Source organism: Nonomuraea composti, assembly GCF_012034275.1.
GTDB classification, from domain to species: Bacteria; Actinomycetota; Actinomycetes; order Streptosporangiales; family Streptosporangiaceae; genus Nonomuraea; species Nonomuraea composti.
The window spans coordinates 56,501-97,848 of sequence record NZ_JAATEP010000044.1; the positions used below are offsets into that span (position 1 = coordinate 56,501).

Here is a 41,348-nt window from a genome sequence, read left to right on the forward strand (position 1 = left end):
CACCCGCAGCGCCTCGAACGGCAGGGCCGGCTCCAGAGGGCCATACCTGGCCTCGATCGGCCCGGCGGCGACCTCGGACCCGATAGAGGCGAGGCGGTGGAGCTGGACCGTGAAGTGGGTGCCCCGCCAGCCGTCGTCGCCGCGTTCCCAGAAGAACTCGACGAGCCCGTGGTCGCGCCACATGAAGTCGCCCTGGCGGTTCTCGGCGGGCGTGGGCTCGAGTATCGCGCTGACCTGGTCAGGGGTGCAGGTGTGGTCGGCGCCGAGCACGTCGCCGCGGGCCACGACGTCCAGCGCGAAACTCAGGGTGCTCACTCGCCATCCAATCAGCATGGTGCGGGTCAGGGTTGACCCGCGGGGTTGTGTTCGTGGGGCGCTTCGTGTTGGAGGAGCGTCGGCGTGGCCCGGCCGCGCGGGCTTCGGCTCAGCTCGGGCGCGGGGCGCCGTGGCGCAGGCCGTCGAGCGGGCGGGTGCGGGCGTCGCTCCTGCGGGTGCGGGCGTCGTCGAAGACGGGTGAGTCCGTCGCCATGATGCTCTCCAGCGCGACGGACATCCCCTTGCCCACGGCGGCGTGGTCCACGAGCAGCGGCAGGAACCGCCGCAGGGCCTCTTCCGGGGCGTGCCGGTTCAGCAGGTCGCCGGGGGCGGCGCACAGGTCGTCGACCTCCTTGCGGTAGACCTCCTCGATCAGCGCCTCGCGGGTCCCGAAGTGGCGGTAGAGCATGCCGACGGGGACGCCGGCGCTGCGGGCGATGTCCTCGACGTGCACGTCGGTGTCGCCGGCGAGGAACGCTTGGCGGGCCGGGGACAGCAGTGCCTCGCGGTTGCGTCGCGCGTCGGCGCGCAGCGGGCGTGATGACGGCCTCGCGCAGCCGGCCCGAGCAGGACGGCGGCGCCACCGCCCACCTCCGGCACCGGGCCGAGGAGCGGGGCGCGACCACCGAGGAGGTCCCGCAGCAGATGGTGGACCACCTGAACGTTCCGCGAGCTGCTCACGAAACGAAATCACCGGCGTTCTCCACAGCCGGGCAGCGGGCCCCGTCCGTCGGCAACGTGCCGGCGATCAGGTAGCGGTCGATCGCGTCGCGCGCGCAGGCGCTGCGGTAGTAGACACTGTGCCCGCCGCCCTCGTACGTCAGCAGCCGCGCCTCCCGGCCGATCTGCCGGGCCACGTTACTCGCCCACGCGTAGCCGGTGGAGGGATCGTGCAAGGAGTTGGCCAGCAGCAGCACGGGAGCGCCCGACACGCGCAGCCGGTGTTGCGGGTTGGGGACCGGCGCGGGCTCGGCGAGGCACGCCATCGTGAACGAGTACGTCAGCGGGCTGACCAGCATGTCGGGGGCGAGGCGTTTCATGCGGCGCAAGTGGGCCGCGAACTCGGGATAGCCGCGGATCGGCAGGTGGAAGTCCTCGCAGACGATCTGCAGGGGATTGGCGACGAGCCCCTCCCGCAGATGTTCCCGCCGGAGGGTGAAGGTCTCCGGCAATGCCGACCGAGGTGTGGCGCCGCTGTCGATCGCGGCCATCAGCTCGGCGAGCTGCTGCCAGTAGGACCCGTACGCGGCGCTGAAGGGAAGCCTGATGAGCTCCAGCGTGGTCAGGACGAAGGAGGGGTCACCGGGGTAGTGCACCTGCCCGCGTCCGGCCCGCTCCAGCAGGCTGCTCCAGAAGGCGCGCACGTCCTGGCCGTGCAGCGCGCAGGAGCTTTCCCGCTCGCACCAGGTCACGAACTCGTCGAAGGAGTCCTGGGCCGTGGCGGCTCCCGTGCCGAGGAACGCGGCGGTGCCGAGGCTGTGGTCCACGTTGCTGTCCAGAGCGAGCGCCCGGACCCGGCCGGGGAAGCGCTCGGCGTAGAGCTGGCCGATCAACGTGCCGTAGGACAGGCCGTAGAAGGTGAGCCGCGTGTCGCCGACGGCGGCGCGCAGCGCATCCACGTCGTTGACCACGCTGGCGGTGTCGACGTGGTCGAACAGCGGCCCGGTCCGGGCCCGGCAGTCGGCGCGAAGCCGCCTGCTGTAGTCGAGCCACAGGTCGAAGTCGGCCTGGCTCTTCATGAACGGGTCCGCCGGTGCCTGCTGGACCACGTCGGCGGAGCACACGACGGGGTTGCTGCGTGCCACGCCGCGAGGGTCGAAGCCGATGAGGTCGAACCTGCGGGTGAGCTCCTCGCTGAAGAAGGCGGTACGCCTCAGGACGAAGTCGACGCCGGATTCCCCGGGGCCGCCCGGGTTGACGATCAGCGAGCCGGTCCTGGCGGCGGGGTCGGTGGCCTTGCGCCTGGCCACCGCCAGGTCCACGGTGGGCCCGCCCGGCGTCCGCCAGTCGATGGGAACGGTCAGCGTGCCGCACTCGGCCGCCGGGTTCTCGGCGCAGGGGGTCCAGGTGATGTCGTTGGTGGTGCCGGCCGCCGCGCGGGTCAGCGGGAACACGGACGTCGCCATCGTCATGACGACGGCGAGGAACAAGAGGGGTCTTCGCATGCGTCTCCGATCGCCGGGAGCGTCGCAGGGTGGGGTCACCCCTACTCGTGATCTTCACGCTAGCCGCAGGGACACGGCGGCGCTCACATGATCGACTGGTGGCCCTCCGGACGAGAAGGGAACCGAAGATGGAACAGCATGATCGGCGGGCCGTGCTTGGAACGGCGGCCACGCTGCTGGCGGGTGGCATGACCGTGTTGGCGGGTGGGCCCGCGCAGGCGGACGCCTCCGGGGAGCAGGCCAGGGAGTCGTTCCGGGTGGTGGACCGCCGGGGGCGGCAGCGTTTCCTGGCGAGCTCCACCAAACCGCCGGTGATCATCGGGGGCAGGACGTACCCCGCCGACCAGCGTCAGGGCCCTGAGGGCACGTACCTGATCTTCAACGACGGGGACGGCAGCGAGAAGGGCGGCATCGTCGCCTCCTCGGCCGGGGCGAGCCTGTCGCTCGACTACGGCAACGCGCAGGCGATCACGATGGCCGCCCGCTGGGAAGGCGTCCACGGCGCGGCGATGCTGGAGATGAAGCACATGCCCGATCCGGCGCTCCCGGTCGAGCAGGTGCCCGCCATGCCGCCCCGCGTCCAGCTCGGTTACAGCACCGCGGAAGGTGCCTTCCTGGTGCTCAGCGACTCTCGGGGGCGCCCGAGGATCGTGCTGGAGATCGACGCGGACGACACGCCGGTGATCAAGGTGCTGGACCCCGAGGGCAACGTGACCGGCCGGCTGTGAGGCCGGAACGTGATGGGATGAGATCCGCCCGTTCGCCGGGCGGCAGGCGCGGTAGCGTGCTGTTCATGATCGAGAATGGCGGGACGGAACAAGCCGAGCGGCCGGACACCCCTGTGTCCGGCGACCTGGGCAGCTCCCCTCGGGTGACATTACGCCGGATCACCGGCCGCGACCAGGACGAGTGGCTCGAACGCGTCCGTGCCGGTGTCGACCAGCACCGGGCGAGGATGACCCTGCCCGCGACACCGGAGGACTTCCAGGCGTTCGTCGATCGATTCGACGAGGGGCGAACCGCTGAGGGCCTGCTGGTCTGTCTGCGCGACACGGGCGCCATCGCCGGGAACATCAACATCAACAGCATCATCCGCGGACGCGCGCAAACCGCCTCGCTCGGCTACGCGGCCTTCGCGCCCTACGCCGGTCGCGGGTACATGACAGAGGGCCTCGGCATGGTGCTGCGCCACGCGTTCGAGGAGCTGCGGTTGCACCGGCTGGAAGCGCAGATCCGGCCCGACAACCACGCGTCGATCAGACTCGTCCAGCGTCACGGCTTCCGCTACGAGGGTTACTCGCCCGATCTGCTGTTCATCGACGGCGCCTGGCGAGGTCATGGACGCTGGGCCATCACCAACGACATGGCCGGCATCGTTCCCAGCGTCCCGCACCCGACCCTGCCCGGCCGCTGAGGCGCCGCTCACCGGCCGGCTCCCGGTGTCCAGCCCGGTCACTTTACAGATTCACGCTCGTGGCCCGGATCGGTAGCTTCGCGTGCGCGGACGTCGGCAGCGATGGCCGCCTGCGTTGGGGGATGGCTTGGTGAACAATCGGTCGGATCGTGCGATGGACTTCTGGCGGCGGCTGTAGATGCGCGCCCTGCAAGGCCTGCTGCGCGTGGCCGTCCGGCGCCGCTACGCCGGCCTGCGGCACATCCCTCGCCACGGCGGGGTGAGCATCGTCGCCAATCACGTGTCGAAGGTGGACTCGCTCGTGATCGCCGGTTTCGTGGGCGCGGCGGGCCGCTTCTCGCCGCGGTTCCCGGCCAAGGCGCCGCTGTTCGACGTGCCCCTGCTCTGGCCCGCGAAGCGGAAGAGGGCAAGAGCCTGCGCACATGAAAGGGTCAGGCCAGCCAGTCGGAGCCGGCGCGAAGCCAGGACCCTCCGAGAAGAGCCGTGCACAGCGCGTCCGCCCTGCGGGCGCCGGCCAGCCGGGTGCAGAGGTCGTGAAGTGGCCGGGCGAAGTAGCGAACCTCTGCCGCGGCCTGCCGAACGGCCGAATCCAGCGCCCGGCGGGTGATCCAGGCGAGCTCAGGGCCCGGATCGTGCTCGGTCGGGCCGGTCAGCAGGAGCTTGTCGCCGTCGGCCGTGACATTGAGCCAGGGGTGGCCGATCCACACCATCGACGGCGAACCCTCGCGATGCCGGGCGGCGTCGCGCCAGCTCGCCAGGTCCGTGAGGTCGCTGCAGCAGCCCGGTGCCACGAGAGGCCGTCCGGCCGCCATGAGGCGGTATCCCCCTGCCACACAGCCGACCTCCTCGAAGACCTCCTCGAAGGTGTCCGCGCCGGCCAGGCGCTCCGCGAGGTCGTCATCGCCGAGGGAGCGCCGGAGGGTGGCGCGGACCAGCAGCGTCAGGTGTCGTTCGTCCAGGAAGCCGGACAGTGGGACGAACTGCGCGCTGGCCGTCGTCGGCTCCGGCAGGCCCGCCGCGGCGATCCGCTCTGACCAGTAGGCGTCCCAGAGCGACTCGTCGGCGGGCGGCGCCGGGTAGTCCTCGATCAGGTCGTGCACCAGGCCGGACAGTACGTCGATCACCGGCACCAGACGTACATCATCGTGGACCACCGGCGCCGGCGGCGGGGCGGCGGGGGGCTGCGCGGTCGCGCGCAGCGCCTCCTCGTACTGGCGGCGGGCGAAGACGAACGGCCCGAGTACGGCGGACAGGTCCCAGTCCCTGGAGTTGTTACGGAACCCCGACCAGCGCACCTCCGCCTCCGTGACCTCGATCCTGGCCAGCAGCGCCCAGCACTCCAGGATGCCGCACGCGCACCCGAGCAGCATGGTCTCGCCGTCCTCCTGGTCGTAGGTGACCTCCACGGGCTCGCCCAGGAAGTGCCGGGCCGGCCAGCAGGTCGAGCGCCCCGGCAGGTAGCCGTACTCGCCGGCCAGCAGGGGCGCGGGCTCGGGGGCGAACTCCCCGGCGCGCTCGAGCTGCTCCTGCCGCGCGTACGGCAGCTCCGCCGCACGCACGAGGTCGAGCAACGGGACGCCGTCGATGAGGATCTCATCGCGGCCGCTATCCAGCCGGAACTCGATCTCCCGCACTCCCGCCTCCTGATCGCAGAACCCCTTTTCGGCACCTGTCCACGTAAGCATGCCGGAGAGCTGGTAGGGCCAGCCCTACCCGTCCGGTGGGGGCTGCCGGATGGGTGGCGGCGGGCGCCTGCGCCACACTGGTGATCATGGACGAGCACGCGGTCGTCCTGGAGGACGTGTCCAGGACATACGGGAGGGGCGCCGCCAAGGTGGCGGCGTTGCGGCAGGTGAGCGTCACTCTGCCGCGTGGTGGTTTCACCGCGGTGATGGGCCCGTCCGGGTCGGGGAAGAGCACGCTGCTGCAGTGCGCGGCGGGGTTGGAGCGCCCGGATTCCGGTACGGTGCGCGTCGCCGGGCAGGACATCACCGGGCTGGGGGAGCGGGAGCTGGCGGTCCTGCGGCGCGATCGGGTCGGCGTCATCTTCCAGGCGTTCAACCTGGTGCCGTCGCTGACCGCGTGGCAGAACGTGGTCCTGCCCAGCCGGCTGGCCCGGCGGCGGCCGGACCCGTCGCGGGTGCGTGAGCTGCTGGCCAGGGTCGGGCTGGCCGGGCGGGAACGGCATCGCCCGGCGCAGTTGTCCGGCGGCCAGCAGCAGCGGGTGGCGATCGCCCGCGCCCTGCTCGGCAGGCCGCAGGTGCTGTTCGCCGACGAGCCGACCGGTGCGCTGGACCGGGCCAGCGGGCACGAGGTGCTGACGTTGCTGCGGGAGGCGGCCGACGACTTCGGCCAGACGGTGGTGATGGTGACGCACGATCCGCAGGCGGCGGCCCGCGCCGACCGGGTGCTGATGCTGAGCGACGGGCGGATCGTCGAGGTCCTGGAGCGGCCCTCGGCCGAGCGGATCGGCGCGTGGCTGGGGGAGCGGCGATGATGCTCGTCCTGGCCTGGAACAACGTCCGGGACGGCCGGGCGGGGCTGGCCGCGTCGTTCACGTCCGTGCTGCTGGCGGTGATGCTGGTGGCCGGCGGCGGCCTGCTGATCGCCGGCGCGGACACGCGCGCGGACCTCGACGGCATCGTGGGGCTGCTGGCGGTGTCGGCGGCGGTGTCGGCCTTCGTGTCGGTGTTCGTGGTGGCGGGCACGCTGAGCCTGCACGTCCTGCGGCAGCGCAGGACATGGGCGCTGCTGCGGTCGGTCGGCATGACGCCGCGGCAGGTCAGGCGGCTGGTCATGGCGGAGGCGCTGATGCTGGGCGTGCTGGCCGCCGTGCCGGGCTGCGTGCTGGCGGTGCCGTACGCGCTGGTGATGGGCGCAGTCCTGCGGGTGACCGGGCTGGCGCCCGGCGGTGTCCCGGTGCGGATCACGGCGGGGCCGTTCGTGCCGGCGCTGGTGGCCGGGCTGGTGGTGACGTTGCTGGCGGCCCGGGTCGCGGCGCGCAAGGCGACGAGGGTCGGGCCGCTGGAGGTGCTGCGCGACAGCGCGGCGCAGCGGCGGCTGCTGCCGTGGCCGCGCGCGGTGGCGGGGGTGGCGGCGCTGGCCGCCGGGATCGTGCTGGTGGAGCTGGTGCCTCGGGTCAAGCCTGCGGACGCGCCGCCGACAGGGCTGGGAGCGGCGATGATGTTGTGCGTGGCCGCCTCCGCGCTGGGCCCGGTGCTGCTGCGGGCGCTGGGCGGGCTGCTCGGCGCGGTGGCGGCCCGGCTCGACCCGGGGCCGGGGACGCTGGCCGCGTCCTGGATGGTGACGCAGCCGCGGCGGGCGATGTCGGCCGCGTCCCCGGTGGTGCTGACCGTGGCGCTGTCGTGCACCTTTCTGTTCGCCGTGGCGACCAGCGACGCGGTGGCCGGCGTCACCCGTACCGGCGCGTCGGCGTGGGCGGCGCCGACGCTGGTGGGGTCGGCGGTGATCTACACCGTGGTCGCGGTGCTGAACGCGACCGCGATGTCGGTGGCCGAGCGGGGCGAGGAGATGCGGACGCTGCGTACCGTGGGCGCCAAGCCCCGGCAACTGGTCCGGGCGCTGTGCTGGGAGACGCTGCTCGTGACCGGGGTCGGCGCGCTGCTCGGGACGGCGATCGCCGCCGCGTCGCTGAGCGCGCTGGGCGAGGCGCTGACCGGCGAGCCGTGGTTCGCCTATTCCCTGCCGCAGTACGCCGGCCTGGTGGCGATCTGCGCCGCGAGCGGCCTGGCCGCCACCTTGGGCGCCGCGCGCCGGGCCCAGCGCGGATGACGCCCGCCACCGGGGCGCTGCACGAGGGCCGCCCGCTACCGTACGCGGGTGCCGTTTGCGCGGTGAGCGGGGTTGTGGTGCATTGGTGGCGTGGCATGGGCGATCTTGCGGGGATGGCTGACCCACGCCTGGGCAGCGGACATCGCCCTGGCCCTGGCCGTGCTGGTGGCCGAGCTCGGCTCGTTCAGCGGGCGGCCCGGCACGGAAGCGGTGCTGATCACGCTCGCCGCTGCGGGCCTCGTCCCGCTGCGGCGCCGCCATCCGGTGGCCGTGGCGCTGCTCGTCGGCTGCCTGTACGTCGTGGCCTACCGGATGCCGGTGCCCGACGCGCCGGTGAGCGCCATCCTCATCGCGCTGTACGCGGTGGGCCGGCACAGCTCCGCGGCGGCGGCCGTGGCCGTGGCCGTGGGCGCGCTCGTCGGCGGTGCTCTCGTGCACAGGGTGAGCTGGGCGTACGGCGCCGCGATGGCACTGAGCCTGACGTTGCCGCCGGCGCTGCCCGTGGCGGCCGGGCACATCGTGCGCCTGCGTGCGGAGCTGGCGCGGCGCAGGCAGCGGCAGGCGGCCGAGAACGCGGTCCGCGCGGAGCGCCGGCGCATCGCCCGCGAGCTCCACGACGTGATCGCCCACCACGTCAGCGTCGTGAACCTCTACATGGGCGCGGCCAGAAGGACGATCCCCGCCGACCCGGAGCGGGCCCGGCAGGCCCTGCTGACCGGCGAGGACACCGCCCGCCAGGCGATGGCGGAGATGCGCCGGCTGCTGGAGGTGCTGCGTACCGACGGGGAGCAGGTCGAGAGCCAGGCGGGGGCCGGCGCGGCCGGGCTGCCGGCGCTGGTCGAGGAGTCCGGCAACGCGCAGCTGCGGGTCACCGGCACGGCGGTCGAGCTGCCGGCGGCCGTGGACCACGCGATCTACCGCCTCGTCCAGGAGGCGCTCACCAACACCCGCAAGCACGCCGCGGGCGCCCGCTCCACGGTGCGGCTGGCCTACCGGCCCGGTCTGGTGGAGGTGGAGGTCGCCGACGACGGGCGGGCGCCGTCCGGCGGGGGAGAGCTGGGGCTGGGGCTGGCGGGGATGGCCGAACGGGTGTCGTTGTGCGGCGGAGAGCTGCGTGCCGGGCCCGCGCCCGAGGGAGGATTCGTGGTGAGCGCCCGCATCCCGCTGACGGAGGTGACGTGATCAAGGTACTGCTGGTGGACGACCACGCCGTGGTGCGGGCCGGGTTGCGGCTGCTGCTGGAAACCGCGTCGGGGCTGGCCACGGTGGGGGAGGCCGCCGACGGCGTGGACGCGGTGCGGCAGTGCCATGCCGTACGACCCGACGTGGTCCTCATGGACCTGCACCTGCCGGTCATGGACGGGGTGGCCGCCACCGAGCGCATCGTGGCCGAGCTGCCGGGGACGAAGGTGCTGGCGTTGAGCACGTTCGACCTGGAGGAGCAGGTCGTGGCGGCGCTGCGGGCGGGGGCGTCGGGGTTCCTGCCCAAGGACGTCTCGCCGGAGGAGTTGATCGACGGCATCAGGATCGTGCACCGGGGGGAGGCGGCGGTGGCGCCCCGGCTGCTGGTCGGCCTGATCGGCACGTTCGTCCGCCCTTCCCGCTCGCGCGCGGTCACGGTCCCCGCGGAGCTGGCGGCGCTCAGCGAGCGGGAGCGGCAGGTGCTGGAGCTCATCGCGCGCGGGCTGTCCAACCAGGAGATCGCCGGCGAGACCGGGCTGGCGGTCTCGACGGTGAAGAACCGCGTCAGCGACCTGTTCACCAAGCTGCGGTTGCGGGACCGGGCGCAGGCGGTGATCGTCGCGTACGAGGCCGGCCTCGTCACCCCAGGCGACCGTTGAGCAGGCGCTCTTGGGAGCGGAGGTCGTGGCCGCCATTGATCGTCCTCTCTCGTGGGATGCGTCCGGCGTCGGGGTGGAAGTGGGGGAGGGCGGCGAAGGGAGTCGTGGTGAAGCCCTGCCAGTGCATCTCCATGGCGGTGGGGTTGTCGGGGCGGGGGACGTGGTCAAGGAGACCGCGACTGTCTCTCGGCAGTCCTGCTGCGGACCGGTTCGGGGTGACATAGTCGGCCGGCCTGATGAAGCTCTGGATCGACCACCCAGGCGGGCCGAGCTGGCGCCTCCCTTCCTGGAGGCGATTCCGTTCAGATGCGGGGCCGGAGGGTGCGCCGGACGGCGACGCCGCCCAGGGCGAGAGCGGGGACGAGCAGGATGGCGGCCTCGGTCCACTGGAACTGCCAGAACCTGTCGGCAGGGTGGAATTCGGCCACCTGCCGGTAGCCATGGCTGAACGAGCACGTGGCGTACGTCTTGGCCGTCTCCTCTGTTCCGTCCGTCCCGCAAGGGCCGGTGAGCGCGCGTGTCACCTGCTCATGGGTGAAGGTCGCGCCGTTCCTGTCGGTCCAGTAGGGGTTCACGAAGAGGGAGTCCTCCGGGGCGGGATCCTCCATGGCCTTGGTCTGCACGGCGCGTTGCGGCGCCGCGTAGGAGGGTGGGGCGTGGAGCAGCCCGAAGAACGCCAGCGCGCACACCGCCAGGGTCGCCGCCATCGCCGGCAGGGTGCGCCGGAGCAGCGCGCCCATGGCCATGCCGCCCGATCATGGCCGGGGCCAGCAGCGGAAGCCAGCCGAGCAGCTCACCCAACGGCCGGATGCGTTCGTTCATCTCTATGGTGAAGGTGCTGCATGGGGCTGTGTACGGCATGCAGCCGGCCGCCGGAGTGTTCCGGGCGGCGAACTCGGCCGTGCCCAGAGCGCTGATGAGCAGCGCCACGCCGAGGACGGCCAGCAGCGCCGTGGTGAGGAGCACCTGCATGCGGTGCTGCCGCCAGGTAAGCCACAACACTTCCATGTCTCCTAGCGGTCAGGTGGTGGTCAGGGCCGGACGGGGCAGCGCCGTGGCGTCGGGGTGGCGCAGGTAGGCCAGCACCAGCTCCTCCAGGCTCACGCAGGACGCCCTCCATCGCGGGTCGTGCGACGGCGTTCCCGTGCCGGTGCGGGCCAGCAGGACGGCCTGCCGTCCGCTGCGGTTGTCGCTGATCACCGGGATTCTGGCCGCGATGCCGTCGGCGAGCTCGGCCGGTCCGGTCAGCATCCGGTGGGCGGCGAGCAGTTCGTCGACCTCGCCGCTGATCTGGACGTGGCCGCGGTTGAGCACCACCAGCCAGTCGCAGGTGTCGGTCAGGTCGGAGACCACGTGGGAGGACAGCACGACGGTCATCCGCGTCTCGGCCACCGCCGCCATCAGGGAGCGGGTAAAAGGGTATTGGGGCGTACGATCTTCGTCAACCGGCTCGGTGGGTGAGGGCGGTGGAGATCCGGGCGGTCGTCGGCGCGTCGATGACGTCGGTCAGCCGCCCGTCGCTGAGGATCAGCACCCGGTCGGCGCGAGAGGCGACGGCCGGGTCGTGGGTGACCATGATGACCGTCTGCCCCAGGACGTCGACCACCAGACGCAACTGGGTCAGGACCTCCTGCCCCGACCGGGTGTCGAGGTTGCCGGTCGGCTCGTCGGCGAAGACCACCTCCGGCTGGGCCACCAGCGCGCGGCAGATGGCCACCCGCTGCTGCTGCCCTCCCGACAGCTCGTGCGGCCGGCGGTTGACCTGGTCGGCGATGCCGGTCCGGCGCACCAGCTCCTCCACCCAGCCGGGCCGGGCCCTCGTCCCGGTCAGCCGCAGCGGCAGCTCGATGTTCTCCCGGGCGGTGAGCGCGGGCAGCAGGTTGAACGCCTGGAAGACGAACCCGATGCGCCGGCCGCGCAGCCTGGACAGCTCGGCCTCGGTCAGCGTCGTGAGGTCGGCGCCGCCCACCCGTACCGAGCCCGCCGTGGGACGAATGAGCCCGGCGGCACACTGCAGCAGCGTGGTCTTACCCGAGCCCGACGGCCCCATCACCGCCGTGAACGAGCCCCGGGGGAACCCGTGGCTGACCTCGTGCAACGCCGTCACGGCCGAGGGCCCCGTACCGTAGACCTTGCCGACGCCGTCGAGGAGCACCGCCGGCTCCGGATCGACGTTCATGCCATCTCCTGCCTGTTGTTCCTCATGACCCCGCGGATGACCAGCAGTGACCCGGCGACCGTGCCCGCGAGGGCACCGCCTCCGAGCGCGGCCAGCCAGCCGAACGGGATGAACGACAACGTCCCGGCCAGGCCGCCGGGCTCGCTCGCGGCCTGCACGGCCACCAGCCACGCGCAGGCGGCCAGGGCGAGCACGAGGACGGGCACGACGGTGAGCACGCTCTCCCAGCAGGCCATGCCCGCCAACCGGCCGCGCCGCATGCCGAGCTGCCGCAGGCCGGTGAACTCCCGCCGCCGGTCCACGAGCGCCAGGCACAGGCTGTTGACCGCGGCCACCGCGCAGAACAACGCGACCAGGACGGAGAGGTACGGCATGAGGCGGTTGCGCGCCGCGTTCTCCTCGCTCTTGCGCCACATGTACTCCTGCCTGGTGAGGGACTCGACGGCCGAACGCGCGTCCACGACCTCGCCGGGGTCGGCGCCGCGCACGTAGATCCGCTCGTGCAGGTTCGACGTCAGGTGGGTGCCGGCGATCGCCCCGGCCGGCAGCAGCATCAGCCCCACCTCGGGAGTGGCCGTGTAGATCGTGGTCACCGTGAAGGAGGAGTCCTGGGCCGTTCCGGGCAAGCGGATCCGTAGTCGCGACCCCAGCCCGGCCCCGGCGCGGGCGGCCAGCGCGTCGCTCATGGCGATCTCGTCCGTGCCCAGGTCGCGGGGTGGCCGGCCGCGTACCGGCAGATCGAGGACCTGGGTGAGGTCGCCGGTGACCAGCGTGACGGAGGCGGGCGGCAGCGGCTCCCGGGCGGCCGGCCGGCCCTCGACCGACACCGCCGCCGGCATCGAGCCGATCCCGACCGCGGCGGACGTCCCCTCGTGCGCCAGGACGCGGCGCCGCAGCACCTCCGACAGCGCGCCCGCGCCAGGAGTGGGCCGCAGCACGAAGTCGGCGCGGACGTCGCGGACGGCCTGCGCGGCCACCCGCCAGTCGTAGAAGAGCTGCGTGCCGGTGACCACGCCCACCAGCGCCACGCCGAGCGTCAGCGACGCCACCGCCCCGGCGTACCTGCGATGGTTGAACACCACGGCGGCGGCCGCGAGATGACCGCTCACCGGTGACAGGCGGGCGACGACGGGACGCACCAGCCTGCCCGCGACCAGCACACCCCACGGCGCCAGCAGGCCGGCCGCGGACACGGTCAGCCCCAGCGTGGCGAACTGCAGGCCCATGAGGGCGGGCCCGTCCGGCGCGAACAGGTCCGACAGCAGGACCGCCGACAGGGCGCCGGCGCCCGCCAGCAGCGCCAGGCCGGTCAGCAACCGTCCCTTGCCGAGCGTCCGGCCCTCGGCCGGAGCCTCGGCAAGGGCGTCGCCCGGGCGGATGCGCAGCGCGCGCCGCACCGAGATCAGGTTCGCCGTCAGGGCCATGGCCAGGGCGAGCGCGAGCGTCCCCGCCATGGGCGCCGGGCGGTAGCCGACCTCGAACGCCACACTCACGGCACCGAAGTCGCGGAAGCGGGCCGCGACGGCCGGCGCGAGGAGCATGCCGAGCGGGACCGCCACGGCGGCGGCCACGACGGCGAGCGACACCCCTTCGGCGAGCAGCATGCGGCGGATCTGCCCGGGCCGGGCACCGATCGCCCGCAGCACGGCGATCTCCATGCCGCGCCGCCGGACCGACACGCCCATGGCGGCGGCGATCATTCCGGTCGAGATCAGGGCCGTGATCCACACCGAGAACCACAGGGTGTTGAACCCGGCGGGGGAAGGGAAGTTGTTCTCCTGTTCGCCGCGGTCCGCGCCGGTGGCGACGCTCACCACGGGCAGGCCGGGCGCGTTGTACGGCTGGACGGCCCGTGCCACAGCCGCCCGCAGTGCCTGCGTCCCGACACCTGGCCGGGGGAAGACGCCGAGCGCGTCAGCACCGCGCCGGCCTCCGAGCAGCTCGGTGACGTGGCCGTCGGCGAAGAACAGCGCCGACTGGTACCGCCAGGCCGAACGGGCGGCCGCCACGCCGACCACCTCGCAGGTACGGATGGTCCCCGCCACGGTGACCTCCACCCGGTCCCCGACCCCGAGCCTCGCGGCGGCGGCGAGCCGCGCGTCGACGACCACCTCGTCCCGGGCCAGCGGCGGCCGCCCGTCACGGAGCGCGAACGGCGTCAGCCGGGCGCTCGACCAGCCATGCCCCCACGGCCAGGCGTTCTGGTCACCGGGCACCCGCACCGGGCGCCCGTGAACGGACAGGCCGGCAGGGAAGCTTCGCTCGGGCACCGCGGCCCCCACCTCCGGGAGCGAGCGGACCGACGCCACCAGGGCGGGCGAGATCCCCCCTCCGGCCGTGCCGGCCACCAGCGGGACGCCCGCGTACCGCTCCACCGGCACCTGCCGCCGGTCCGTGGTGTCGACCACGAACCACAGGGCGGCGACCGCGGTCGCCGCGACGACCAGCGTGACCCAGGTGCCGATCAGGCTTCCCGGATGCCATCGCAGCGTCCGCCACGCCAGCCACGTCACCATTCACCATCCCCGAATCGATTGACGCCTCCAGCGTGGCGACTGTCATGCTCCGTTTCTTCGGCCGTAGGGAGGATCGTGACGCGGCACCCGGGTCACCATCGGCGAGCCGGACGGGACCGTGGTACCAGTCCGGGATGCTCATTTGGAGGGATATGCGATCCACATTGGCGGGTTCGAGGACCGTCTCCCTCGTACTGGATCTCCTGAAGCGCAGCAGATAGGTCAGCCCGGCCTGGGAAGCCGGCACCAACCCGCACACGCGAAGAGAGGGGTGAGTGAAGTCCGGTCATGCTACAGATTCGCCACCGCTACCCGGGTCGATAGCTTCGCGTGCGCGTACCGCGGCACCGCACGACGGTTCACTGCGGGTTCACGCGGCTTCAGCGAAAGCGCGGTGCTCGCCGCGGCCGTCTTCACGAGGAGCCGCTGAGTCGTGTGCTTGGGGGATGGCTTGGTGAACAGTCGCTCGGATCGTGCGCCGGACTTCTGGCAGCGGATGTCGATGGCGGCCTTGCAGGGCGTGCTGCGCCTGGCCACCCGACGTCGCTACGCCGGCCTCGAACACATCCCGCGCGACGGAGCCGTGATCATCGTCGCCAATCACGTGTCGAAGGTGGATTCGCTGGTGATAGCCGGCTTCATGGGCGCGGCGGGCCGCTGGCCGCGATTCCTGGCCAAGGCGCCGCTGTTCGACGTACCCCTGCTGGGCCGCTTCCTGCTCAGGATGCGGCAGATCCCCGTCAACCGCGGCGGCGCCGACGCAGGACGGGTGCTCGTCGTGGCTGCCGAGGCGTTGCGGGCGGGCGACGTCGTCGTCATCTATCCCGAAGGCGGTACCCCCAAGCCGTGGGAGGACAAGATGCGCCGCAAGGGCAAGACGGGCGCGGCCCGCCTGCTGCTGAGCACCGGCGCGCCGATCGTTCCGGTCGCGAGCTGGGGCCCGCAGAACATCCTGGACCCGGAGACGGGCCGCCTGCGGCTACGGCTCCGCACGCCGGTGACCGTGGTGGCCGGGCCGCCTCTGCCGATATCGTACGAGGATGGCAGCGGCGCCGATCTTCACGCGGTCACCGAAGAGATCATGCGGGCGTTGCGCCGGCTGGCGAGCGAAGCGGAAGACTCCTGCGAGCCCGCCATGCGGCACGGCCTCATGAGGAGGTGAGATGCCGGACCACCGGCCGTACCGTGGCACCGCGCACCCGGCGGCGCCACGCGGCGCGCTCAAGGCCGTCCTGATCGTGGCCGCCCTCGCCGGTGTGGCGTCGGTCGTGGCGGGGCTGCTGATCGTGTTGCGGTCGCCCGGCGAGTACGGCCTGCCGCGCGACAGGGACACCCTGAACCTGCCAGCGCAGCCCGAGCAGAGCGGCCGGCCGGGGCAGGCGCTCTTCCAGGCCCCGGCCGACATGCCGCCACCACTGCCGCGGATCACCCCGGCACCTCCCATGCTGCCGTCCACACCCACCAGGATCGTGATCACCTCACTGGGGATCGACGCGCCGATCACGTCGCTGGGCCTGGCCAAGGACGGCACGATCGAGGTGCCCGACATGGACGAGCCCAACCTGGCCGGCTGGTACCGCAACATGTCCACCCCGGGGGAGGCGGGCCCGGCGGTCCTGCTCGGCCACAAGGACACCCGCACACGCGCCGCCGTGTTCGCCCGACTACGGGAGATCAAGAACGGCGACGTGATCGAGATCAGGCGCCAGGACAGGACGACGGCGGTCTTCACCGTCGGCGGCGTGGAGCAGGCAGGCAAGAAGGCCTTCCCGACCCAGCGCGTGTACGGGCCCCGGGACGACGCCCAGCTCCATCTCATCACCTGCGGCGGCGACTACGACCGGACCACCGGGCACTACCTGGACAACATCATCGTCTACGCGACGATGACGAGCTTCCATCGAAGCTGAGCGCGAGAGCCAGGCGCCGGCGGCGCGGGAGGCCCTTCCTCGAAGCGCGCCCGTCGCGGGCAGGGCAGCGTGCGCACAACACGAGCCTGCGGCTCTTGGCAACCCCTCGGGGTCTGGTGGCCGGACAGGAACGCTGCGGTGAACGCAGCCGGCCTCACACTCCGAGCGGCTGTGTCGTCATACAGCCGAAGGAGAGCCGGCGATCCGGCCGTCGCCGCCCTCGCAGGAGACCCGACGGCCGCGCCGGCTCCGGCAGCCGAACTCGTCAACGACCCTCCGAAGGAAACCCATGAACGTTGCTCTGTGGATCATCGCCGGACTGCTCGCCGCCGCCTTCCTGGCGGGCGGCACCATCAAGCTGGTCCTGCCCAAGAACAAGCTGGCCGCCACCTCGACCGGAGGCTGGGCCGAGGACTTCAGCACCGGCAGCGTGAAAACCATCGGAGTTCTCGAAGTCCTGGCCGCGGCCGGCCTGATCCTGCCCGCCGCCCTCGGCATCGCGCCGGTCCTGGTGCCGCTGGCCGCCCTGGGGCTGGCACTCCTGATGGTCGGCGCGATGATCACGCACCTCCGCCGTCACGAGGAGAAGGCCATCGTGGTGAACGTGGCCTATCTCGTCCTGGCCGTCTTCGTGGCGTGGTGCCGCTTCGGCCCCATTCCCTTCGCCGGCTGATCGCGGAACCGAGGGCACAAGCCGACCGCAGGTGGCTTGAGAAGCCAGTGGCCTCCTCCAAGGCGAGGCCCTCGTCGGCGGCGACGGTGCCAGATCCTGGGCCAGCGCCGCCTCCTGGTCGGCGATGGTAGCGACATCCTCGGCCCCAGCACTGGCTGGTGCCGAAGAGATGGCCATTCCCGTCACCCCCGCCGGGGTGATCCATAACGTGCGGCAAGGCACGGGTTCCGGCCTTCCTCGAGTCGTCCCTGCCGGTGATCAGCCAACGCGTGCGCGAGGCGACTGCGTCACGCGACGGCACATGACCCCATCCACGCCTCTGCCAGGCTGTGGGATCAGGTGTTCGGCGGGCGCCACTCCGCGGACAGTGCGCTGCCATTCCGGCGATCATGCGGCGCGTGCCCCCACAGCGGGCTCGGCGCGACCCAGGCCCGGCACACCGGCGGCCAGGACCCGCCTCACGCCTGCTGAGCCCCCTGAACCATGCCTACCTCAAGAGATCTGATCTTGGGGCTCGATGCCCTTGAGACCAGTCGTGTGACAGATGCGGCCGCCCTGGGCCTTGGAAAAGGATTGCAGCCATGCCTGCTGTGCCCTCAAAGAGTGACCGCCTACAGCAATAGGACCCGGATTCATGGCGGATGTGATAGTCGACCCTGAGGTGCCGCCGGAGAGTGCCCACCTGCTGAGGGAGAGCCGAGGCGTTCTGCTCAAGATGCGTCAGGGCTGGACCCCCGCGTCTCGGCGGCCGCTCACGCGCGGACACGTCCTCATGCTCGCAGCCTTCGGGCCGGCGGCTCTGATCGGCCTGCTGCTGAGCCGGGACTCCACGAGCCTGGGCTCGACCCTGATGTTGCTCGCGGTGCCCACCGCCGGCCTGATCATCGGCCTGGTGATCGCAGCGCTGACCGGCCGCCTCAGCCTGCCCAAGGACGAGGATGACGAGTTCGAGCAGGAACGAGAGCTCTTCGCGCAGTTGCGCTGGTACGAGGGCCACTACGTGCTCGTCGAGGATCTCGACCCGTCCGCCCGCCGCCTCCTGACCCGTGCCCAGCGCGCCATCATCACCGTCACCGCCTCCCGGGTCAACACTGAAGGCCTGCTCGATGACGTACGCAACGCGGTGATGCTGCCCGCGCAGGAATGGGAGATCACTCGGCTGCTGGCCAAGCTGTCGTCTGTGCGCGTCGCGCACCGGGCAACCATCTCGCAGGGGCTCACACCCGAGGCCGAGGCTGCGGTTCTGCCGCTCACCCGTGCGCTGGACCTGAGCCAGGAGGCGGTGCTGGCCCGGGTGGAGGCGCTCGAACGGTACGCCGCCCACGTGTCCGAGGCCGAGCGCGCATACCAGGCCCGCCTTCAGGTCGAGGAGCTGCGCGGGCGGCTGCCTCAGTACGAGGAGCTGGTGGCCGAGACGGAGGCCGACGCGTTCGCCGTACGGGAGTTGCAGCGCCTGACCATGGATGCCAGCCAGTTGGAGGAGGCCTTGAGGCGAAGCGTGAGCTCCGCCCAGGCCGTCTCTGACCATAGCGACCCCGAACCCTCCGCTCTCACCACGGAAAGGAGTGGCTGGAGCGGGACCAGGGCTTGATCTTGACACTGGGCACGCCACCCCTGGCGCTACTCAAGCCCTCCTCTTGGCGGACCGGCTTTGCCAGGGATTTCGAGCCATTCACGCCGCAAGGTCGTACGTGCCAGGCAGCCCGTTCCAGCGCGCCCGCTGCGGCTTGGCCGCTACCTCAGGAAAGGCTCGGCGGCCGAGATCGATCTGTGCCTTGTGTTGGCCCCCTTCTCGAGCAGGCCGACGAACCCGAGGTTAGTTGTTCGCGGCGTAGATCGCGCCGCCGTCTTCCGGCCGAGCCGGCCCTCTGACCAGCACTCTGGTAGATCGGCACGAAGGCGAACGCTTGCATGGAGGTCCTGCATTCCCACCCGGCGTCCAGATGCGGCGTTACCGGAGCGCGCCGCCCACGAGGAGATGAGACAGCGGCGACATCCCACCGACGGGGCGCGAAGCAGGCATCGCGTGCAGCGCACGCGAAATGCCGTGTGCGATGGTGCGGACTGCAGCGGCCATCTCGTGCAGCGCCCCTGAGCTCGCTGGTCCCACGACGGACACGGCGGCCACCATCGCGGAGCGCGGGCCGAACACTGGTGCCGCACACGACACGGCTCCCAGGGTGAGCTCCTCGTCGCAGGTGGCGTGGCCCACGCGCCGGACCTCCGCGAGCGCGGTACGCAGCGCGTCCGGCGAGGTCAGCGTTTTCGGTGTGTAGCGAACGAGCACGCCGGTCACAATCCTGTCCTGAACGGCCGGGCTGGAATGGGCGAGGATGGCCTTGCCCACTCCGCTGGCGTGCAGCGGCAATCTACCCCCTGCGCGTCCAACGGTTGGGATCGCGCCCAGCCCGGAGATCTTCTCCACGAGCAGGGCCTGGTCACCGTCCGCGACGGCCAATTGCACGTGCTGGCGCGTGGCGTGGTGCAGGTCGTGCATGTACGGTAGCGCCGCCTCACGCAGGACCGAGACCCGGGACGCGCGGGCGGCCAGTTCCCATGGCCGCGCCCCCACCATGTAACGCCTGTCTCGCGAGCGCTCCAGCACGCCCAGGCCGATCAGTTCCTGGGCCAGGCGGTGGACGGTGCTCGTGGGCAGGCCGGTTGCCCGGCACAGGTCGGAGAGGGACAACTGGACGCGTTCGCCGGTGAAGGCGCCCAAGATCGCCGCGACCTTGGCAATGACCGACTGCCCGGGATGCCCGTTGTTTCCTGCCACGACTTCCTCCACCAGGTGGTCTCCCGCTGAGTGGGATCGGCGTTTCGACCCGACTCGTCTCCTTTCATAGTGAATTCCGACTCCGGTGAATTCCCGGTTTGATGAGAAAGGGGGTGCCGTGATGGCGCTCACCGTTGCGGTGGTCGGAGGTGGCATCGGCGGCTTCGCGGCCGCGGCCTTCCTGCGCCGGGCCGGCCTGCACGTCGCGTTGTTCGAGCAGGCCGCCAGATTGACCGAGGTCGGCGCCGGGCTCGTCGTGGCGCCCAACGCCGCCCGGCTGTTGCGCCGCCTCGGTCTGGGCCAGCGCTTGGAGGAGGCTGGGGTACGGCTTGAGGTGGGGTGGGAGTTTCGCCGATGGCAGGACGGCCGGGTGTTGTTCGCACAGCCCTTGGGCGAGGAGTGCGAGCGTCTCTACGGCGAGGCCACCTGGGTGCTCCACCGTGCCGACCTGCTTGGCATGCTCTGCTCAGCAGTGCCCGAATACGCCATCCACCTTGGCAAACGTTGCGTCGACCTGCGCATGGAAGACGATCGCGCAACGCTCGTCTTCGCCGATGGGTCAACCACTGACGCCGAAGTCGTCGTCGCGGCCGACGGCGTCCACTCGATCCTGCGCGGGCGCGTCACCGCGCCGCGAGCGCCCACGGCAACCGGACTGTGCGCCTGGAGGGCCCTCATCCCGGCCGAGGCCGTCCCCGGCTTCGCTCGCCGCCCCGTCCAGACGCTCTGGCTCGGTCACGGGCGCCATCTCGTGCACTATCCCGTCTCCGGCGGTAGACAGGTCAACGTCGTGGCCTTCACCCCCGCGGGCAGTCAGGACGTGGAGTCCTGGAGCTCTCAGGGGCGGCCGCAAGACCTGGCCGCGGAGTTCGCCGACTGGGACCCGCGCCTGCGCGAGCTCCTCACGGCCGTAACGTCCGTCGGACGCTGGGCCGTCCTGGAACGCGATCCCCTTGACGTCTGGACGGCTGGGCGTCTGGCGCTGCTGGGAGACGCCGCTCATCCCATGCTGCCCTTCTTCGCCCAGGGCGCGGGCCAGGCCATCGAGGATGCGGCCGTCCTGGCCGCCTGCCTCGCGCGTGACCCGGGACACGTCCACGCCGCTCTGGAGCAATACCAGCAGGCACGCGTGCCACGCGCCCGGCGGGTACAGGTCATGAGCCGGGCGCGGCTGGCCCACCATCACCTTCCGGACGGTGCCGAGCAGCAGAGCAGAGACGCGGCATTCGCCGCCGAAGACCCGCTCGGCCACAACAGCTGGCTCTACTCCTACGACGCCGAACACGTCTTTGCCGAAAGGACCGCGACATGACATTCACCTGGGGCGGACTGACGCCCGGCCACGCCGCCGTGGAAGAGGCACAGCCGCCGGACCACGCGGTCACCCACACCAGCACGGTCGAGGTCGTCGGCTACGACAAGCAGGACATCGGCCCGGCCGCCGAGGGCTACGAGGTGGTCGCAACGCTGCTCACCGAGCGCTTCAGCGGCGGAATCGAAGGCATGGGGTACGCCGACCACATCCGCGTGTTCCGCCCCGACGGCACGCAGATCGCCGCAGGCGTCGAGCGAGTCATCGGATCGGTCGGCGGCCGGACGGGCTCCTTCGTGCTGACCAGCCACGCCCAGGACGACGGATCGAACGCGGTGCGCGGCGTCTGGACGGTCGTGCCCGGCTCGGGCACCGGCGAGCTGGCCGGACTGCGGGGACGCGGGGAATTCACCGCGCGCGTGCAGCCGGACGGCTCGTGGCGCGCCGAGGACAACTTCACCTACTGGTTCGACTGAGGAGCAACGAGCACATGATCTCCGACTACGCCGCCGTCAACGGCGTCTCGCTCTACTTTGAGCGGCGCGGCAGCGGCCCCGCGATGCTGTTCATTCCAGGAGGAGGGGTGGACGCCAGCCATTTCGCCCAGGTGGCCGAACTGCTGGCCGACGAGTTCACCATCGTGACCTATGACCGCCGCGGCTATTTCCGCAGCCGCCGGCCCGAGGACGGAACCACGATCGCCGAGCAGGCGGACGACGTGGCGGGGTTGCTCGAAGCGCTGGACCTCGCACCCGCCATCGTCTGGGGCGGCAGCCTCGGCGGCGTCATCCTGCTTGACCTGATCAGCCGCCGCGCCGACCTGGTGGCCACAGCGATAGTGCACGAGCCGCCGCTGTTTTCGGTCCTACCTCAAGGCGAGGCCATGGCCGCCGAGATCACCCGCCAGGCACGAAGCGGCGATGCCCGCAAAGCGATGGAGGAGCATGCGAGCCAGGCTCTCCGCGACGTCTTCAGCCGCCTGACCCCCGGCCACCGCGAACGGTTGATCGCCAACGGGGAGCCGTTCTTCGGGTTGGACGTGCCTGCTCTGACCGCCTACCAGCTCGACGCCGCAGCGCTGGCCAGGACGAGCGTGCCCGTGGCCGTGGTCGCCGGCGCCGAAGGGCCGCTGAGGGGCACTTCACAGTGGGTCGCCGATCAGGTGGGAACGCACGTACATGACCTGGCCGGAGGACACATGCCCTACGCAGTCGAGCCACAGGCGACAGCCCAACTGCTCCGACGCCTCAGTGCCGGTAGCCAGCCGTCTCGGCAGCTGAGATGAGGGATCTCACCACGGCCATCACCCGCGACGCAGTCCTGCCGTCGTCGAACCGATCGGCCGTGCCTTCCGCCGGGCCGTGGGCTCGTTCGTCCGCCCCGTAAATCCCAACGGTCCGGGCGTTCCCGCATGGGCGGGCTGCACCCCGGCAGATCGCCACACCCGGCGCTTCGACACCCTGACCGTCGCCTTGAGCGATCCGACCGGCGGGGAACGCCGGCTATCGCCCGTCCGCTGAACGACCCGGCGGCTGACGTTGCGAGAGCCCCGCGACGCCGGACACGAGGAGCCGCAGGGCCGTGCCCAAACCGCGGTCGATCTCGTCCTGCCCGCCGGGCAGGTGCTCCTGGGCCGCGGCGATGACGAAGCCGGTGACCAGCGCGTGCAACACGTCGCTCGTGCGCCGCAGCTCCGGCTCCGCCACCCCGGCCAGCCGGAGCACCCGGTCCAGGATGTTCCGGATCGGTGAGCGCCGGTCCTCGATGAGCTCCGGATGCGTGTGGATGTAGGCCCAGATGGCGGGGTGTGCCTGGGCGTTGCGCAGGTAGGCGAGCGCCAGCTCCGCGAGCTGGTCCTGCCACGGCGCCCCGTCATCAGGCGGCAGCGGTACGCGCCCGGCCACCCTGGAGCAGACCAGCCCGATCAGCGCCTCCCTGCTGGGCACATGGTGGTAGAGCGACATCGGGTTGACGCCCAGCTCGGCCGCCAGCCGGCGCATGGACAGGCCCTCGGGGCCCGACTCGTCCATCAAGCGCAGCGCGTTCGAGCAGATCTCGTCCAGTGTCAAGGGCAGGCCCCTGCGCCCGCCCCGCCCCGCGCTACTGCGGGATGGGCGGCTGGAAGGAACCGCGACTCCGTCCAGCCGTCCACACTCCCTTTTGAACCACTGTCGAGCGTTGAGCGGTGACCACGGTACGGGGCCGGAACCGTGGGCCGAATCTGTCGGATGACTGGGCGCCGCCGCGCGACGGCGGAAGCCACGGTTCCGGAAATGATGGGCGATCCGCGCACATAGGCACAGGTGTCCGACCACGCGAGCCGATGAGGAGACGCACCATGGGAACCGCCCGTGGATGACGAGCGGCCGGCCAGGTTCGAGGCCGCCTACCACCGGGCCTACGGCCCGATCACGGCCTATGCCGCGCGCCGCTGCGACGAGCCGCAGGACGCCGCCGACGTGGTGGCGGAGACCTTCGCCGTCGCCTGGCGGCGAGTGGAGGAGCTGCCGGAGGGCGACGAGGCCACGCTGTGGCTGTACGGCGTGGCGCGCAAGGTTCTGGCCAACCACTTCCGGGGCGACAATCGCCGCCGGGCGCGTACGGCCGATCTCGACGCCGAGCTGGCCGACCTGTACGGGCACTCCCCGGACACCGAGGTCGAGCTGGACGCGATCGGCAGGGCGTTCAGGAGCCTGCCCGGCGACGACCGGGAGCTGCTGTCCCTGCTCGCCTGGGAGGGGCTGGAGCGCGAGGAGATCGCGAAAGTGCTGGGGCTGTCGCGCAACGCCGTACGGATCAGGCTGCACCGCGCCCGCCGCCGCCTGTCCCGCGCGCTCACCGAGGCGGGCGTGCACGTGAACGCGCGGAGCGGGCTGGTCCCGTCGAAGAGGGCGCTGTGAGGAGCGTTGTGAAGAACATCGACGACATCGAAGCGATCAGACCGCTGGCCAGGGTCGAGCCCGGTGGTCTGGGCGGTGATCCGTCCGGTCCGGCGGCGCGGGCGCTGCTGGCCGAGGTCACCGCGCACGAGCCCGCGTCCGGGTCCGGGCCCGTGACGATGCGGGCACGGCGCCGGTACAGGGTCGCGTGGCTGGCGGCCGCGGTCGCGCTCGCGGCCGGCATCGTGGCGGTCCCGATCGTGCTGCGGGACGGCGCGCCCAGCTCCTACGCCGTCAACCTGGACGACGGAATGGTGACGATCCAGATCCGCGACTTCGACGACGCCCCCGAGCTGGAGCGGCGCCTGCGGGAGCTGGGGGTGCCGGCGCTGGTGGACCACGTGCCCACGGGCATGATGTGCAGGGAACCGCGCGGCGAGCATGTGCAGACCATCCCGCGCGGCCTGTACAGCGTGCCGGAGAACATCCCCGGCGAGCCGGGGGGAGGGTGGCAGATGCGGATCAACACCAAGCTGTTCAATCCCGGTGAGACGTTCGTGTGGACCATCAGCGGCCAACACGGCACGACCACCACGTACCTCATGCGGGGGCCGGTGGCGCCCTGCGAGCCGGTGCCGGCGCCCACCCCGAAGGTCCTCGTGTACCACTCCGCCACCGGGAAGAACGGCTCGCTGGCCGGCTTCCCCGTGGAAGGCAAGACGGTCGGCGAGGTCATGTCCGAGATCAGGAAACGCCACTTGAAGGCGGTGTTGGTCGTCATCGAGCCCAATCCGAGCGGAGGCTACGCGGAACCTTCTGATCAGGACATCCCCGTCGGCGACGACTGGATCGTCTGGGATGCCGAAGAGCGCTCCAAGGGAGTGATCCGGTTGCTCGTCACCGAGGAGCGGCTGGACAGGAACCCGGTCACCGGCGAGTAGGTGCTCTAAAGAGCTCGCAAGGCTTCGGCGAGATCGTCCCCGTAGTACCCCCAGCAGCGCAGGGCGCCGTCGCCGTCGAGCTGCCCCATCGCGTAGCTGCCGTCCTCGGCGTCGCGCGCCAGGCAGATCTCCCCGAGCTTGATGATCAACGAGGGGCGGATCCGCTCCCGGGCGCCCGTGTGCAGGTCCATGAACACCGGCGTGTCGAGCGGCAGCAACTCGGCGGACCGCGTGCCGGCCACCTCGGCGATCCGCGCCGGCGTCCAGCCGCCGGGAAGTTCGTGCCTCACCGCTCCACCGTAGCTCTGATCGGCAGCCGCTACCGGTTTGAGCCGGCGCGCCAGCCGAGCAGGTCACAGGCTCGTGCGAGGTCATCGGCCCACGCGCTGTCATGGTCACGCTCGAACGCCGCCAGCAGGCGGTCACGTACCAGATCGCTGTGGAGCCACGTGAGGACCTCGGCAGGCAGCCGCACCCCGCCGGACCATCCGGCCACCAGGTCGGCGAGGTGGCGGTCGGCGGCCGGTCCACGAGCGGTGTCCCATTCGCCGAGGAAGGCGCCCACGTCGCCGGTGAGTCCGCCGGCCGCGCCGAGGAAGCCGGCCGCGTCGCCGAACGAGCCGGCCCGAGGCGGGTACGTGGACAGCAACGACCGCCAGACCGCCATAAGGTAGGCCTCGACGGCGTCCTGCTCATCCCGCGGCCAGCTCCGCCAGCCCTGCGCGGCCGGTTTGCCCAGGACGATGCCCGCGTCGAGTTCGTCGCCGGTGACGAGCCGTTCCAGCAGCAAGGGCAGCAGGCTCTTGACGTCCTCGACGGTTCCGACGGTGTTGCCGAGGCTGATCGTCAGCGCGAACAGGTCGTGCTCCTCCGGCCGTACCGAGCCGCGGCAGTGCGGGCATCCTTCGAGCACCGCCCGCCGGGGATAGCGGGCGAACACCTCGCGAAGCCGAGCCAGCGCCGCGGTCAGGCCGTCGTCCACTCTCCCAAGTCTCGCACCGTACGTCCGTCACACCGGCCCCCATGAACACTTCTGGCACTCGCGACAAGACACAGCTGACATCTCTTGGGAGGCCCAGTGCTGACAAAAGACCATCTATGGTGACGGACACGTCACCGGCGGTGGCGGATTCCGAGGTCATCGCGAGCTGGCTCGACGACCCGGAGCGATTCGCCGCCGTGTTCGACCGCTACGCCGGCACCCTCTACCGGTACGTCTCCTTCAGGCTCGACCCGGAACTCGCCGAGGACCTTGCCCTTCCTGCTCGCCTCCGCCTCCCCGGCATACGCCGTGACCGACAACCAGGACGGATCGATCAACATCGAGATCTACGACCTGCGGGAGCCCGCGCAGCTCGAGCAGGACCTGGCCGGGCGGGGCGTGACGGCTGCCGACTTCACCTATCTGCCGCTCGGCAAGCGCTGCGGCAACACCCGGGCCCCCGCCCTGGAGGGCGACGACGTTGGCGCGGCGGGGCGGGAGCCGACCGCCGGTGACGCTGCCGCGCGGGCCAGGCTCCTGGACCAGCTCCACAGAACGCCCTCCTACCAAGCGATCCGCCCGAAGGACGGCATCACCGTCTACCCTCGCCACATCGAGCGAGGCTAGATCGCGATGCTCGAGATCTGGGAGAACCCCGTCACTCCCACCAAGGATCGTCCCGGGGTCGCCTGGGGGTTCAAGGGGCAACTGACGAACGGGCCCGTCAAGCCGTGCGAGATAGTGGACGACCCGACGGCCGACGACATCGGCGACGCCACACCACCGCCCGGTAGCTGAGCTCCCGGCTCCTGTCAGCCCGCCGCCTCCGGGCCGACGAACAGGATGACCTGCCCCGCGTCACCGTGCAGCCCGTCGTGGACGTACCAGTCCGGCCGCACCTGCGAGGCGGGAACGCCTTTCGGGTACGGCTGGTCGGAGCCCCGGTAGCTGTATCGGTACTCGATCTCCAGGTTCCGCTTCCGCAGGGCGGCCACCGCCTCCAGGACGCGGTAGGCGGTGATGTCCGGCAGCCCGATGCCCTCGCCGGGCGAGTCGCCGGGACCGGTGTCGTACATCTCTCCCGGCTTCGCGGGGCGCCCGAAGACGATGCTGGCGTACGAGCGGTAGTTCACCGGCACCTTGACGGCGACCCCGCAATTCTGGATGCCGCACCTGCCGCTCACGATCTCGGGCCTGCCGGCGGGGTTGTCCCTGTCCTCCAGGAACAGCACCTTGCCGGTCCGGGCGGCGGTGGCGGCCACCACCTGGAGGTCGATGTTCATCTCGCGCCGCCGGAACTCGGCCCGGTAGCGTGCCAGATCGGCTACCGGGTCTTGTATCCGTACGACGAGGTGGTCCGGGGAGGTCGTCGTGGAGGCCTCCGCGAACAGAGAGACGGCCGCGTCGGACGGCAGGGCGACCACCGCCACGACCGCCACCGCCGTGAGCAGCTAGCCCCGTTTTCCGCACGTGTGGATCCGCCGTCAGGACGTGATCACGGCGGGGTTTCCCTCGCTCCAGACGCCAGTGATCCTGCGGTGGGCGAACCGCCAGCCGTCCGGGGTGCGGCGCAGCCGGTCGTCGTAGCGGCCCCCGCCAAGGAACTTCTCGCCGTCGGGCAGGCCGAGGCGGACATGCTGGGCCTGGTAGTAGCACGTGTGCTCGGCCTCGTCACCATGCACCGTGACGACGTGGTTGCCGTTCAGGTGATGGGTGGCGTCGAATCGCTCCAAGCTGGTCCTGATCCTGGCGATGATCGCGTCAGGCCCGCAGAGCCGTTCGCCCGAACCGCTGTACTCCCAGCGAGCGTCGCCGGTGAACAGCCCGCCCAGGGTCTCCCAGTCCCTGGTATCCAGAGCCGTCGCATACGCGATGACGGCGTCCACGATCGCGGTGCGGTCTGCGAGTTCCTGAAGCATCGGGTCGCCTTCCGGTTGGGTGCACGATTTGATACGGAGTCATGATTGGTGACTGTCGAGCCCGGCGGAAGAAGGCACTTTCATGTCTCAGAGTCACATCGATGTGTCAGCCCTGGCCAGCGAGGCGTGCCCGGTCTCGGAGGTCCTCGATCACGTCTCCGGGAAGTGGAGCATCGGCATCCTGGTGGCCGCTGCGCGAGGTCCGGTCCGGTTCACGGAGCTGGAACGTTCGATCAGAGGAATCAGCAGGCGCATGCTCACGCTCAAGCTGCGCAAGCTGGAGCGGGACGGCCTGCTCGTACGCACCGTCCACCCGGTCGTTCCGCCTAGGGTCGAGTACACGCTGACGGAGATGGCCCAGGAACTCCACAAGTCGCTGCTGGAGCTCACCGACTGGGCCAAGCGACACGGCGCCGCCGTCGCCGCCGCCCAGGCCGCCTACGATCGCGAACACGAGGGCTGACGGCAGCGTGCGGAAAACGGGCTAGCCCCATTTTCCGCATGTTGCGGTAAGTGAAGATCGCCGGGTTTGCCGTGGTGATCGTTGTCGCGGTATGACCTGACTGGTGAGACAGCGTGCGCAGTGGGGTCAGGCCAGTGCCGAGAAGATGCTCGGAGCGTTGCCGGTCATCGCGGGGTTTTGCTCGCGGTTACGGATCCGGGAGTTGGTGGATGCGGCCTGCCCGGTGCGCGATGTCGCCGAGTTGACTCATGGGCAGGTGATCGAGGTGCTGGTGGCCAACCGGCTGACCTCGCCCGCCCCTTTGGTGCATGTGCGGGACTGGGCGCGCGCCTGGGCGGTGGGCGAGGCGTTCGGGGTGGATCCGGAGTTGCTCAACGATGACCGGATCGGCCGCGCGCTGGATGCCATCGCCCCGCATCTGGACCAGCTGGCCGGGTCGGTCGGGCTGGCCGCGATCGAGGCGTTCGGCCTGGACGTGGCCCGCCTGCACTGGGACATGACCTCGATCTCGCTGCACGGCGACTACGAGCAGCCCGAGCCCGGATACGCCACGCCGCGCTTCGGTCACCCCAAGGACCGGCGGCCGGACCTCAAGCAGGTCCAGGCCGGGATCGCGGTGGCCGCCGATGGCGCGATCCCGGTCTTGCACCGCGCCTACGACGGCGCGGCCGGTGAGGTCGGGCAGGTCATCGGCGCCATGCAGGGCCTGCAGAAGCTGGTCGGCCCGCAACGCATGCTCATGATCTGCGATTCCAAGCTGATCTCGTATGCCAATCTGGCGGCGATGAGCGCCGCCGGGGTCGCCTTCATCGCGCCGGCCTCCAAACAGTACGTCGGCGCCGCGGCCCTGGCCGGCCAGAAGATCGGCGACGCGACCCAGGTGGACTACGTCGCCGCCCGGGACGAGCGCAAGAGCGCCGACCGGCGCGGTGCCTGGCACGTGCGCGAGGACGACACCATGGCACTGGCCGGGCCGCGCAATAAGGACCCGATCCTGACCCTGCGGCGCATCTTCGTGCACTCCTCCGCCCGCGCCCAGGCCGCCGCCAGCGCCCGGGCCAAGAAACTCGATCGCGCCCGCGACGACCTGGCCCGGCTGGAACGCGGCCTGGGCAGCCGCCACTACCCCACCGAGCAGGCCGTCGCCGACCGCCTTGCCGCGATCGGCCGCGACCGCCGGGCCAGCACCTACCTGACCGCGCGGACCGGCACCGACCCCACCACCGGCAAACCCACCCTGACCTGGCACTTCAACCAGCAGGCGATCGACGCCGAAACCGCCACCGACGGCTGGTACGCCCTGCTCACCAACCTGCCCCCCGAGGCCGCCGACGCCGGACAGGTGCTACGCCATTACAAAGGCCAAGAAGCCGTCGAACGCCGCTACCAGGCCTTCAAGGGCCCGCTGGCCGTCACCAACCTGTACCTGAAGAACAACCGCCGCATCCACGCACTGATCACCGTCATCTGCCTGGCCCTGCTCATCTTCTGCCTGATCGAACGCCAGGCCCGCCAGGCCCTCGCCGACCGCGGCGAAACCAAGGTCAACGGCCTGTACGCCGGACGGCCCGCCGTCCCCACCGGCAGACTCATCCTGGACGCGCTGGCCGGCATCCGGCTGATCCCGGGCACCGGCCAGTCACCCCCGACCATCCCGCAACCCACCGATCTCCAACTCGATCTCCTGGACCTCCTCGACAGCGATCCACGAGACCTCCGCTGAAGATCACTCATGTGCGGAAACGGGGCTAGCCAGCGAGCAGCCGGGGCCGGCGGGAGAGGGGTTCGCTCGCGGTCATAAGGTTCCTTCCTCCGGTCGCGCACCGGTCGAATGATTGATACGCGAACAGGCGCGGCGCCCCAAGGTGGGTGGCGTCTCAATTCGTCTGCTTGAGGGTCCTTATCGTGATCTTGCCAGAATGGAAGCAATCGTGGCGGCGTGTCCTGCTCAGCGGGGGTGCGGAGCCGGCCGCGGCCGGGGCCCGGGCGACGATCGACCGGCTGCAGGCCATGGGCCGCCCGACCGGCACGCACGACGTCTGACCCGCGGCGGGCTCACCGGAAGATCGACGGCAGGCCGCCGCCTTCGAGGTCGTTGGGGCCCGGATCCAGCAGCACCCCGTCCTCCAGATAGGTGAACCCGGGAACGAACTCGCCCATCTCGACCAGCACCCCCTCCACGTCCATCAGTTCTCCCCTGAGGGCGGGCGTGGCGGCGGCCACCGCGTCCCAGTCGATCGCCCGCCCGGCCGGATCGAGGTGCGGCTTGAGATCGACACCTCCGGCCAGCAGGCCCTCCTGGACGACCCACAGGGTCAGCATGCCGCCCATGGCCAGCAGGTCACGCTGCGCCTTCGCCTCGGCGGAGTCGTCCAGCACGAGCTCCTCGACGATGTCACGGACACTCTCCAGATAGGGGAGCGCGAACAGCAGGCCCTGGCGCGCGCCGCCCGGCTCGATGGACGCCTCCAGGACGTAGCAGCTCCGCCTCTCCCACGGCTCCGGAGCCGGCTCGCCGGCCGCCGTGTAAGCCCGGGGGAATCCGCCTTTGACGTCGGGTACGGGTAACTGCCACATTCCGCCGCCAAGTCGCAGCAGGATTCGGTCGCCCTCCGGGTCGTACCAGACGTCCCGGAGGCGCGCGTCGGCCGGCGCCTCCTCGGGCAGAGGCGCCACGGGCCGGAAGGCGCCGCCGCGCCACACCGCGAGCCCCTCGGACGTCACCGCCCACAGGGCGGGGGAGGCCGGGCGGCAGAACAGCAGCTCGATGCCGTCTCCCAGGGGCGGCAGGCGCTCCCAGCGGTCGGAGTCGTCCAGCAGGAACGGGCGATCCTCTTCGTCCACGTAGAACAGCCCGGCGGGCGTCGAGCAGAACAGCCCCGTGCCTCTCGGGGGGCCGCCGCCCGTGACCTTCCGCCAGGCCCCCTCGCGGGTGACCCAGGTCCGGCGCTTGCGGCCGTGCCAGAGGACGACGCGGTCGCGGTCGCAGATCAGCGTGAGGTCGTCGTCGATCTCGTCGAGGTCGGTGAGCGCTTCGCACGGGACGGCGATCTCGTCCGTGTGCCCGCCGGCCGTCCGGCTGAGGGCGCCGCGCCCATCGAGAGTGACGGTGCCGTGCGGGGCCGCGGCGTGCAGGTAGTAGCCGCTGGTCGGCGCGTCCGTCTCGACCCAGTGGTCGCCGTCGAGCCACACGTCGCCGGCGCCTTTGACCGACAGCGCCATGAGGTGACCGCCCACGCTGACCCATGCGGGACGGTCGGGCAGCGCCAGCGGCAGCGGATACGAGATCCACTCGCCTCCGGGGCGGCGGCGCAGGAGCCGGTGCGCTTCGAGCAGGGCCCACTCGCCGCTCGCCTCGTCCACCGCGAACGGCAGGTGGTACCAGCCGGCCCGCATGTAGACCTCGGTCGGGACCCGCTCCTCGCCCCAGGGCTCCGGTTCGGTCCACGGCCCCATGTTCCCGCCGCCGCGCAGCACCTCGGGGCGCCGGGTGAGCGGATTCCACGTCAGGCCGTGGCCCAGGGGGCCGATGCGGGGGCCCGGCTCCCATCCCGAACCGGGCACGAAGTGATGGCCCTGCCCCTCGTGGGTGACGGCCACCAGGCGGCCGTTCTCGTGATCGGCGACCACGAGGGACAGGTGGTCGGTGAAGACGTTTTCCATGCCGGGCAGCGGGCCGGCCACCTGCGCCCACGCGTTCCCGTCGAGCCGGAGAACGGCCCCGTTCCTGCGGACGGCGTAGACGTCGGCGCCGAGAGCGCAGGCGCCGACGACGCCGTCCTCGGGGAGGGGGAGCGGCTCCGGCTCGCCGTGCTCGGGCGTCAGGAGTGCCAGATCCTTGCCCTCGAACGGCCGGCGCTGCCTGCGGACGAAACGGTCGCCCTGCCAGACCCACTGCTCGATCCCGCCGCCTGCCACGCAGTAGAGCACCAGCGCGCCCAGCGAAGGGCTGTAGGCCAGGTGCCGCGACCATCCCTGAACGGGCGAAACCGCCTGCCATCCCGCGTTGCTGATCATGGCAAGTCAGGCTAATGGCAACGAGCCCCAATATCAGCTGAGACCAGTCATGCGACGGATTCGCCGCGTTCGCGGCCCGCCGCACGGTTCGGCGTCGTGATGCTTCGTATACCTTCCCTTTATGTATGAGTTTACGTAAGCTCATTCCTACCTTGGTCGGAAGGAGAAGCGGTGTCCGAGGGGAAGCGGCGGGTCCGGGTGATCGCGCTGGGCGGCACCATCGCCATGACGGCGAAGGACGGCCACGCCGGTGTCATCCCGGCTCTCGACGCGCAGGTACTTGTCGCGGCCGTCCCCGGGCTGAACGCGCTGGCCAGGATCGAGGCGGAGAGCTTCGCCCGCGTGCCCGGCGCCCACCTGACCCTCTCCGACCTGTTGCGGCTGGCCCGCAGGATCGAGCAGCTGATCGGCGAGGGTGTCGAGGGCGTGGTGGTGACCCAGGGCACCGACACGATCGAGGAGAGCGCCATGGCGCTCGACCTGCTGCTGGCCACCGAGCAGCCGGTGATCGTCACCGGGGCCATGCGCGATCCGGCCCGGCCCGGCGCCGACGGCCCCGCCAACGTGCGCGGCGCCGTCCTGGCCGCCGCGAGCGACCGGGCTCGCGGCATGGGAGTGCTGGTGGCCATGAACGACGAGATCCACGCCGCACGGTTCGTCCGCAAGGCCCACACCAGCCGGCCATCGGCGTTCGTGTCGGCCGGCGCGGGCCCGGTGGGCTGGACGGCCGAGGACCGCGTCAGGATCCCGCTGCGGCTGTCGCGGCGCGTGCACATCGGCCTGCCACCGCAGACGGAGAAGATCGCCGCGGTGGCGCTCGTGACCGCGGCCCTCGGTGACGACGGGCGCGCGCTGGGCACACTGCCCGGCCACGGCTACCAGGGCGTGGTCGTGGCCGGGTTCGGGGTGGGACACGTGGCCGGGCGCACGGTGGAGAGCCTGGCCCGCCTCGCACGGGAGATGCCGGTGGTGCTCGCCTCGCGCACCGGCGCGGGCGAGACGTTCACCGGCACCTACGGCTTTCCCGGCTCGGAGCGTGACCTGCTCGGCAAAGGCCTGATCCCCGCAGGCGTGCTGGCCGCACCCCAGGCCCGCGTCCTGCTGGCGCTCGCGCTGAGCGCGGGCTGGAGCGCCACGTCCATCACCGCGGCCTACGACGCCCTTTCGGGATGAGAGAGGTACCCATGACCTACGCCGGCCATCGCGTCGACAGCGCGTGGCTCGAACCGGACGAACACGCGGATCTCGACCTGGTCGTCAACGGCCGCTCCGTACCCGTGCAGGTGCCCGCACGGTGCACCCTGGCCGACGCGCTCAGAGAACGAGGTCTCACCGGGACCCGGCTGGGATGCGAACAGGGCTCGTGCGGCGCCTGCACGATCCTGCTCGACGGCCTGCCGGTCCGCTCCTGCCTGACGCTCGCCGTACAGGCCGAAGGCTGTGCGCTGGAGACCGCCGAACAGGCGCCGCCCAGCCCGGAGCTGAGCGCGTTGCGGCGCGCCTTCCACGAGCACGGGGCCCTGCAGTGCGGGTTCTGCACCTCGGGATTCCTGATGCTGGCCGCCGGCCTGCTGCGCGACGAGCCGGACGCCGGCGCCGCGAGGGTGCGGGAAGTCCTGTCGGCCAACCTGTGCCGGTGCACCGGCGGCGTTCCCATCCTGCGGGCCGTGCTCGCCGCGCAGCGAGAACTGAACGGAGGGCACGCGTGAAACCGCCGCCCTTCGCCTATCGCAGGCCGGCCTCCGTGCAGGAGGCGCTGACCCTGGCCGCGCAGGCGGGGGAGGACGCCAAGTTCATCGCCGGCGGGCAGAGCCTGATGCCCCTGCTGGCGCTGCGCATGTCGCGGCCGAGCCACCTCATCGACATCAACCGTCTTCCCGGCCTGGACGAGCTGCGCCAGAGCGGCGCCGGCCTGCGCGTCGGCGCGCTGGTCCGCCACGCGACGCTGGAACGCGACGCCCGGCTCACCGGCCCCTGGCGTGCCCTGCGCGAGGCGGCGGCCCTCATCGGCCACCATCCCATCAGGCTGCGCGGCACGTTCGGCGGCAGCGCGGCGCACGCCGACCCGTCGGCCGAGCTGCCCGTCGTGGCCGTCGCCATGGACGCGACCTTCGTCGTCCGCTCCACGTCGGGCGAGCGGGAGATCCTGGCGTGCGATTTCTTCGCCGGCCCGCTCATGACCGTGCTCGACCCCGCCGAACTGCTGGTCGAAGCACGCTTCCCGGCTCCGCCGCCGCGCACGCGCAGCGCCTTCGAGGAGTTCGCCCCGCGCGCCGGGGACTTCGCCTTCGCCTCCACCGCCGTCACGCTGAGCACGCGGGACGACGGCACGGTCCAGCAGGCCCGGATCGCGCTCGGCGGAGTGGACGCGGTGCCCGTACGCGCCTACGAGGCCGAGCAGGCACTCGAAGGCGAGCCTCTGACGGACGCCACCGTGCGCGAGGCCGCCGGACGAGCCGCCGCGGGGTGTACCCCGTCCGGCGACGCGCACGCGAGCGCGACCTACCGCAGGCAACTCATCGCCACGCTTGTCGAGCGCGCCCTGTCGCGGCTGAAGGAGGAACGATGACCCACGGCTACATCGGCGCCGGCGTCGAACGCGACGACCGGCACTTCCTCGACGGAACCGCTCAGTACGTCGCCGACGTCAGCCGCGAGGGCCAGCTCCACGCCAGGATCGTGCGCAGCCCCGTCGCGCACGCCCGTATCGTGGCGATCGACGTGGCCGAGGCCCTGGCCCAGCCCGGCGTCGTCACGGTGATCACGGCCGCCGACCTCCCCGACGTGCGCATCCCGATCCGCCTGCCGATGGCCGAGACGCCCGACACCCACAAGTTCCTCCAGCCGCCGCTGGCCCGCGGCGTGGTGCGGTACGTGGGCGAGCCGGTCGCGGTCGTCGTGGCCGCCGACCCCTACCTCGCAGAGGACGCCGCCGAGCTGGTCGATCTCGACCTCGACGAGCTCGACGTGGTGACCGACGTCACCTCCGCCGCCTCCTCCGGGACGCCGCTGGTGCAGCCCGAGGCCGGGACGAACCTCGTCGCGACCGTCCCGCTGACCTTCGGCGACGTCGACGCCGCCTTCGCCCGCGCCGACATCGTGCTCAGGGACCGGCTGCGGGTGCACCGGCACACCGCCGTGCCCATGGAGACGCGCGGCCTGCTGGCCGAGGTGGACCAGGGCACCGGCGTGCTCACCCTGTGGGGCGCGGCGAAGGTCAAGCACTTCACCCGGCAGGCCCTCAGCGGCATGCTCGGGATCGACCCCGAACGCCTCCGCGTCGTCGAGAACCACGTCGGCGGCGGCTTCGGGGTGCGCGGTGAGCCGTACCCGGAGGACTACCTCATCGCCTTCCTCGCGCTGCGGCTCGGCCGGCCGGTCAAGTGGATCGAGGACCGCGCCGAGCACTTCGTCGCCACCAACCACGCCCGCGAGCAGGAGCACGATTTCGAGGTCGCCGCCACGGCCGACGGGCGGCTGCTGGCCTTCCGCGACCGCGCCTGGTGCGATCAGGGGGCCTACGTCCGCTCGCAGGGCATCCTGCCGGCGCTGCTGCCGGCTCAGCATCTGCCGGGACCATACCGATGGGAGGCGTTCGCCGTGGAGGTCCACGGCGTGCTCACCCATCGCACGCCCGTGGGCACCTATCGAGGGCCGGGCATGACGGAGGCCACGTTCGTCCGCGAGCGCATGCTCGACCGGCTCGCCCACGAGCTCCGGCTGGATCCCGCCGAGCTGCGGCGGCGCAACCTGATCGAGCCCGCGCAACTGCCGTGGAACTTCGCGCCCACCCCCATCACCTACGAGAGCGGCGACTTCCCCGCCGGCCTGGACCGGCTGCTCGACCACGCGGGCTACGCCGAGCTGCGCCGGCAGCGGGACGAGCGGCGGGCCCGGGGCGAGCACGTGGGCATCGGCCTGGCCGCCTACACCGAGATCGGCGGCATCGGGCCGTTCGAGGAGGCCAGGATCGTCCCGCGCCCCGACGGCGGGTTCGTCGCCCACGTCGGCGTCGGCTCCCTGGGCCAGGGCGTGGAGACCGTGCTCGCCCAGATCGCCGCGGACAAGCTCGGCGTGGCGATGCAGGACATCACCATCGACCACCACGACACCGACCAGCTCGCCCACGGCTTCGGCTCCTTCGCCAGCCGCGCCACCACTCTGGCCGGCAACGCCCTGGCCCTGGCGGCCGAGGACCTGCGCTCCCGGGCCGCGGACAAGCTCGGCGTGCCCAGCGCGGACGTGGAGCTCGGCGAGGGGCGGGCCACGGCGCCCTCCGGCCGGTCGGTGCCGCTGAGCGACCTGGGCGAGGGCTGGGGCCGCTTCGACAAACCTCATCCCAGCTTCTCCTTCGGCGCCGTCCTGTCGCTCGTCTCGATCGACGCCGGAACGGGGCAGGTGCGGGTCCTGCGCCATCTCGTGCTGCACGACGTCGGCCGCGCCGTCAACCCGGTGCTGCTGCGCCGCCAGCTCACCGGCGCGGCGGCGCAGGGGATCGGCGCGGCCCTGCTCGAGGAACTGCTGTACGACGAGTACGGCCAGCCGCTGTCGACCCTCCTGTCCGACTACCGCATCCCGACAGTCGAGGAACTGCCCGACATCGAGGTCATCGTCGAGGAGCGGCCCACCCCGGCCAACCCTCTCGGCATCAAGGGAGGCGGCGAATCGGGCATGGTCGGCACTCCCGCCGCCATCGCCAACGCCGTGGCCGACGCGCTCGGCCCCGCGGACGGCGCCCGGGTGTGGCGGCTGCCGCTCACGCCCGGCCGGGTCCGCGAGCTGCTCCGCTCCACCTGATCAGGAGGTATTCGTGTACTGCTGGCCCGCCCCCGTCGTCCCCGAGATGACCGAGCGCCAGAAGGGATTCTTCGCCCCCAACCTGAGCCCGGTCGGTCTCGAGCTCATCCCCACTGAGCTGGCCAAGGGCGTCTACGCGTTGATGGCCAACCGGCTGCCCAAGGACAACAACGGCCTGATCGTCGGCAGCAAGGGCGCGCTCGTCGTGGACACGGGCATCACCCCCGGCGTCGGCGCCTACATCCAGGACGTGGTCAGGAAGATCACCGACAAGCCCATCATGTACGTCGCCAACACCACCTACCACGGCGACCACACCTTCGGAAACGTCGCCTTCCCCGACGACGTGCCGATCGTTTCCTCCCGGCTCAACAAGGCGGCGATGACCGACCTGGAGATGGAGAAGAGCCTGCGCGGCGAGAGCATGTACGGCGATCCGGGCATGGAGGAGGTCGTCACCTGGCGAGAGCCGGACATCGTCTTCGACCGCTTCTGCGAGATCGACCTGGGCGGCCGCGTCGTGCACCTGTGGCACTTCGGCATCGGCAACGGCTCGGGCGACACGCTCGTCCACGTGCCCGATGCGCGAGTGGTGTGGGCCGGCAACTTCCTGCGGCACGCGGGCATGCCGCCCATGCTGCTGGCCGGCGACCCCATCGGCTACACCCGATCCATCCGTGCCATGAAGGCCACGCTCGAACTCGACCGCTTCGTGCCCGGCCACGGCCCGCTCAGCGACGCCGAGCCGTCCGTGAGCTGGATGCTGGCCTACCTGGAGAACCTCGCCGCCAGCGTCCACCGGTATCGCGGCGAGGGCATGGACCTCGACACCATGATGGACACGATCGAGCTCAAGGACCGGCTCACGCTGCCCCCGGACGTCCCGGGCGCGGACCGCTTCCCCGCGCTGATGGACTCCCTGCACCGGCTGAACGTCGTGCTCACCTACCGCTACCTCGAAGCGACGGCACCACGATGACCATGCGCATCGACAACGACTTCGCCGTCCCGCTGCCGGTGGACGACGCCTGGACGACGCTGCTGGACGTCGGCCGGATCGCCGCCTGCATGCCGGGGGCGGAGCTCGACTCGGTCGACGGCGACGTGTTCTCCGGCCGGGTCAAGGTCAAGGTGGGCCCGGTGAGCCTGACCTACAAGGGCCAGGCCGAGATCACGGGAAGGGACGCGGCCTCTCACGTCGCCGTGCTGGTGGCCCGGGGGCGCGACGCCCGCGGCAACGGGACGGCCGGCGCCACCGTCACCATGCGGCTGACCGGCGACGGCGACCGCACCCGGGTGCACCTGCTCACCGAGCTCGACGTCACCGGGCGGCCCGCCCAGCTGGGCCGCGGAGTGATGACCGAGGTCAGCAACCGGATCATCAACCAGTTCGCCGACGAACTGGCCGCCAAGCTGGCCACCGAACGCACGACCGCCATCCCGGCCACCGAACACACGACCGCCGTCCCGGCCGCGGCCGCCGGCGTCGACGGCACGAAGCCCGCCGCGGTGCCGGAGCACGGCATCCCGGCCCGTCCCGCGCGCGAGATCAACGTCCTCAGCCTGGCAGGCCGCTCGCTCGCGGCCCGCCTCTGGCAGCGCATCGTCCGCCTGTTCGGCCACCGCTGACGGACCCGACCCCTTCCCCAGGAGCACCATGCCCACCGGCACCCGCATCACCGGCGTCGACATCGACTTCCTGTCCATCCCGCTCGACCGGCCCCTGGTCACCGCGGCCTTTCCCATCCCCGCCATCGACACCGCCCTCGTCCACGTCCGCACCTCTGCCGGTCACACCGGCGTGGCCTGGAGCTTCGCCTTCGGCCAGGGCAAGGTGGCGGCGCTGGTCAGGCTCATCGACGACCTCGCCGACATCCTGGTCGGCGCCGACGCGCTGGAGACCGAACGCCTGTGGGCCCGCATGTCCAAGGCGGTCGGGTTCGTCGGCAGGCAGGGCCTGGCCGCGCTGGCGATCTCCACCCTCGACACCGCCTGCTGGGACATCAAGGGCCAGGCCGCGGGCCTGCCGGTGCACCGCCTGCTCGGCGGCTACCGCGACAGCGTGGAGGTGTACGCCAGCCAGGGACTGTGGCTGGACCGCTCACGCGACGAGCTGGCCAAGGAGGCACAGGGCCTGGTCGAGCAGGGATTTCGCGCCGTCAAGATGCGAGCCGGGCTGCCCGAGGAGGACGAGGACGTGGCCCGCGTCGCCCTGGTCCGCGAGGCCATCGGGCCAGGCGTCAAGCTGATGGTCGACGCCAACCAGGCGTGGGACCTCAAGCAGACGCTGCGCATGGCCGCCCGGCTCGCCCCGTACGAGCTGACCTGGCTGGAGGAGCCGATGCCGTACACGCAGGTGGACGCGTACGCCATCGCACGCCGGGCGATGGACATGCCGCTGTGCACCGGGGAGTCCAACTATCTCAAGGCCGAGCTGATGACCCTGGCCGGGCAGGGCGGTGCCGACTACATCATGCCCGACCTCATGCGGATGAGCGGCATGACGGAGCTGGTCAAGGCGGCCCATCAGTGCGAGAGCCTTGAGCTGCCGGTCACGCCGCACCTGTTCATGGAGCACTGCCTGCACCTGGCGGCGGGTCTGCCGAACGTCGTGTGGCAGGAGTTCCAGCCCTGGTGGCAGCCGATCATGCAGGAGCCGCTGCAGGTGGTGGACGGCTGTGTCCCGGCCGGTGACCGGCCCGGTTTCGGCATCGTCCTGTCCCAGGAGGCCGTGGAAAGGTACCGCGTCTGATGCCCGCGGCCGTGGAAAGGGACCGTGTCTGATGCCCGACGCCGATCTGCTCATCACCGGTGGCACGCTGGTCACCTCACAGGGCCGCCGCCGCGCCGACGTCGCCGTGCGCGACGGTCGCGTCCTGACACTGGACGGCGCCGGCCTGTCCGCCGCCCGCACGGTCGACGCCACCGGCCTGCTGCTCCTGCCCGGCGGCGTCGACACGCACGTGCACCTCATGGACCCGGGCAGCACTGACCGTGAGGACTTCCCCAGCGGGACCCGTGCCGCCGCCGTGTCCGGCGTGACGACCATCATCGAGCACTCCCATGGCAGGCCGGTACGGACCGTGCGTGACCTGGAGGAGAAGGCCGCCTACCTGAGCGGCCGGTCCAACGTCGACTTCGCCCTGGCCGCGCACGCGTGGCCGGGCGACCCCGGCGCCGTCGCGCCCCTGTGGGAGGCCGGGGCCGCGTTCTTCAAGGTGTTCACCTGCACCACCCACGGCATCCCCGGCCACGACGCGGCCGCGCTGCGCGCGCACCTGCGGGCCACGGCCGACGCGGGCGCGATCAGCCTTATCCACTGCGAGGACGACTCGCTCACCGCTGCGGCCGAGTCCGTGCTGCGCGCGGCCGGGCGCGAAGACCCCGGCATCCTGCCCGAATGGCGCGACCGGGACGCCGAGGTGGTCGCGGCCGCCGTCGCCGCCCTGCTCATCCGGCGCACCGGCGCGCGAGCCACGGTGGCGCACGTCAGCCATCCCGAGGTCGCCGCCTACCTGGCCGCCGAACGCGCTCGCGGGGCGCGGCTGTACGCCGAGACCTGCCCCCAGTACCTGCTGCTGCGCGAGGACGAGGTGCACACGCACGGCCCGTTCCGCAAGTTCACCCCGCCGGCGCGCGCCAGGCACGACCAGGACGAGGCCGCGCTGTGGCGGCTGCTGCGCGAGGGCGAACTCACCCACGTCTCCTCCGACCACGCGCCCTCCACCCCCGCGCAGAAGAGTGCCGGCGGCATGTGGGACGTGCACTTCGGGCTTCCCGGACTGGACAGCACCATGGCGGTGCTGCTCAGCGCGGCGGCGCGCGGGATGCTCGCCTACGAGGACATCGCCCGGCTCTACAGCGAGGCTCCCGCCCGGATCTACGGCCTGTGGCCCCGCAAAGGCCGCATTGCCCCGGGCGCGGACGCCGACCTCGTGCTGGCCGACCCGCAGGAGCGCTGGCGGCTGCGCAACGAGGACGTGCTGTCCAAGGCGGGCTGGACCCCGTACGACGGCATGGACATGACCGGGCGCGCCGTGGCCACGTACCTGCGCGGCGAGCTCATCGCCGAGCACGGCAAGCCGGCCGACCGGCGTACGGGGCGGCTGATCACCCGGCGGCGTACGCCCGGATGACGCTTTTCGGGTCACCCCGTCCTCGGCCACGGGCCGCGCCACCTTCACCGGCTTGTGTCTCTGTCCCTGTTCGGCCGCAGCCCTCTGGGCAAGGGCGATCCGTCCCTGTCCCATGGAGGCCGGCTCATGCACGAGGGACGCGCGCGCCTGGTCACCACGTCACCGTGACATGGGGCAGGCCGTAGGCGGTGGTGTCATGCTCGAACCGTGGTTGCGGTTGTGTCAGTCGCAGGCCGGGAAGACGGGTGAGGAGCGTGCTGGAGATGGTCTCCAGTTGCAGCCGGGCCAGCTCTTGAACGTTGCGCCGAAGATCGGGCACGC

At 71.6% G+C, this 41,348-nt stretch carries 44 protein-coding genes and 1 pseudogene (1 of these 45 cut by a window edge); 30 read left to right on the forward strand and 15 right to left on the reverse strand.

Annotation, left to right across the window (positions count from 1 at the left end):
- The 3 genes from HCN51_RS42415 to HCN51_RS42430 form a co-directional block, all read right to left on the reverse strand.
- A protein-coding gene (locus HCN51_RS42415) for a hypothetical protein (protein WP_168017654.1) crosses the window boundary here: on the reverse strand, positions 1-315 show its 5' portion. The gene continues 180 nt to the left of window position 1, outside the view; the window shows 315 of its 495 coding nt (coding positions 1-315); it begins with the start codon at positions 313-315; its stop codon lies off the left edge, out of view.
- A 109-nt stretch (positions 316-424) separates the two neighbouring features.
- Positions 425-1,009, reverse strand: coding sequence for a TetR/AcrR family transcriptional regulator (locus tag HCN51_RS42420; protein ID WP_346433995.1), 585 nt, complete (start codon positions 1,007-1,009; stop codon positions 425-427).
- Positions 993-2,480 (reverse strand): alpha/beta hydrolase, encoded by a 1,488-nt coding sequence (locus HCN51_RS42430; RefSeq protein ID WP_168017655.1) that lies wholly within the window; start codon positions 2,478-2,480, stop codon positions 993-995. The genes HCN51_RS42420 and HCN51_RS42430 overlap by 17 nt, the downstream gene beginning before the upstream one ends.
- A gap of 128 nt (positions 2,481-2,608) precedes the next feature.
- Here HCN51_RS42430 and HCN51_RS42435 point away from each other — a divergent pair, with 128 nt between their 5' ends.
- The 3 genes and pseudogenes from HCN51_RS42435 to HCN51_RS63155 all read left to right on the forward strand — a co-directional run.
- On the forward strand, positions 2,609-3,208 hold the full coding sequence (locus tag HCN51_RS42435) for a hypothetical protein (RefSeq protein ID WP_168017656.1): 600 nt from the start codon (positions 2,609-2,611) through the stop codon (positions 3,206-3,208).
- A 65-nt stretch (positions 3,209-3,273) separates the two neighbouring features.
- Positions 3,274-3,894 carry a GNAT family N-acetyltransferase gene (locus tag HCN51_RS42440; protein ID WP_168017696.1) on the forward strand — a complete coding sequence of 207 codons (621 nt, stop codon included), beginning with the start codon at positions 3,274-3,276 and terminating at the stop codon, positions 3,892-3,894.
- Positions 3,895-4,072: 178 nt separating this feature from the next.
- A pseudogene (locus HCN51_RS63155) lies at positions 4,073-4,312 on the forward strand (1-acyl-sn-glycerol-3-phosphate acyltransferase); the annotation flags it as partial.
- Between the two features lie 13 nt (positions 4,313-4,325).
- On the opposite strand, the gene HCN51_RS60400 reads toward HCN51_RS63155, so the two are convergent.
- Positions 4,326-5,528 carry a hypothetical protein gene (locus HCN51_RS60400; protein WP_240973819.1) on the reverse strand — a complete coding sequence of 401 codons (1,203 nt, stop codon included), beginning with the start codon at positions 5,526-5,528 and terminating at the stop codon, positions 4,326-4,328.
- A 137-nt stretch (positions 5,529-5,665) separates the two neighbouring features.
- On the opposite strand from HCN51_RS60400, the gene HCN51_RS42450 reads away from it, so the two are divergent.
- From HCN51_RS42450 to HCN51_RS42465, 4 genes are all read left to right on the forward strand, one after another.
- Entirely contained in the window at positions 5,666-6,391 is a 726-nt protein-coding gene (locus HCN51_RS42450) for an ABC transporter ATP-binding protein (RefSeq protein ID WP_168017658.1), read from the forward strand.
- Complete coding sequence (locus HCN51_RS42455) at positions 6,388-7,686, forward strand: ABC transporter permease (protein ID WP_168017659.1); 1,299 nt, start codon at positions 6,388-6,390, stop codon at positions 7,684-7,686. The genes HCN51_RS42450 and HCN51_RS42455 overlap by 4 nt, the downstream gene beginning before the upstream one ends.
- Before the next feature lie 90 nt (positions 7,687-7,776).
- Entirely contained in the window at positions 7,777-8,868 is a 1,092-nt protein-coding gene (locus HCN51_RS42460) for a histidine kinase (protein ID WP_168017660.1), read from the forward strand.
- Entirely contained in the window at positions 8,865-9,527 is a 663-nt protein-coding gene (locus tag HCN51_RS42465; protein ID WP_168017661.1) for a response regulator, read from the forward strand. The genes HCN51_RS42460 and HCN51_RS42465 overlap by 4 nt, the downstream gene beginning before the upstream one ends.
- Positions 9,528-9,829: 302 nt before the next feature.
- Here HCN51_RS42465 and HCN51_RS42470 read toward each other — a convergent pair whose 3' ends face one another.
- A complete protein-coding gene (locus HCN51_RS42470) occupies positions 9,830-10,273 on the reverse strand; it encodes a hypothetical protein (RefSeq protein ID WP_168017662.1) in 444 nt (147 codons plus the stop codon).
- Between HCN51_RS42470 and HCN51_RS42475 the strand changes: the two genes are divergently transcribed.
- On the forward strand, positions 10,266-10,544 hold the full coding sequence (locus HCN51_RS42475) for a hypothetical protein (RefSeq protein ID WP_168017663.1): 279 nt from the start codon (positions 10,266-10,268) through the stop codon (positions 10,542-10,544). The two genes, HCN51_RS42470 and HCN51_RS42475, sit on opposite strands and share 8 nt — an antisense overlap.
- 3 nt (positions 10,545-10,547) lie before the next feature.
- On the opposite strand, the gene HCN51_RS42480 is transcribed toward HCN51_RS42475, so the two are convergent.
- From HCN51_RS42480 to HCN51_RS42490, 3 genes are read right to left on the reverse strand one after another with little or no spacing between them, the layout of a single operon-like run.
- The gene (locus HCN51_RS42480) at positions 10,548-10,928 is read right to left on the reverse strand and encodes a hypothetical protein (RefSeq protein WP_168017664.1); all 381 of its coding nucleotides are present in this window, start codon (positions 10,926-10,928) and stop codon (positions 10,548-10,550) included.
- Between the two features lie 40 nt (positions 10,929-10,968).
- On the reverse strand, positions 10,969-11,706 hold the full coding sequence (locus HCN51_RS42485) for an ABC transporter ATP-binding protein (protein WP_168017665.1): 738 nt from the start codon (positions 11,704-11,706) through the stop codon (positions 10,969-10,971).
- Positions 11,703-14,222 (reverse strand): ABC transporter permease, encoded by a 2,520-nt coding sequence (locus HCN51_RS42490; protein ID WP_168017666.1) that lies wholly within the window; start codon positions 14,220-14,222, stop codon positions 11,703-11,705. The genes HCN51_RS42485 and HCN51_RS42490 overlap by 4 nt, the downstream gene beginning before the upstream one ends.
- A 433-nt stretch (positions 14,223-14,655) precedes the next feature.
- Between HCN51_RS42490 and HCN51_RS42495 the strand changes: the two genes are divergently transcribed.
- The 4 genes from HCN51_RS42495 (at position 14,656) to HCN51_RS42510 (ending at position 18,396) form a co-directional block, all read left to right on the forward strand.
- Positions 14,656-15,384: a 1-acyl-sn-glycerol-3-phosphate acyltransferase gene (locus HCN51_RS42495; protein ID WP_168017667.1), complete on the forward strand. Its 729-nt coding sequence runs from the start codon at positions 14,656-14,658 to the stop codon at positions 15,382-15,384.
- 1 nt (position 15,385) lies between these two features.
- A complete protein-coding gene (locus tag HCN51_RS42500) occupies positions 15,386-16,132 on the forward strand; it encodes a class F sortase (protein ID WP_168017668.1) in 747 nt (248 codons plus the stop codon).
- A gap of 289 nt (positions 16,133-16,421) precedes the next feature.
- Positions 16,422-16,805, forward strand: coding sequence for a DoxX family protein (locus tag HCN51_RS42505; RefSeq protein ID WP_168017669.1), 384 nt, complete (start codon positions 16,422-16,424; stop codon positions 16,803-16,805).
- Between the two features lie 634 nt (positions 16,806-17,439).
- Complete coding sequence (locus HCN51_RS42510) at positions 17,440-18,396, forward strand: hypothetical protein (RefSeq protein WP_206068531.1); 957 nt, start codon at positions 17,440-17,442, stop codon at positions 18,394-18,396.
- Positions 18,397-18,756: 360 nt separating this feature from the next.
- Here HCN51_RS42510 and HCN51_RS42515 read toward each other — a convergent pair whose 3' ends face one another.
- Positions 18,757-19,593 carry an IclR family transcriptional regulator domain-containing protein gene (locus HCN51_RS42515; RefSeq protein WP_168017670.1) on the reverse strand — a complete coding sequence of 279 codons (837 nt, stop codon included), beginning with the start codon at positions 19,591-19,593 and terminating at the stop codon, positions 18,757-18,759.
- Between the two features lie 109 nt (positions 19,594-19,702).
- Here HCN51_RS42515 and HCN51_RS42520 point away from each other — a divergent pair, with 109 nt between their 5' ends.
- The 3 genes from HCN51_RS42520 to HCN51_RS42530 are packed head-to-tail and all read left to right on the forward strand — an operon-like array spanning position 19,703 to position 22,178.
- Complete coding sequence (locus tag HCN51_RS42520) at positions 19,703-20,893, forward strand: FAD-dependent monooxygenase (RefSeq protein WP_168017697.1); 1,191 nt, start codon at positions 19,703-19,705, stop codon at positions 20,891-20,893.
- The gene (locus HCN51_RS42525) at positions 20,890-21,369 is read left to right on the forward strand and encodes a DUF3224 domain-containing protein (RefSeq protein ID WP_168017671.1); all 480 of its coding nucleotides are present in this window, start codon (positions 20,890-20,892) and stop codon (positions 21,367-21,369) included. Before HCN51_RS42520 ends, HCN51_RS42525 begins: the two co-directional genes overlap by 4 nt.
- 14 nt (positions 21,370-21,383) lie before the next feature.
- Positions 21,384-22,178 (forward strand): alpha/beta fold hydrolase, encoded by a 795-nt coding sequence (locus tag HCN51_RS42530; RefSeq protein WP_168017672.1) that lies wholly within the window; start codon positions 21,384-21,386, stop codon positions 22,176-22,178.
- A 217-nt stretch (positions 22,179-22,395) separates the two neighbouring features.
- Here the strand turns inward: HCN51_RS42530 and HCN51_RS42535 are convergent, their stop codons facing one another.
- Positions 22,396-22,962 (reverse strand): TetR/AcrR family transcriptional regulator, encoded by a 567-nt coding sequence (locus tag HCN51_RS42535; RefSeq protein WP_206068532.1) that lies wholly within the window; start codon positions 22,960-22,962, stop codon positions 22,396-22,398.
- A 282-nt stretch (positions 22,963-23,244) separates the two neighbouring features.
- Between HCN51_RS42535 and HCN51_RS42540 the strand changes: the two genes are divergently transcribed.
- Entirely contained in the window at positions 23,245-23,793 is a 549-nt protein-coding gene (locus HCN51_RS42540) for a sigma-70 family RNA polymerase sigma factor (protein WP_168017673.1), read from the forward strand.
- A gap of 8 nt (positions 23,794-23,801) precedes the next feature.
- Positions 23,802-24,713 (forward strand): hypothetical protein, encoded by a 912-nt coding sequence (locus HCN51_RS42545; protein ID WP_168017674.1) that lies wholly within the window; start codon positions 23,802-23,804, stop codon positions 24,711-24,713.
- 5 nt (positions 24,714-24,718) lie between these two features.
- Here the strand turns inward: HCN51_RS42545 and HCN51_RS42550 are convergent, their stop codons facing one another.
- Positions 24,719-25,003 carry a hypothetical protein gene (locus tag HCN51_RS42550; protein ID WP_168017675.1) on the reverse strand — a complete coding sequence of 95 codons (285 nt, stop codon included), beginning with the start codon at positions 25,001-25,003 and terminating at the stop codon, positions 24,719-24,721.
- 29 nt (positions 25,004-25,032) lie between these two features.
- Complete coding sequence (locus HCN51_RS42555; RefSeq protein WP_168017676.1) at positions 25,033-25,695, reverse strand: hypothetical protein; 663 nt, start codon at positions 25,693-25,695, stop codon at positions 25,033-25,035.
- A 309-nt stretch (positions 25,696-26,004) separates the two neighbouring features.
- Here HCN51_RS42555 and HCN51_RS42560 point away from each other — a divergent pair, with 309 nt between their 5' ends.
- Both HCN51_RS42560 and HCN51_RS42565 read left to right on the forward strand, forming a co-directional pair.
- Complete coding sequence (locus HCN51_RS42560; protein ID WP_206068533.1) at positions 26,005-26,322, forward strand: hypothetical protein; 318 nt, start codon at positions 26,005-26,007, stop codon at positions 26,320-26,322.
- A gap of 6 nt (positions 26,323-26,328) precedes the next feature.
- A complete protein-coding gene (locus tag HCN51_RS42565; protein ID WP_168017678.1) occupies positions 26,329-26,493 on the forward strand; it encodes a hypothetical protein in 165 nt (54 codons plus the stop codon).
- A 14-nt stretch (positions 26,494-26,507) separates the two neighbouring features.
- Here the strand turns inward: HCN51_RS42565 and HCN51_RS42570 are convergent, their stop codons facing one another.
- Together HCN51_RS42570 and HCN51_RS42575 are read right to left on the reverse strand one after the other, a co-directional pair.
- Complete coding sequence (locus tag HCN51_RS42570) at positions 26,508-27,125, reverse strand: hypothetical protein (protein ID WP_168017679.1); 618 nt, start codon at positions 27,123-27,125, stop codon at positions 26,508-26,510.
- Positions 27,126-27,179: 54 nt separating this feature from the next.
- Entirely contained in the window at positions 27,180-27,614 is a 435-nt protein-coding gene (locus HCN51_RS42575; RefSeq protein ID WP_168017680.1) for a nuclear transport factor 2 family protein, read from the reverse strand.
- Positions 27,615-27,696: 82 nt separating this feature from the next.
- Between HCN51_RS42575 and HCN51_RS42580 the strand changes: the two genes are divergently transcribed.
- From HCN51_RS42580 to HCN51_RS42590, 3 genes are all read left to right on the forward strand, one after another.
- Complete coding sequence (locus HCN51_RS42580) at positions 27,697-28,077, forward strand: winged helix-turn-helix transcriptional regulator (protein ID WP_168017681.1); 381 nt, start codon at positions 27,697-27,699, stop codon at positions 28,075-28,077.
- 103 nt (positions 28,078-28,180) lie between these two features.
- On the forward strand, positions 28,181-29,800 hold the full coding sequence (locus tag HCN51_RS60405) for an IS1634 family transposase (protein ID WP_428981570.1): 1,620 nt from the start codon (positions 28,181-28,183) through the stop codon (positions 29,798-29,800).
- Positions 29,801-29,982: 182 nt separating this feature from the next.
- Complete coding sequence (locus tag HCN51_RS42590) at positions 29,983-30,120, forward strand: hypothetical protein (RefSeq protein ID WP_168017682.1); 138 nt, start codon at positions 29,983-29,985, stop codon at positions 30,118-30,120.
- A 12-nt stretch (positions 30,121-30,132) separates the two neighbouring features.
- Here HCN51_RS42590 and HCN51_RS42595 read toward each other — a convergent pair whose 3' ends face one another.
- Positions 30,133-32,094 carry a hypothetical protein gene (locus HCN51_RS42595; protein ID WP_168017683.1) on the reverse strand — a complete coding sequence of 654 codons (1,962 nt, stop codon included), beginning with the start codon at positions 32,092-32,094 and terminating at the stop codon, positions 30,133-30,135.
- A 171-nt stretch (positions 32,095-32,265) separates the two neighbouring features.
- Between HCN51_RS42595 and HCN51_RS62630 the strand changes: the two genes are divergently transcribed.
- From HCN51_RS62630 to HCN51_RS42635, 8 genes are read left to right on the forward strand one after another with little or no spacing between them, the layout of a single operon-like run.
- Positions 32,266-33,267 (forward strand): asparaginase domain-containing protein, encoded by a 1,002-nt coding sequence (locus tag HCN51_RS62630; RefSeq protein WP_206068534.1) that lies wholly within the window; start codon positions 32,266-32,268, stop codon positions 33,265-33,267.
- Positions 33,264-33,803 (forward strand): (2Fe-2S)-binding protein, encoded by a 540-nt coding sequence (locus tag HCN51_RS42605; RefSeq protein ID WP_240973821.1) that lies wholly within the window; start codon positions 33,264-33,266, stop codon positions 33,801-33,803. Before HCN51_RS62630 ends, HCN51_RS42605 begins: the two co-directional genes overlap by 4 nt.
- Entirely contained in the window at positions 33,800-34,663 is an 864-nt protein-coding gene (locus tag HCN51_RS62635; protein ID WP_168017684.1) for an FAD binding domain-containing protein, read from the forward strand. Before HCN51_RS42605 ends, HCN51_RS62635 begins: the two co-directional genes overlap by 4 nt.
- On the forward strand, positions 34,660-36,891 hold the full coding sequence (locus HCN51_RS42615) for a xanthine dehydrogenase family protein molybdopterin-binding subunit (RefSeq protein WP_168017685.1): 2,232 nt from the start codon (positions 34,660-34,662) through the stop codon (positions 36,889-36,891). The genes HCN51_RS62635 and HCN51_RS42615 overlap by 4 nt, the downstream gene beginning before the upstream one ends.
- A 13-nt stretch (positions 36,892-36,904) precedes the next feature.
- Entirely contained in the window at positions 36,905-37,870 is a 966-nt protein-coding gene (locus tag HCN51_RS42620; protein ID WP_168017686.1) for an MBL fold metallo-hydrolase, read from the forward strand.
- A 2-nt stretch (positions 37,871-37,872) separates the two neighbouring features.
- Complete coding sequence (locus HCN51_RS42625) at positions 37,873-38,520, forward strand: SRPBCC family protein (protein ID WP_168017687.1); 648 nt, start codon at positions 37,873-37,875, stop codon at positions 38,518-38,520.
- 28 nt (positions 38,521-38,548) lie between these two features.
- On the forward strand, positions 38,549-39,643 hold the full coding sequence (locus HCN51_RS42630) for a mandelate racemase/muconate lactonizing enzyme family protein (RefSeq protein WP_168017688.1): 1,095 nt from the start codon (positions 38,549-38,551) through the stop codon (positions 39,641-39,643).
- A gap of 31 nt (positions 39,644-39,674) precedes the next feature.
- A complete protein-coding gene (locus tag HCN51_RS42635; RefSeq protein ID WP_168017689.1) occupies positions 39,675-41,027 on the forward strand; it encodes a dihydroorotase in 1,353 nt (450 codons plus the stop codon).
- Positions 41,028-41,348 lie beyond the last annotated feature (321 nt).

Bases quoted from the DNA above. Each gene is read 5' to 3' on its own strand.
- HCN51_RS42440 (WP_168017696.1), top strand. From the start codon at position 3,274: ATGATCGAGAATGGCGGGACGGAACAAGCCGAGCGGCCGGACACCCCT.
- HCN51_RS42490 (WP_168017666.1), bottom strand. From the start codon at position 14,222: ATGGTGACGTGGCTGGCGTGGCGGACGCTGCGATGGCATCCGGGAAGC.
- HCN51_RS42565 (WP_168017678.1), top strand. From the start codon at position 26,329: ATGCTCGAGATCTGGGAGAACCCCGTCACTCCCACCAAGGATCGTCCC.
- HCN51_RS42435 (WP_168017656.1), top strand. From the start codon at position 2,609: ATGGAACAGCATGATCGGCGGGCCGTGCTTGGAACGGCGGCCACGCTG.
- HCN51_RS42530 (WP_168017672.1), top strand. From the start codon at position 21,384: ATGATCTCCGACTACGCCGCCGTCAACGGCGTCTCGCTCTACTTTGAG.
- HCN51_RS42635 (WP_168017689.1), top strand. From the start codon at position 39,675: ATGCCCGACGCCGATCTGCTCATCACCGGTGGCACGCTGGTCACCTCA.
- HCN51_RS42595 (WP_168017683.1), bottom strand. From the start codon at position 32,094: ATGATCAGCAACGCGGGATGGCAGGCGGTTTCGCCCGTTCAGGGATGG.
- HCN51_RS42475 (WP_168017663.1), top strand. From the start codon at position 10,266: ATGGCCATGCCGCCCGATCATGGCCGGGGCCAGCAGCGGAAGCCAGCC.
- HCN51_RS42525 (WP_168017671.1), top strand. From the start codon at position 20,890: ATGACATTCACCTGGGGCGGACTGACGCCCGGCCACGCCGCCGTGGAA.
- HCN51_RS42450 (WP_168017658.1), top strand. From the start codon at position 5,666: ATGGACGAGCACGCGGTCGTCCTGGAGGACGTGTCCAGGACATACGGG.
- HCN51_RS42480 (WP_168017664.1), bottom strand. From the start codon at position 10,928: ATGGCGGCGGTGGCCGAGACGCGGATGACCGTCGTGCTGTCCTCCCAC.
- HCN51_RS42485 (WP_168017665.1), bottom strand. From the start codon at position 11,706: ATGAACGTCGATCCGGAGCCGGCGGTGCTCCTCGACGGCGTCGGCAAG.
- HCN51_RS42580 (WP_168017681.1), top strand. From the start codon at position 27,697: ATGTCTCAGAGTCACATCGATGTGTCAGCCCTGGCCAGCGAGGCGTGC.
- HCN51_RS42510 (WP_206068531.1), top strand. From the start codon at position 17,440: ATGGCGGATGTGATAGTCGACCCTGAGGTGCCGCCGGAGAGTGCCCAC.
- HCN51_RS42630 (WP_168017688.1), top strand. From the start codon at position 38,549: ATGCCCACCGGCACCCGCATCACCGGCGTCGACATCGACTTCCTGTCC.
- HCN51_RS42520 (WP_168017697.1), top strand. From the start codon at position 19,703: ATGGCGCTCACCGTTGCGGTGGTCGGAGGTGGCATCGGCGGCTTCGCG.
- HCN51_RS42615 (WP_168017685.1), top strand. From the start codon at position 34,660: ATGACCCACGGCTACATCGGCGCCGGCGTCGAACGCGACGACCGGCAC.
- HCN51_RS42505 (WP_168017669.1), top strand. From the start codon at position 16,422: ATGAACGTTGCTCTGTGGATCATCGCCGGACTGCTCGCCGCCGCCTTC.
- HCN51_RS42625 (WP_168017687.1), top strand. From the start codon at position 37,873: ATGCGCATCGACAACGACTTCGCCGTCCCGCTGCCGGTGGACGACGCC.
- HCN51_RS42430 (WP_168017655.1), bottom strand. From the start codon at position 2,480: ATGCGAAGACCCCTCTTGTTCCTCGCCGTCGTCATGACGATGGCGACG.
- HCN51_RS42470 (WP_168017662.1), bottom strand. From the start codon at position 10,273: ATGGCCATGGGCGCGCTGCTCCGGCGCACCCTGCCGGCGATGGCGGCG.
- HCN51_RS42605 (WP_240973821.1), top strand. From the start codon at position 33,264: ATGAGAGAGGTACCCATGACCTACGCCGGCCATCGCGTCGACAGCGCG.
- HCN51_RS42500 (WP_168017668.1), top strand. From the start codon at position 15,386: ATGCCGGACCACCGGCCGTACCGTGGCACCGCGCACCCGGCGGCGCCA.
- HCN51_RS42575 (WP_168017680.1), bottom strand. From the start codon at position 27,614: ATGCTTCAGGAACTCGCAGACCGCACCGCGATCGTGGACGCCGTCATC.
- HCN51_RS42455 (WP_168017659.1), top strand. From the start codon at position 6,388: ATGATGCTCGTCCTGGCCTGGAACAACGTCCGGGACGGCCGGGCGGGG.